This is a genomic window from Citrobacter sp. Cu233 (genome assembly GCF_030332225.1).
Lineage (GTDB): Bacteria > Pseudomonadota > Gammaproteobacteria > Enterobacterales > Enterobacteriaceae > Citrobacter.
The window spans coordinates 1-57,671 of the sequence record NZ_JAOWIF010000041.1; the positions used below are offsets into that span (position 1 = coordinate 1).

The following is a 57,671-nucleotide window of genomic DNA, read 5'->3' on the forward strand; positions in this document are numbered from 1 at the left end:
CGTTGCTTTAGCAACGACCCGTAGGGCGAGGGTAACTGAGTCATCCTCCCGGATGCACCATCTTCTCCTGAATTAACGCCTTATCTTCCCTGAACAATCCTCAATTCGCTGTCAGCGACAAAATCAATCAATTACGATAAAATAACGTCTGGTTAATCGGCTTGTGAGAAGACGATGTACGAACGTTATGCAGGTTTAATTTTTGATATGGATGGTACCATCCTGGATACCGAGCCTACGCACCGTAAAGCGTGGCATGAGGTATTAGGACGCTATGGGCTACGTTTTGATGAGCAGGCTATGGTCGCTCTCAACGGTTCCCCAACATGGCGTATTGCCCAATCGGTGATTGAACTGAACCATGCCGATCTTGACCCCCATGCTCTGGCGCGTGAAAAAACCGATAAGGTTAAAAGCATGCTGCTGGATAGCGTCCAGCCTTTACCGTTGGTCGATGTTGTGAAAGCCTGGTATGGTCGCCGTCCTATGTCAGTTGGCACAGGGAGCGAAAGTGCGATTGCAGAAGTTCTGCTCACTCACCTTGGGCTGCGTCATTATTTTGATGCCGTGGTCGCGGCCGATCACGTACAACGCCATAAACCGGCTCCTGATACCTTCTTGTTATGTGCTGAGCGTATGGGCGTTGTTCCGGCTCGTTGCGTTGTGTTTGAAGATGCCGATTTTGGGTTGCAAGCAGCGCGTGCGGCAGGAATGGATGCCGTGGATGTTCGGTTACTGTGAGTGATGGACTGTCGCTACTTTCACTGTTTGCCAGCAGCTTTCTCAGCGCCACGCTATTACCTGGTAATTCTGAAGTTGTTTTAGTTGCCTTACTGGTTTCTGGAGCGAGTCATCCCTGGGTCTTAGTTTTAACAGCAACAATGGGTAATAGCCTTGGAGGGTTAACTAACGTTATCCTTGGGCGTTTCTTTCCGTTGCGTAAAACATCGCGCTGGCAAGAGAAAGCCACTGGCTGGCTGAAGCGCTATGGCGCTGTCACACTATTATTAAGCTGGATGCCGGTTGTGGGTGATTTACTGTGCTTGTTAGCGGGATGGATGCGCATCTCGTGGGGGCCGGTGATCTTTTTTTTATGTCTTGGCAAAGCGCTGCGCTATGTTGTGGTCGCGGCGGTTACGACGCAAGGCATTATGTGGTGGCACTAATTGTGTTGTGGAATAACCTTCAGGGTGACCAATACCATTATGCTAATTAAAACGATTTTGACAGGCGGGAGGTCAATTTGATCCCGAACGTATCACAGGCGCTGGCCTGGCTGGAAAAACATCCTCATGCATTAGAGGGGATTCAACGCGGGCTCGAGCGTGAAACGCTGCGTGTTAATGCTGATGGTTCATTGGCAACAACAGGTCATCCTGAAGTGTTAGGCTCAGCGCTAACGCATAAATGGATAACCACTGACTTTGCCGAAACGCTGCTGGAGTTTATTACTCCACCGGGTGACGATATTCACAAAATGCTCACGTTCATGCGCGATCTGCACCGCTATACAGCCAGAAACCTTGGCGATGAGCGTATGTGGCCGCTGAGCATGCCTTGCTATATTGCCGAAGGTCAGGATATCGAGTTGGCGCAGTACGGTACTTCGAATATCGGTCGTCTGAAAACCCTTTACCGTGAAGGCCTCAAAAACCGTTACGGTGCGTTGATGCAGACTATCTCCGGCGTACACTATAACTTCTCGCTGCCGATGGCTTTCTGGCAGGCGAAATGTGGTGTAACAGATAGTGATGAAGACGTTAAAGAAAAAGTGTCCGCTGGGTATTTCCGTTTGATCCGCAACTACTACCGTTTCGGGTGGGTGATCCCGTATCTGTTTGGTGCTTCGCCAGCAATTTGTTCCTCCTTCCTGCAAGGAAAACCGACAACGCTGCCGTTTGAAAAAACCGATTGTGGTATGTATTACCTGCCTTATGCCACGTCGCTGCGTCTGAGTGACCTGGGTTATACCAATAAGTCGCAAAGCAATCTCGGAATTACGTTTAACTCCCTGCATGAATATGTGGCAGGATTGAAGCGTGCGATTAAAACGCCTTCTGAGGAGTACGCGGCGATCGGTCTGGAGAAAGACGGTAAGCGCTTGCAAATCAACAGCAACGTTTTACAGATCGAAAATGAACTGTATGCGCCAATTCGTCCGAAACGCGTGACTCGCAGCGGTGAAACGCCATCTGATGCACTTCTACGCGGCGGCATTGAGTACATTGAAGTGCGTTCACTTGACATCAACCCATTCTCGCCAATCGGCGTAGATGAACAGCAGGTACGCTTCCTCGATTTGTTCATGGTTTGGTGTGTTCTGGCAGATGCCCCGGAAATGAGTAGCGACGAGCTGCTGTGTACGCGTACTAACTGGAATCGCGTTATTCTGGAAGGGCGCAAGCCAGGTCTGACGTTAGGCATTGGTTGTGAAACAGCTCAGTTCCCGCTGCCTAAAGTGGGTAAAGATCTGTTCCGTGACCTGAAACGGGTGGCACAAACGCTGGACAGCATTCACGGGGGAGAGGAATATCAAAAAGTCTGTGACGAACTGGTTGCCTGCTTTGATAATCCTGAGCTGACATTCTCAGCGCGTATCCTGCGGTCTATGATTGATACAGGTATTGGCGGCACGGGTAAAGCGTTGGGTGAAGCCTACCGTAACCTGCTGCGCGAAGAACCGTTGGAACTGCTACAGGAAGAAGAATTTATTGCTGAAAGTGCGGCTTCTAAGCGTCGTCAGCAGGAAATTGAAGCGGCAGATACTGAGCCGTTTGGTGTGTGGCTGGAAAAGCACGCCTGATACAAAAGAAAAAGGCCACTCGGGAGTGGCCAAAATTTCATCTCTGAAAACAGGGATGATGATAACAAATGCGCGTCTTTCATATACTCAGACTCGCCCCGGAACAAAGAGTTCAGAATATTTTAAAAAAATTTATCGGAGGTGGCTAAATGCCGTTGTTAGATAGTTTTACTGTCGATCACACCCGGATGGAAGCTCCTGCAGTCCGGGTTGCAAAAACGATGAACACCCCGCATGGCGACGCTATCACCGTGTTTGATCTGCGTTTCTGCATTCCGAACAAAGAAGTGATGCCTGAGAAAGGTATTCATACGCTGGAACACCTGTTTGCTGGTTTTATGCGTAACCACCTGAATGGCAATGGTGTCGAGATTATTGATATTTCGCCAATGGGTTGCCGTACCGGCTTCTACATGAGCCTGATTGGAACGCCGGACGAACAACGCGTAGCTGATGCCTGGAAAGCGGCAATGGCAGATGTGTTGAAAGTACAGGATCAGAATCAGATCCCGGAACTGAACGTCTACCAGTGCGGTACGTATCAGATGCACTCCCTCAGCGAAGCGCAGGATATTGCTCGTCATATTCTGGAACGTGATGTTCGCGTTAACAGCAATGAAGAGTTGGCGCTGCCGAAAGAGAAATTGCAGGAACTGCATATTTAGTTGTCATGCTGAAAGATGGTACTTACACATACTATCTGACCGACAGAATTGTGCTGAGTGCAGGCCCGGTAAGCAACGAGTTACCGGGCAAAAAAAGGTTCATTGCAGGTTAGCGTGAACCAATAGAAAACGGCAGTCAGAACGTTTAGGTTTGTATTCGCCAAAACACACCCTGAACCTTCAAAACTGCCGTTACTATGAATGCTAACCAGACTTCTCTTTTCTGGAAAGGATTCAGTGTCTTTTCCTGCACTGAAATTGCCCACGATACCCCGCTCATCCGCCTTCAGCCCCTGACTTTCCCACAGCCATGTTGTCGTGGATGCAACTGCAATATTCCGCATATTCACGATACTCCCCTGACGGCGTGTCAAGGAGCGTGAACTGCTCAACTGGAAGGTCTGGCTGGATGTGCCTGTTTGCCGTCTGCGCTGTTCACCCTGCGGCATTATGACTGAAAAAATCGGCTGGCTGCCAGGACGTCAGCGATACACCGCCATCCGACGTATAACCTTGTACGGTACCAGATGATCAAAATAGCGTGGAGATTCTCTGTCTTATCACCTGAGTTTTAGCGGCGCGGTATCAGAGATATTACGGTTACTAATCGGACAGCCGTGGTCATCTCCGGGAGCCATCCAGAGTCATCTGAAGCACTTTTACAGCAGCGCAGCGATGCTGAAACAGCCCTCACGGCGGGGGCGGGAGTATGCGAGGGAAGTGAGGGAGAAAAGGTCAAATATCCCTTAAAAAATAATGCCGGTCACCTTAAGTGACCGGCATTATCCCATCAAGGGCCATTTTACGTTCTGTTAGTGCGCGCCGCCGCCGCCACTGCCTGCACCGAATGGCGGTTTGGCAAACCACACCAGGCCGAGTAGCACGAGGAAGATCCCAGCAGACATCCAGAAGATTTCGTTAGCCGAAATAATCAGCCCCTGGTTGGTGATTTGCTGCGCCAGCCAGCCGGATGCCTGTTCTTTGGTCATCCCTAATCCCTGCAGCTGGTTATACATAGCCTGTGCATTAGGATTATAAGGATTTACTGACTCCGTCAGTTGCGCGTGGTGCAGAGACTCACGGCTAGTCCACATCGTTGTGGTGATCGATGTACCAATAGAACCCGCCAGCGTTCGCGTAAAGTTAGACAGGCTCGATGCCGCCGCCATACGTTCAGGCGGTAAACCCGATAGCGTGATGGTGGTCAGTGGCATAAAGAAGCAAGCTACCGCGAACCCCTGAATAAACTGCGGCCAGGCCGATGCGCCAAAATCCATACCGGGTTCGAACGTCCACGCACGCCAGTAGAAACAGACGGCATACATGATGAAGCTGAACGTAACCAGCCGACGCATATCCAGTTTGTGTGCGAAACGGCCGATAATCGGCGACAGGATCACCGGAATCACCCCAACCGGCGCAGACGCCAGACCTGCCCAGGTTGCCGTATATCCGTACACCTCCTGCAATAACTGCGGCAACAGGACGATTGCGCCGAAGTAGAGCATATAGGCCAGACTGATACACAGACAGCCGATGGTAAAGTTACGCGACTTAAACAGCGAGAGATCGACAATGGGGTGCTCGTCGGTAAGCTCCCAGACGATGAGGAAGCTGATTGCCACCACGGCAACCACCGTCAGGATGATAATTTCCTGCGAGGCGAACCAGTCCAATTCTTTGCCGCGGTCGAGCATAATCTGCAAACTGCCGATACCAATGACCAGCAGTGCCAGACCAATGGCGTCGATACGCCGCTGCTCGGTTTTGGTTTCCCGACCGCGCAGGGTTTGCAGCGTCATCAATACCACTACAGCACCGATTGGCACGTTGATGAAAAATATCCAGCCCCAGTGATAGTTGTCGCTGATATAGCCCCCAAGAATTGGGCCACATATCGGGGCAACAATCACCGTCATCGACCAGAGCGCGAGGGCAATGGAGCGTTTGGCGGGAGGATAGTTATTCAGTAACAGGCTTTGCGAGAGCGGAATTAACGGACCGGCGACAATACCCTGAATGACGCGGAAGAAAATCAGCATGTTCAGGCTGGTGGACATCCCACATGCCCATGACGCAATGACGAAGGCGATAGTTGACCACATGAATAGTCTTACTTCGCCAACGCGTTTTGCCAGCCAGCCGGTGATCGGAATAGAGATAGCATTCGCCACCCCGAATGAGGTGATCACCCAGGTTCCCTGGCTCAGCGAAGAGCCGAGGTTCCCGGCGATAGTGGGGATCGCCACGTTAGCAATGGTGGAGTCCAGCACCTGCATGAATGTCGCCAGGGACAGCGCAATCGTCATAATGACGAGCTGCGCGCCTTCCAGCGGTTTTTGCTGTTGCATCACACGCACCTTTGAATTAGCCCGCGTTGGCCTGCACGATCTCTTCGATCATCTTATTGACCGGATCAAGGTTGATTTCACGTGCATTACTTTCTGATACTGGCGTTGTGCGGACCTGGCTTGCCAGGATCTGCCCGTCACGATTAGCGGTATCTACCGTAACCAGTGTCGACAAACCAATACGCAGTGGATGTTGTGCCAGTTGCTGTGCATCCAGTTCGATACGTACCGGCAAACGCTGGACGACTTTGATCCAGTTACCGGTCGCGTTTTGCGCCGGCAGCAAGGAGAACGCGCTGCCCGTCCCCATATCCAGGCCGACGACTTTCCCGGTGTATTTCACATCATCACCGTAAATATCACTGATAACGGTCGCCGGTTGGCCAATACGCATGTGCGCCAGCTGTGTTTCTTTGAAGTTGGCATCCACCCACAGATTAGTCGCCGGAACAACTGCCATCAGCGGCGTCGTGGGGCTAATTTGTGCGCCAGGCTGCACGGCACGACGGGAAACGTAGCCGGTCATCGGACTGACAATTTTGGTACGTTCCAGTGCCAGCCAGGCATTACGCACTTCGGTGGCAGCCTGTTGTACAGCAGGCTGATCTTCCAGCTTGCTACCCAGAATCATTGCCTGGTTCGCATTATATTGTTGGATAGCGACATCAAGCTGAGCCTGAGCGCTGGCGACGGCATCGCGGGCATGTTGCAGTTCTTCGCGGCCAATCAGGTTGGCGTTACCCAGTGGGACACGGCGGTTAAAGTCGCTTTGTGCCTGGGCCAGCGCGGTTCTCTGCACTTCAATGCTTGCCTGCAGTTGCTTGCTGTTGATCATCAACTGGTGTGTCTGGCGCACGCTGGACGCCAGCGCAGTTTTGGCTTTTTCAAATGCCTGTTTGGCATCTGTCTGATCGAGAGTGACCAGTACATCGCCCTGTTTTACAAAGTCAGTGTTATCAGCCCAGACTTTCGTCACGCTGCCTGATACCTGCGCCATAATTTGAACCTGGTTCCCTGCCACGTAAGCATCGTCTGTCTCTTCGATATGACGCAGTACTAAAAACCAATAAATCCCATATGCCACGGCAATGATAATAAAGAGCAAGGTCAGCAGGAGCAGCATACTTTTACGTTTGCCATTCTTCTTGACCGGTTGCTGCGGGGTTTGAGTCTCCGCATTTGCGCTCATGTTGTTCTCCACGATCTTATTTTTTTCACATCGGCTGGGGCCGACCTGTTTATCAGAAAGGCCAGCACTGTGCGTGCTGGCCTGTCGGTTTTTCATTTTTAAATCTGGATTTCTGAGCGAGTCAGCGCGTTAGCGCAGCGCTTCTAATACCGCGCCATCCTGCTCCATCTGATCAAGACGGGTCAGAAGTTTACGGGTGATGTGCTCAAGTTGATCTTTTTCGGTGGTGCTGAGAGATGACCAAAGCTGATGAAGGCAGTTGTGCTGAGGCGGTAATACCTCCTGCAAAAAAGCATGGCCTTTTTCGGTCAATTGCAGATGCAGACAGCGGCGATCGTTATCGCTTTCGCGACGCTCGATCCAGCCACGCTTTTCTAACTCATCCGCGATGCGGGTGGCGTTAGTCCGTGACGAGCCAAGTGCGCAACTCAGTTCAGAAGGCTGAATACTGTGGTTTTCCTGAGACTCCAGCGTAATCAACGCCATAAACAACGTCTCGTTAATCCCTTGAGCTTTCAGCATCTTATTGCGGTTTTCCAGCAGCTTGCCCTGCATATGCATGCAAAGACGAGTCAGAAGCACTTCCTGATAAGGGAACTCTTCGTAGCGGCTGGCGCGAAATTTTAGCATTTGTTCAATGGGCGTAAACGAACTATCCATTTGGGTATAACCTCATTAATTTCAGCCGATATAGTAACGACAGTGACAAATAAAGTAAATGTATTATTTATTTAAAATGATTATTTTCATCTATGAAACAAACAGCATTTTCCAGGCTAATCCATAGCCCAGAGCACTCAGTAGGGTCGGAATGATGATGCTGCGGGTCTTATAGAAGCTTGCACCCAGTACCACAAACCCCACCAGCGTAGGCACAAAACGACGAGCGTCGTGCATCACCTCTGGCGCGGTAGACACCACCAGCAGGGCGCAAATTGATGCAATACCGATGGTGTCGAGTAATATTCCAGTGGCTCCGCGTTTTGTCGGGCGTACATTCCCCATTCGCAGACGCAGTGGTAAATAGCGAAAACAGAAATTGACGCAGCCGACCAGCAGACCGAGCAGCAGAACCTCATAGCTCATCAGGGCCTCCCAGCCAGAACGACTGAACGAGCGCGGTCAGGCATCCGCAGGCTATGCCTGCCAGGATGGCTGCCGGGATGGAAAACAGCATCACGCCAGCCAGCGCACCGGCTAATGCTGCCGTGACGCATAGCGTTTGCTTACGCTGGAAAGAGGCAAGCAGAAAACTCATAAACAGTGCCGGGAGCATAAACCCCAGCGCAGCTTCTACCGCCGGGAACCCCTTCAGTAAGCCAGTGCCGGAAAATGCGCCGATAACCGTGCCAAGTACCCAGGAAGCCCAGGAGCATAGCGCGATGCCGATCATCCAGTTTTCACTCCAGCGCCGGTTATCCCGCACCAGCTTCGCCGTTGCAGCGGCAAAGACTTCGTCGGTGAGGCCAAAGGCCCATAGCGCGCTTTTAGGTTTGCTCAGCTGTCGGGCGATACGGCTACGTAAAGATGGGCCGTACAAAACGTGGCGAACATCCATCGCCATGACGGTCAGAGCCGCGACCCACAGTGAGCTGCCTGCGGCGAGCATGGTTGTGATGACAAACTGGCTGGCGCCGGCGTAAATGATGCAGGAGAAAAAAACGCTTTCAACGGGAGTAAAGCCCAGGCGAGTCGCATTCATGCCAAATGCAAATGCAACCGGAATATAACTGATAACTATCGGTAGGCTGTCTTTGAATCCTTCAGTTAACGTTGCAGAACGGAATTCAGACTGGGGAACAGGGCTTTCCATAGGATTATAGGCTTCATTACCGAAATTAAAATAACCTGGCTCAATGAGTTATAACCTTAGCAGACTGATGGGCTCCTTAACACCCTGAGGAGCCCAATCAAAGGTAAACAGACGTTATACGCTTAATTTACGGCTTCCTGGCGGTGAAAACCTCGCCACCAGACCAGCAGGTTGAGTACGGCAACGGTCACACCTGCCAGACAAACGCCAGCCCAGCCAGCATGCTGCCAGGCTGAGGCTGAAATCAGAGAACCTGCCGCACCACCAATGAAATAGCTGGTCATGTACCCGGCAGTCAGACGATTACGCGCGTCCGGGTGAATGCGATAGATCACCGTCTGGTTGGTGATATGTACCCCCTGAACGGTCAGGTCCAGTACCAGGATACCGATAATCAGCATCGGCACTGAAGTATGTCCAAGCCAGATAGCCAGCCAGGAGAGCAACAGTAACAGCAGGCCTGCGGTAGTTGTGAGATGTGATTTACCCTTATCGGCAAAACCGCCCGCCGGACGAGCGCCTAACGCACCGGCAGCACCTGCCAGACCGAACAGGCCAATCATTCCCTCTGAATAGTTAAACGGCGGTGCGGCGAGTAAAAATGCCATTGATGTCCAGAGGATACTGAAGTTGGCAAAGGTCAGGCAGCCCAGCATCGCGCGGGTGCGGAGTAATTTATCGTGGATAAACAGGCTAAACACGGAGCCCAATAGCTGCGGGTAGTTAAGATGGGTCTCTGATTTCATCTTCGGCAAACCACGCCACAGGGCAATCGCCATCAGCGCCATCAATACTGAGGCCACCCAAAACACGGTGCGCCAACCGCCGAGATTCGCCAGCAACCCTGCAACAGTTCGCGCCAGCAAAATCCCCAGCAACAGGCCGCTCATAATCGTACCAACGACTTTACCGCGCTTGTCTGGTGTGGCGAGCGTCGCCGCCAGCGGAACAAGGATCTGTGCGACAACGGAGAACAACCCGGTTAGCGCAGTGCCGAGGATAAGCATCCCCAGCGACTGACTGCTGGCAGTAATCAACATGCCACCTGCGGCTAACAGTGTCATTGAGACAATCAGCATCCGACGTTCAAACATATCGCCAAGCGGTACCAGAAACAGTAGCCCCGCAGCGTAGCCAAGCTGTGCTGCAGTGACGATAAAGCCCGCAGTACTGGCCGACAGCGAAAAGTTTCGCGCGATGGTGTCGAGCAGTGGCTGGGCGTAATAGTTACTGGCAACGGCGAGGCCGGTCGCCACAGACATTAAAACAATCAGTGCCGGGCTAAGCCCGTGAGTGGGTTTGGTCATTGTTTTCAACTGAATAATGGGTTGCAGAAAACAATCATAACGGAAGTGATTAAATGTTGCTGATTTGTTGGGTGATGGATTGTGCGGTGAGGGGAAGGCGTGTAGGCCGGATAAGGCGCATCGCGCCGCCATCCGGCTTTGGTGTGGTGACTGGGCCTGAGAGCGCTATGCTTGTCAGGCCGATGAGTGGGTTATTTCTGCGCAGCCAGCGCTTCTTTTACCCAGCCGTCGAACTGCTGCTGGTGGGCTTTGATCCAGCCATCAACGTGGCCCTGAACGTCAGCTTCTGAGGCTTTACCATCATGCATCATTGCGTTCTGCGCGTTGATATCTGCCAGTGGCAATTTCATGATGGCAAACAGTTTCGCCGCAGCCGGGTTTTTCTCCGCCCAGGCCTTGTTCGCGACAATGTGCATGGTGTTTACCGGGAAGCCATAGTTCGCGCCGTTCGGCAGTTTGGTATCGATATCTTTCTGTTCACCGGGCAGAGAAGAGAACGGGACCTGCAGCCAGACGACATCTTTGCCCGGTTTCATCACGTCACTGACCCAGTATGGTGTCCAGGTGTAGTACAGGATTGGTTTGCCTTCTTTAAAGCGGGTAATGGTGTCAGCCATCATTGCTGCATAGTTACCGTGGCTGACCTCGACTGTTTTTTCCAGATCGAACGCTTTGTTCTGGTGGTTAATCACGGCTTCACAACCCCAGCCCGGCGAGCAGCCCATCATGTCAGCTTTACCGTCGCCGTTGGTATCAAAGATTTTGGCGATTTTTGGATCTTTTAGCTGGGCAATATTGGTGATTTTGTACTGCTCAGCGGTTTTCTTATCGATCAGATAACCCTGTGCAGCGCCTGTTACGAATACCCCCTCGCGATAGAATTTTTTATCTCCGCCCGCAGCAGCGTACATATCATCATGTAGCGGCTGCCAGTTCACGGCGGTAAACGTCGCATCGCCAGAGGCAATAGAGGTATAGCCGACGTTGTAGTCGACTTCGCTTGTCTTATTTACGGTGTAGCCCAGTTTCTCCAGCGCACGGCTAACTAACTGCGTCTGGAAGGACTCTTCAGAGATGGTGCTCTGGATAGGTTGTACAGTGATGCCTTTGCCCGGCAGGTCAGAAGCGAAAGCGCTGGTGGAGACAAGGGTGGCAAACGCTGTGGCAAAAATTACGGTATGTCGCATCGTTGTTCCTTATTACACTTCATCCTTCAAGCTACCTCTTAGTTGGCTGCACTCCGGCCCCCAGTCACGTCTACTGGTACGCTCCAGGGGATACATTCGTTTGCCGCCGCGATGCAACTTGAACGATTTTGTGTAAGCTAATGAATTGTAGGCCCGGTAAGCAAGGTGTTACCGGGCAACGGGTGAACTACTTAGTGAAAGGGCGGGTGAGAAGCCCAACCGGACCGGTGGTGTACCAGCGACGGTTACCGCGGCTACGCGAGTCGCGGCCTACGGCCTGTGTCAGACGGTCCAGAATGATGGCGAGGATCACGATCCCCACACCGCCAACGGTAGCCAGACCCATGTCCAGACGACCGATACCGCGCAAAACCATCTGACCCAGCCCACCGACGGCGATCATCGACGCGATAACCACCATGGAGAGTGCCAGCATCAGCGTCTGGTTCACCCCTGCCATAATCGTGGGCATCGCCAGCGGCAACTGCACTTTAAACAGCATCTGACGCGGGCTGGCACCAAAGGAGCGTGAGGCCTCGATCAGATCGGCCGGGACCTGATTAATCCCCAGAATGGTCAGACGCACGATGGGCGGCAGGGCGAAGATAATTGTCACCACGACGCCGGGGACGTTGCCAATACCGAACAGCATGACGATCGGTACCAGATAGACGAACGCGGGCGTAGTCTGCATGGCATCCAGCAGAGGGCGTACAATCTTCGCCGCACGCGGGCTGCGCGCCAGCCAGATCCCCATTGGCAGGCCTATCACCACGCAGAACAGCAACGCGGTTAGCACCAGCGCCAGGGTGATCATTGCCTGCGACCAGGCACCGATAGCACCGATAGCAATCAGTGAAATCAGCGTGGCGGTGCCCATTCCGATACCGGAAATTTGCCATGCGATCAGGGCAAACAGGATAATTGCCACCGGCGCAGGCATGCCCAGCAGGAGTTGCTGAAAGCCATTAAGTATGTAATCCACCGGGACACGAATGCCCTGGAAGACAGGACGGAAATGGGTGACCACCCAATCGATCCCTTCGGTGACCCAGCTATCCAGCGGGATCAGCGTTTTATGGAATGGATCCATAATATTGAAATGTTCTGGTGCCGGTGCAGGTGCACTGGTCAGCCAGTCTGCGCTAGTGCCGTCGGCAGGTGCGCCTGCGGGCGTCCCCCAGGCATCAGCAGATTGCGCGGCGCTGTCGGCCGCAGGTGTGGTATCCCACGGATTGGTTTGATCAGCCATTGTTTACCCCCTCGCGATCTAAAGCCTGTAGCAGCATGCGTTTTGAAATAATGCCCACATACTGTTGTTCCTCATCGACAACCGGCACCGCGCACGGGGCCTGACCGACATGAGAAAGTAACTCGCTAAGAGGAGTTTGTGCATCCACGGCTAGCGGCTCGTTGATTAATGCCGCATCAATACCTTGTGCCTGGCTTAACGCTGTTTTTAATGAATCGATCGACACCACGCCGACGAATTTATTGCCGCGTTCAATCACGTAACCATATTCGCGATCTTTGTCCTGCAGTAATTGCAGGGCCGAACGGGGGCCGACGCCTGGCGTTTTACGAATTAGCCCTTCAGGGCTACGACGGGATATATCTTTAGCGCTAAAGACCTGGCTAATATCTACGCCACGGAAGAAGGTACGCACATAATCATTCGCCGGATTATTCAGGATTTCATCCGGTGTACCGACCTGTACCACTTCACCGTTTTGCATAATGGCAATTCTGTCGCCAATACGCATCGCTTCGTCAAGATCGTGGGAAATAAAGACCACGGTACGCTGATGCTTCGCCTGTAGTTTTACCAGTTCATCCTGCATTTCGGTGCGAATTAACGGATCGAGCGCCGAGAAGGCTTCATCCATTAATAAGATATCGGGATTGATGGCTAATGCGCGGGCAAGACCCACGCGCTGGCGCATTCCGCCGGAAAGTTCATCCGGGTAGCCGTGCGCGTAATTCTCCAGACCTACCTGACGTAACGCATCCAGCGCTTTTTCACGACGCTCTTCAGCGGCAACACCGGCTAATTCCATACCGAACGCCGTATTGTCCAACACCGTCATGTGCGGCATCAGGGCAAAGGACTGGAAGACCATCGCAATCTTTTTTCTGCGCACCTCGCGAAGTTCAGCATCGGAGATTCGGGCAATATCTACGCCGTCTATCAATACCTGTCCGCGGGTGGGTTCAATCAGGCGATTGAGAAGGCGTACCATTGTGGATTTACCCGAACCAGATAATCCCATGATGACAAATATCTCGCCTTCTTCAATGGCCAGACTGGCGTCTTTAACGCCAAGCGATAGCCCTGTTTTATCCAGAATTTGCTCTTTTGAAAGTCCTTTTTCAATATATTTGAACGCTCTCTGGGGATGCTCGCCAAATATCTTATAGAGATTTTTAACTTCTAATTTAATTGCCATGCAATAGAATGATTCCTGTTATTTGTTTATATCGATATATTACCTGATGGAAATAGTGACCTTTTTCTACCCTAACATACTGAGAATCTGAGACAACCCTGAATTTGTTTGTGGCATGAATATTGCCAAACGTCAGATGGCGGGATTTCCCATGATATAAGGGCTGAGCGCGGATGCGCCTTGAGGGATATTTTTTGTAAATGACACTGAAAACGCGCCTGAATTGTTGAAATACAGGCGAATATTGCGGCTGATATTGAGTGTAGATCACCCAATCATATTTGTGTGATAAAAATGTGATCTCGTTAAAATATTAACGCGGAAAATGTAAGGTATTTCCCGCGGAAGGAAACATTAAAAATTCCAGTCGTCATCTTCTGTTTCGACGGCTTTACCCATCACATAAGATGACCCTGAACCGGAGAAGAAATCGTGGTTTTCGTCTGCGTTGGGTGAGAGTGCAGCGAGGATTGCCGGGTTCACATCCGCCATTTCTGCCGGGAACAGGGCCTCATAACCTAAATTCATTAGCGCCTTATTGGCGTTGTAGCAGAGAAAGGCTTTGACGTCTTCCACCCACGGGGTTTTTGCATACAGTTCCTCCGTATAACGAACTTCGTTGTCATATAATTCCATCAACAGATCGAGGGCATAATTCTGTAGCGCTTCACGCGCAGATGGTGAAACTTGCTCCAGACCTTTTTGGTATTTATAGCCAATGTAATAACCATGAACCGCTTCATCACGAATGATCAGGCGGATAAGGTCAGCGGTATTCGTCAGTTTGCCGCGGCTGGAGAAATACATCGGTAGCCAGAAGCCGGAATAGAACAGGAAGGATTCGAGAAATACGCTGGCTATTTTCTTTTTCAGCGGTTCCTCGCTGGCGTAATGCGTCAGAATTATCTGTGCCTTGTGCTGGAGCGGAGAATTTTTCTCACTCCAGAGGTAAGCTGCATCCACATCTTTGGTCTGACAAAGCGTGGAAAAAATAGAACTGTAGGAGCGCGCGTGCACGGCTTCCATAAAGCTGATATTCGACAGTACCGCCTCTTCATGTGGCGTGATTGAATCCGCCATCAGCGCGGGGGCTCCGGCGATATTTTGAATCGTGTCGAGCAGCGTCAGGCCGGTAAATACGCGGATAGTGAGCTGCTGCTCGGCAGCGCTCAACGTTTGCCATGCCGGAATGTCATTGGAAAGCGGGACTTTTTCCGGTAGCCAGAAGTTACTGGTCAGGCGATTCCATACCTCAAGGTCTTTATCATCTTCAATCTTGTTCCAGTTGATGGCGCTGACGCGAGATAGTTTCATGCTGTTCTCCTTACAGTGCGCATGACACGCAACCCTCAATTTCGGTTCCTTCCAGCGCCAACTGGCGTAACCGTATGTAGTACAACGATTTGATACCCTTACGCCAGGCGTAGATCTGTGCCTTGTTGATATCTCGAGTGGTAGCGGTATCGGGGAAAAAAAGCGTCAGTGAGAGTCCCTGATCAACATGCCGTGTCGCTTCGGCGTAGGTATCAATAATCTTCTGTGGGCCAATCTCGTAGGCATCCTGATACAGGGCCAAATTCTCGTTGGTCATAAACGGGGCCGGGTAGTAAACGCGCCCGGTTTTACCCTCTTTGCGAATTTCCACTTTCGATACAATCGGGTGAATGCTTGAGGTTGCGTGGTTGATATAGGAGATCGAACCGGTCGGCGGAACGGCCTGTAAATTCTGGTTATAGATGCCGTAGCGCATCACATCATCCCGTAGTTGCAGCCACATCTCCCGGGTTGGCAATGTAATGCCGCTCGTGGCAAACAGTGCGCGGACTTTCTCTGTTTTAGGCTGCCAGTCTCCCTGCAAATACTGGGAAAAGTACTCGCCGCTGGCATAGCGTGACTGACTAAATCCGGCAAAAGATTTTCCGCGTTCGCGGGCCAGTTTCATCGATGTATTCAACGCATGCCAGGTGATGGTGTAAAAATACAGATTGGTGAAATCCAGCCCTTCGGGTGAACCGTAGGCGATTCCTTCCCGCGCCAGATAACCATGCAGGTTCATCTGCCCGAGACCAATGGCGTGTGACGCGCTGTTCCCGGCTTCAATGGAAGGAACGCTGCGAATATGACTCATGTCCGAGACGGCGGTTAAGCCACGCACGGCGGTTTCAACGGTACGACCAAAGTCAGGTGAATCCATGGTATGGGCAATGTTCAGCGATCCAAGATTGCAGGAAATATCATGCCCTACCTGCGTATAGCCCAGTGCCTCATCATAGGTTGATGGACTGTTGACCTGTAAAATCTCCGAGCACAGGTTGCTCATATTGATGCGACCGGCAATCGGATTCACACGATTCACCGTATCTTCAAACATAATGTAGGGGTAGCCAGACTCGAACTGGATCTCTGCCAGTCGCTGGAAGAAGTCGCGGGCATTAATGTATTTTTTGCGCACGCGCGTGTCGGCAACCAGTTCGTCATAGCGTTCGCTGATCGCGATATCACCCAATGCTGTGCCGTAAAGGCGTTCTACGTCATATGGTGAAAAAAGCGCCATCTGCGCATTTTCTTTGGCCAGACGGAAGGTGATATCCGGGATCACCACGCCGAGCGAGAGTGTTTTGATGCGGATTTTTTCATCGGCATTTTCACGTTTGGTATCGAGAAAACGCAAAATATCGGGATGGTGCGCGTGCAGATACACCGCGCCCGCGCCCTGACGCGCGCCCAACTGATTAGCATAAGAAAAGGCATCTTCCAGCATTTTCATTATTGGGATCACGCCGGAAGACTGGTTTTCAATACGCTTAATAGGCGCTCCGGCCTCGCGCAGATTCGAGAGCAAAAATGCCACGCCGCCGCCGCGTTTGGAAAGCTGCAGCGCTGAGTTAACCGCCCGGCCGATGGACTCCATGTTGTCTTCAATGCGTAGCAGGAAGCAGGAAACCAGCTCGCCACGCTGCTGTTTGCCGCAGTTTAAGAAGGTTGGTGTGGCGGGTTGAAAACGACCAGAGAGCATTTCATCAGTGAGCTGCATGGCGAGCGCCTCGTCACCCTGCGCCAGGGTGAGTGCCACCATCGTCACGCGATCCTCAAAATCTTCAAGGTAGCGTTTGCCGTCAAAGGTTTTCAGCGTATAGCTGGTGTAGTACTTCCATGCGCCGAGGAATGTCTGAAAGCGGAATCCGCTGGCGTGGGCGTGGGCAAACAGCTTCACCACGAACGCGCGATCGTAGCGGGCTAAAACGCTTTCGTCGTAATAGCCTTCACGAATCAGCGTTTCCAGGCGTTCTTGCTGACTGGCAAAGACCACCGAATGGGGGCGGACGTGGGTAGCAAAAAAAGCCTCCACCGCCTGATGATCTTTATCGAACTGAATACGCCCGGTTTTATCGTACAGATTTAACATGGCGTTCAGGGCGTGATAATCCAGTGCTGGCTGGATTACGCGTTCTGCGGTTGTCGTTGCCAAAATTCGCTCACTCCTTTTCGAACGTTTTCGATATCGCTTTGCGTACCCATCAGCTCAAAACGATAGAGCCATGGCACGCCGCATTTTTGTGAGACGACCTCACCCGCACGCCCATAAGCCTCGCCGAAATTGCGATTGCCAGAAGCGATCACGCCACGGATTAATGCCCGGTTATGAGGATCGTTTAAAAAGCGGATCACCTGACGCGGGACTGCGCCTGCGGTACCGCCGCCGCCGTAAGACGGCACGATTAAAATGTAAGGCTCGTCTACCCGGATCCTCTCGCGTTCATTAAGCGGAATGCGGATGGCGGGCAGCGCCAGACGCAGCACAAAGCGGTGCGTATTTTCGGAGCTGCTGGAGAAGTAGACGAGCGTCGTCATGCGCTGACCACGCGTGGTTCCGGGCGCAGGCGATTGATCATGTCCGGGCGAAATCCTGACCAACGGGTTTCACCTGCCACCACGACAGGCAACTGACGAAAACCTTGCTCGCGCAGGGTATCTGCCAGTTCAGGCTGCAAATCGACATTCACCATCTCAAAGTCAAAACCACGGCTTTCCATTGCCCGCTTTGTGGCATGGCACTGAACACAGTTATTACGAGTGTAAATAATAATACGCATGATTCGTATTTCCATTTAAAGGTAAAAGAGCGATGCATAGTGAACATCGGTTTATGTGTGTGCTGATAGAGAAGATACTAGATGTAGATGAAAGAAGATTCAACCATACAAGATATGGGAATTTTGGCGGGGTGATGTTCAAGGCGATGCGTGGGGGCGAGGGGGCTTGTTGCCGGATAGGGCTATCCGGCGACCGATAAATTACATGCGCATACCCACCGCCAGGCGGTTAAAGCAGTTCATCAGGCTAATGGCGAACGTCAGATCGCTTATCTCTTTGGCGCTAAAATGGTCAAGCAGCGGCAGATAAACAGCGTCTTCGGCGTGCGTAGAGGCGATATGAGTGACGGACTCAGCCCAGGCCAGCGCCACTTGCTCCCGCTCACTGAAATGGTGGCTAACCCGCCACCCTGCCAGTGCATCCAGTTTGGCCTGTTCTACGCCAGACTTGCGCAGCGCTTTGCTGTGCATTTCAAGGCAAAATGCGCAGCCGTTGATTTGTGAAACCCGCAGGTAAATCAGTTCCGTCAGCGTGGGTTCCAGTGCGCAGTTTTCCAGCGCTTTGCTTGCCAGAACCAGGGCGTTATAAATTTCAGGGCTGAGTTCATAATAGGGCTGGCGTAACATTGTCATGGTATTGCTCCTCATTTGGATGACCTGCAATGTAGCACTATAATGGTCTGCTAAAGAGAACCATATTCTTACTTAAAAAGCAGACCATAAATGCCGCGCTACCAGCAAATCGCTCGTCAGTTAAAAACCGCCATTGAGAAAGGGGAGCTTAAGCCTGGCACACGATTGCCATCCAGCCGAACCTGGTCTCAGGAGCTTGGCGTTTCACGCTCGACGGTGGAAAACGCCTACGCTGAGTTGGTGGCGCAGGGTTGGCTTACGCGACGCGGGCAGGCAGGAACCTTTGTCAGCGAGCAATTGCGACTGGAAACCTCGCCCGCCACCCCTGCCGTATTCGCCGGAGAAAACGACACACCACAGCTCTTTCAGATGGGATTGCCTGCCCTCGATCTTTTTCCACGCGATATCTGGGCACGGGTAATGGGGCGACGTTTGCGTACCCAAACACGTTTTGACCTTGCAGTGGGGGATGTTTGCGGTGAACGGCTGTTACGCCAGGCGATAGTCGATTACCTGCGAGTGTCGCGCAGCATTGAATGTCTACCGGAACAGGTTTTTATTACTTCGGGTTATGCGGCATCAATGATGTTGATCCTGCGCACGCTGGCAAAGCCCGGTGAAGGGATGTGGGTTGAAGATCCCGGTTTCCCGCTCATCAGGCCAGTGGTCGCGCAGGAGAGTGTGGTACTGATGCCTGTTGCGGCTGATGCCGATGGCCTTGATGTCAGTGCCGGGATCCGTGACTACCCACAGGCGCGTTTTGCCTTGCTGACACCCGCTCACCAAAGCCCACTGGGCGTGGCGCTTTCTCTGGCTCGTCGTCATCAGTTGCTGGAATGGGCTGACCGCGCACAGGCGTGGATCATCGAAGATGACTACGACAGTGAGTTTCGTTACCACGGCAAACCGCTACCACCGCTTAAAAGTCTGGATGCGCCGCAGCGAGTGATTTATGCGGGTACGTTCAGTAAATCGTTATTTCCCGCTTTACGCACCGCCTGGCTGGTGGTTCCGCTGACTCAGGTCGCACATTTTCGCCAACAGGCCGCGCTAACAGCTTGCAGTGTGCCGGTTTTATGGCAACAAACGCTGGCCGATTTTATGCGCGACGGTCATTTCTGGCGGCACTTAAAACGTATGCGCCAGCATTATGCCCAACGGCGTCAATGGATGGACAGCGCCCTGACAGAGCAGGGTTTTAGCGTGGTGCCACAAGAGGGCGGGATCCAACTGGTGATCGCCGTGGCGGGGGATGACAATGCGTTAGTACGCAAAGCGAATCAGGCCGGGTTGGCGGTTCAGGCCTTAAGCCGATGGCGCATCACCTCAACAGGTCAGGGAGGAATATTACTGTCATTTACCAATATCCGATCGGCAGAAATGGCGCAGCAGGCTGCATATCAACTCCGGTTGGCGCTGACATAAATTTGCGTTGTTCTTAAGATATTCATCTCACCGTCTGCACTCGTTTATGGACTTTTCTGAAAGCGTTGCTAATGCTGAATCAGGTAAGGTAAGCCCGCAGTAAAAGATAACGAGGAAAATAATATGTATTTACGACCTGATGAGGTGGCGCGCGTACTTGAAAAAGTGGGCTTTACCGTTGATGTAGTCACACAGAAAACATACGGTTATCGACGTGGCGAGAATTATGTATACGTAAACCGTGAAGCGCGGATGGGACGTACCGCATTGGTGATTCATCCCACGCTAAAAGAGCGTAGTTCTTCACTGGCAGAACCGGCCACGGATATTAAAACCTGCGATCACTATCAGCAATTCCCGCTTTATTTAGCCGGCGATACTCATGAACATTATGGTATTCCACACGGCTTTAGCTCGCGTATCGCGCTGGAGCGCTATCTGAATGGGTTGTTTGGCGACGTGAGTTCAAACTGATAACGCGACTGGCGGTGCCAGTCGCGATGATATGTTGCTAAGCTTTAGCCTGGTGGTAGCTGCTGACCTTAAACAGGCGGCGGCAATAATCAAGGAAGTAGCCATATACTGCACCCATCAGCATTGAGACCACGATGTTTGAACTTACCGCAGCCGTGATCTGGTGCCAGTCTGCGCCAACCGTCAGCAGAATAATCACATACACCGGTGACTGGAATGTGACATAGGCCAGTACATCCGCCAGATTTTTTGCCCATCCTGCCTGCGTGGCTTTGCGTGCCGCGCGCATAAACAAATCGCGGTACATACCGTATGGCCAGGCGATCAGGATGTTGACGGGGATGGCGACCAGTCTGGAATACAGTGACTGTTCGAAGCTCATTCCTGAAAGGAATATCTCGATCAACATGTTCACGACAGAACAATAAACAACCATCGCGAACGTGTCTGCTACAGCATGACGCAAGCGTGACTGCGGAGAGAACATGTTAATGCTCCTTGTAAAAAGGGGAAAAAAGGTTTTCAATACCTTTGTTGCTAGTGATTTGTCTTGTTGCTTTCGCGTTTTAATAGGATATCTGCCTGCATAATAACTAGCAACTAGCTTAAAATTTTTATTTATTGCCTTTTTGTCGATAAAATGCTCTGTGATGGTTTGTTTTTTGTTCGTTTTGGCATTTTCGTTGTCATGTAAATTAAAATGATTAAAAATCAATAGGTTGCTTTGACTTGTTTTTCTGAACTTTTTGCGCTCCTTTTTGAATGCTGACGAATATTTCGCATATCTACCGCAACGCCTGTGCGATGCCTGTATTGGTTTATCTGGTGCAGCAGTGGGATATCCCGAAGTCTATTTATTCTGGTTTTTGGCCGAATATAAAATATCGGTGACTAAAGAATATTGTATGACAAGATAAATAATAATAGTGGTTGTCGTTTTAATATCTTGCGACAAAAAAGAGACTGGAAAAAGAAAAAGTACTCGCATACAATTTGCCTCGTAATACCGATTTTTGTTTTTGCGTTAAAGAGGTTTTATTAATATGAGTTCAATGTTAAAAAACTTAAATAATATTCGAGCGCTACGTGTCATGGCGCGTGAATTATCCGTTGAGGTTCTGGATGATATGCTGGAAAAACTCCGGGTAGTCACCAAAGAACGACGTGACGAAGAAGAACAGCTGCAGCGCCAACGTGCAGAACAGCAGGAAAAAATTAATACACTGCTGGCGATGATGAGAGCTGATGGGATTGATCCTGAAGAACTGCTGAGCATGTCGGCGGCAACGTCGCGTTCGGTTAAAAAGCGTCAGCCACGTCCGGCGAAATACCGTTTTACGGATACCAATGGTGAAATCAAAACATGGACTGGACAAGGCCGCACGCCGAAGCCGATTGCGCAGGCGCTGGCTGCCGGTAAATCTCTCGATGATTTTTTGATCTAATATCAATGCGGTGAGGGGAACCTCACCGCTTATTTTCAGCAGACGCCGAAATCGCCTTCTTCAGAATATCGCGTGACATCAGCTGTTTTTAGGGTGTATTTTTCGCCGCTTTCATTGCTGGCTTGTACAGCCACAATTTGTTCGTCTTTCACTTCGACAACTTTCAGTTTTGGTCCGCCCATACGCGGTTGCACCACATCGCCAGGTTTAAACATATTGCGCTCCTTTCTTGATCACAAAACCCACCATAGATCACGTCAATCGGCGGGTACAGCGCTGTTTCTTCTATTACCGCTTAATGAGTACGTCGGTTCCAGGGCATTTTGTCGAGCAGTCGCGCCATACCGCAGAAGCCAGTTACACCCGCAAGTACCAGCCCTGCACCGACAAAACCGCTGAGTAAGAAGAAGCCGCTGTTAACGGCGTAACCGAGAATGACGCCAAGCAAGGCAAGGCTGCCTGCGGCAATCTGCACCTGACGCATTAGCGGCAATGGTTGTGAGCTATCTTTCACAACCGGCAGACCTGCTGCTTTCCAGCCGTCGAGCCCCCCCTCAAGCAGCCAGACCTGTGCCGGCGCGGCGGCGGCATTCAATTTTGCCGCCGCATTTTGTGTACGCTTGCCTGACTGGCAGTGAAAAATAATGCACTCAGCCCGTAAGTTTGCGGGGAGTGAACCCTGCTCCAGGGTGGATAACGGTGCCAGGTGCGCCACGGGGATATGCTCGTACAGATACTCGTCAGCGTTGCGGATATCAATCAGTTTTGCGCCCTGAGCCAACAGCGTCTGCGCTTCGTGGGGGGAAATCATCCCAATGGTCATAGTGGTTCCTTATGGGCAATACAGTGTTTTTAATGTGGCGATCAGCGAATTCACGGCCGCATTTTTAATGGAGTAAAGGATGCGCTGGGCATCACGCTGGCTGTCTATCAACCCCTCTTCACGCATTCTTGCCAGATGCTGAGAGGTGGCCGATGCACTAAGACCAGTAACGCGGGCTAACTCTCCCGCGCTGGTACCCGGTGAGCCACAAAGCATGCACAAAATCAGTAACCGTTTGGGATGACTCATCGCTTTGAGCAAGGTGGCAGCCTGTTCTGCGCTGGCCTGCAGTTGTTCAAGTTCAGTCATATGTATTTTAGCATTTCCTAAGTTAAGTTAATTCTAAAGTAAATGCGCGTCGTACGCCAGCGTAAAGAGCGTAAAGGAGGGTAAAACAGCAGGGGAAGCCAGGCAGAGTTGGATAAACTCACTAACCTTAGATTTCTATGAAATGATTATTTTTTTTGCTTGTAGGGAGTGTGTATGGGTTTCTGGAGAATCGTTTTTACTATTATTCTGCCGCCGCTTGGCGTGTTGCTGGGGAAAGGATTCGGCTGGGCGTTTATCCTCAATATCGTTTTGACATTGTTGGGCTACATCCCAGGCCTTATCCATGCCTTCTGGGTGCAAACACGTCACTGATAGTCGTCACCGTAGCGGTGCAATCGCGCCGCTTTCCTTACCGCCTGTTCTCCTCTGCTACACTTTCTGGTGCTGCTTGTTAATCATCGAGGTGAATATGGGACTCTTCAATTTCGTGAAAGATGCAGGTGAAAAACTCTGGGATGCGGTTACCGGAAACCATGACAGCGCGGAGCTGGTGAAAAAAGTGCAGGAGCATCTGAGCAAAACCGGTATTCCGGATGCAGATAAAGTGGACGTCCAAATTATCGAAGGTAAGGCAACCGTTTCTGGCGATGGATTAAGTCAGGAGGCGAAAGAAAAAATCCTGATTGCTGTCGGTAATATCTCCGGTATCGCCAGCGTGGACGATCAGGTTACAACTTCTGCGCCGGCGAGCGAAAGTCAGTTTTATACCGTAAAGTCAGGCGATACGCTGAGTGCGATTGCCAGGCAGGTTTACGGTAATGCCAATCTGTACAATAAAATATTCGAAGCCAATAAACCGATGCTAAAAAGCCCGGATAAAATCTACCCCGGCCAGGTTTTGCGTATTCCGCAAGAATAATGATATTCAGATCTATTCCGTCAGTAATTTGCCGGACATGGCTTGCTGAATAATGGGAATTGGCGTCAGCAGATGCTGGCGCATTAACTCGCTGGCGCGTGCGGCATCGCGCGCCAGAATAGCGTCGGTCAGCGTTTGATGCTGATCGTGCTTATCTTCCAGCATCTCTACCGACAGCACCGTTTTACGCAACCAGATGAAACGGTATCGTGCCGCCAAATCAAACAGTCGTTCACGCATTTGCAGCAGATATTGCGAGCCACAGCCAGCAACAATCGCCGTGTGAAACGCCTGATGACGCTGATCCCACTCATCAAGCATCTGCTCGCTGGCGTCAACGGCCTCCAGCTTGCCGAGCATATGCGCGCGTGCCAGAATCTCTGCTTCCCAGGCGTCGTCGCCGCGCGCGATAGCCAGACCCACCAGCATGGCTTCCATATTGGCGCGGGCATCGAAAATATCGAGTAACTCTTGCCCGGACATCGGTGCCACCCGATACCCTTTCTGATTGACCACCGTGACCAGTCGCTCTGCAACCAGTTGCGAAAGCGCTTCGCGTAGTGGCCCAACACCCAGTTCATAACGTGAGGTCAGCAGGCTCATACGCAGTTTCTCATCAGGCTGATATATACCGCGGATGATATCGTTCTTCAGCCAGCGGTACCCATCAATGGCCGTCGGTTGGGAAATGGCGGTCATGGTCTTACTCCTGAATAAATGTCCCGGCCTGCGCCGGGATCAGATTTAATGCGTATTTTGCAACGGTGCTTTTTGCCACGATAGCAGTTTTTTCCAGCGTGACATAATGGGTACGGTGCAAATAATCGCGATGGCGAGTAGCCCGGTCGAAACCACCTCCAGCTGTTGCGCCGGACGGAAGAGCATCACCACTAATACGAAGACAATAAAGGCGATCACCAGCCAGGTAAGCCATGGAAAGAGCCACATTCTCAGCTTAATTTCACCGCCTTGCGCCAGCAGGATTTTGCGCATCCGTAACTGAGAAATAGCAATCACCAGATAGACCAGCAGTGCGATGGCGCCGGAACTGTCGATCAGAAACTTAAATACTTTGGCCGGCGCGTAATAATTGACGATCACGGTGAGGAATGCCGCTCCGGTAGAGAGTAGTACTGCCACGTACGGCGTTTTGCTGCGGTTTGTTTTACCCATAAAGGCTGGGGCATCGCCGCGACGGCTCAGGGAATAGAGCATACGGGATGACGTATATAGCGCTGAATTCAGGCAACTGGTTACCGACAGCAAAATGACGCAATCCATGATCAGCCTGGCATATGGAATATGCAGTAACTCCAGCACCGAGCGGTACGATCCCACCTCTTTCAGCCCCGGCATGTTCCATGGGATCAGCGCGACTACCACGAAAATGGAACACAGATAGAAAATGGAGATACGCCAGATGACCGAATTCGTGGCGCGCACGATGTGTTTATCCGGGGTGTCGGATTCTGCGGCGGCAATGGTGACAATTTCAGCCCCCATAAAGGAAAACATGGTGATGAGCATCGCACTGAGTACTGCGCCAAAACCATTGGGCATAAAGCCGCCCTGATCCCACAGTCGTGAAACGCCGCTGACCTCCGCGTACGGATAAAATCCGCTAATCGCTACCGCACCCAGGGCGATGAATGCCAGAATGGCAATCACTTTACACAGCGCCAGCCAGAATTCAAACTCGCCGTAATTTTTGACGCTCAGCAAATTACTGCCGGTTAATGCCAGGGTGATAACCAGGGAAAACAGCCAGATAGGCACTCCAGGGATCCATGAATGCAGGATGATGGCCGCAATATTAGCCTCCAGTGGGATAACCAACACCCAGAACCACCAGTATAGCCAACCGATGGTATAACCAGCCCACGGCCCGATAGCCTTATCGGCATAGGTGGAAAAGGAACCGGTATCTGGGGTGGCGACGGCCATTTCGGCCAGCATGCGCATAATCATCACCACCAGTAACCCGGCGAACAGATAGGCCAGCAGCACAGCCGGACCGGCTTCGGCAATCGCGACGCTTGAACCTACAAATAAACTGGCGCCGATAACCCCGGCAATGGACAACATGGTGACGTGGCGTGATTTCAGCCCGCCCCCTAAATCATGTGATTGTGACACTTGCCCCATCTTTAAACCTCTCGAAAGTATTTCACTTGGGAGAGCACCCCGGCATTCCCGCGCCGGGGCACGCGTATTATTGTTATTGACCCTGTTTACCGGATGGCGGCTCCGCCTTATCCGACCTACGGATTGCGTTTTTTATTGGCAGAATGTGGTGTTAAGCCTGCTTCGCCTCGGCAAAACACTGAGCAATAATGTCCAGACCCTGACGGATTTGTGCCTCTTCAATGGTGAGTGGAACAAGGATGCGCAGCACGTTGTAGTACGGTCCGCAGGAGAGCAGGATCAACCCTTTGTCACGTGCACGCGCGACAACGTCGGCGGTCAGTTTGGCATCGGGCCTGGTGTGGTCGCCGTCTTCGAACAACTCAATGGCAATCATTGCGCCCAGCCCGCGAACATCACCAATCTCGCGGTGCGTTTCCGCAATGGCCAGCAGACCATCGCGCAGGGTTTTGCCCAGGTCGTTCGCCTTTTGCAGCAGGTTTTCCTGCTCGAAAATGTTCAGCACTGCCAGCGCGGCGGCACAGGCAATCGGGTTACCGGCATAGGTGCCGCCCAGACCACCCGGTGGGACGGCGTCCATCACCTCGGCGCGTCCGGTGACGCCGGCCAGCGGGAAGCCACCGGCGATGGATTTTGCGAAGGTGGTCAGATCCGGGGCCACACCCATTTGCTCCATCGCAAACAGCGTACCGGTACGACCTGCGCCGCTCTGCACTTCATCGGCAATCAACATTATCCCGTGTTCGTCACAAATTGTGCGCAGGCGCTGCATAAAGGCCGGGGAGGCGGCGTAAAAACCCCCTTCGCCTTGTACGGGTTCAATGACGATAGCGGCAATATCTTCCGGGGCCGCGTCGTTTTTGAAAATACGGTGGATGCTGGCAATCGCATCGTCATCGCTGATACCGTGCAGCGCGCAAGGGTACAGCGCACGATACACATGACCCGGCATCAGCCCCATGCCAGCAGAGTACGGGTTCACTTTCCCGGTTAATGAGAGGGTGTAGTGGGTACGGCCATGATAGGCACCGCTAAAGGCGATGGTCCCGGTTCGTTTGGTGGCCGCGCGGGCGATTTTCACCGCATTTTCCACGGCTTCAGAGCCGGTGGTGACCAGCAGGGTTTTCTTGGCGAAATCACCCGGTACTTTTTGGTTCATAATTTCACACAGCTCGAGGTACGGCTCATAGGCCAGCACCTGGAAGCAGGTATGTGACAGTTTTTTCAACTGCGCTTCTACCGCAGAGACAATCTGCGGATGCAGATGACCGGTATTCAACACCGCAATACCGCCAGCAAAATCGAGGAACTCACGGCCTTCAACGTCCCAAACCCGGCAGTTTTCTGCGCGTTCGGCAAAAATCGGGTGGATTTGTCCTACGCCACGAGGAACGGCGTTGCTGCGACGTTGCATGAGTTCTTTATTGGTGCTCATCAGGTGTTCTCCAGTATTTATTTTATTAAAGGCCAATACACATATATTTGATTTCTAAGTAGTCTTCGATGCCGTACTTCGAACCTTCGCGGCCAAGACCGGAGGCTTTAATGCCGCCAAAGGGGGCAACTTCATTTGAGATGATGCCGGTATTAATACCGACGATGCCGTACTCCAGCGCTTCACCCACGCGGAATACCCGGCTGAGATCACGGGCGTAGAAGTAGGCCGCCAGCCCAAACTCGGTGTCGTTGGCTTGTGCAATGACGTCAGCTTCATCTTTAAAGCGAAACAGCGGCGCCAGCGGGCCGAAGGTCTCTTCTTTGGCGACCCTGGCAGTATTGGGCACGTCCACCAGAATCGTGGGCTGGAAGAAGTTGCCGCCCAGTGCGTGAGCCTTACCTCCCGCTACGATGCGTGCGCCTTTATCCAGCGCGTCGGCGATGTGTTCCTGCACTTTTGCGACGGCTTTTTCATCGATCAGCGGTCCGGTGGTGACCTGCGGATCCAGACCGTCACCGAGGTGCAGTTTGTTCACCGCCTGCTGGAGCTTGTCGGCAAACTGCTCATACACGCCGTCCTGAACATACAGACGGTTGGCGCAAACGCAGGTCTGCCCGGCATTACGAAACTTCGATGCCAGCGCACCTTCCACGGCTTTATCAAGGTTGGCATCGTCAAAGACGATAAACGGCGCATTGCCGCCCAGTTCGAGTGACACCTTCTTGATATCTTTGGCGCACTGCTGCATTAGCTGGCGTCCAATCTCAGTGGAGCCGGTAAACGACAGCTTGCGTACCAGCGGGTTGCCAGTCAGCTCATTACCAACAGCACTGGCTGAACCCGTCACGACGCTGAAAACACCTGCCGGGATCCCGGCGCGATTGGCCAGTTCAGCCAGCGCCAGCGCGGAGTACGGCGTCTGGCTGGCCGGTTTGAGTACCATCGTGCAGCCTGCCGCCAGCGCCGGACCGGCTTTACGGGTGATCATTGCGGAAGGGAAGTTCCACGGTGTGATAGCGGCGGTAACGCCGATCGGCTGTTTGATGACGATCAGACGCTTATCAGCTTGATGGCCTGGAATGGTGTCGCCGTAAATACGTTTGCCCTCTTCGGCAAACCACTCGATAAATGAGGCGGCATAAGTGATTTCGCCTTTGGCTTCCGCCAGCGGTTTACCTTGTTCGAGGGTCATCAGGCGGGCGAGATCGTCCTGATGCTCAATCATCAGATTGAACCAGCGACGCAGGATATTGGCCCGCTCTTTAGCGGTCAGCGCCCGCCATGCGGGTAGGGCGCGATTAGCGGCTTCAATGGCTTCACGGGTTTCATCGGCCCCCATTTTCGGTACGCTACCCAGTTGCTGACCATTCGCGGGGTTGGTCACCGCGAGGGTCTCGCCGCTGTTGGCGTCACGCCAGTGACCGTCAATCAGTGCCTGCTGGCGAAACAAGGTGGGATCGTTAAGTTGCATGATTGCTTCCTGTCGTAAAAAGGTTAACGGGTAAAGGCGGCGTGTAATGTCTCCACGCTACGTGCCGCACGCAGCGTGCGTCCGGGATTGCTCTGGTTTTCCAGCAGGGCGTGAACTTTGCTGACGATATGCGCGCCGATAGGGAGAGCCGACGTTGCCGCCGGAGACGGGGCGTTACAGGTGTGAATTGAACGCGGCGTAGTGACAAACAGAAAATCGTCGATCAGCTTGCCGTCCGGCGATACCGCCTGTGCCCGCACGCCTGCAGGCCACGGCTGCAGATCGTTAAGCGTCAGGCTCGGGCAGTATTTTTGTACCAACCGCAGATAGCCGCTTTTGCACAGCGAATTTTTCATTTCGCCAAGCCCGGATCGCAGATTGTTTTGCAGCACGCGGCGGATGCCGGAAGAGCCGAGGATCTCCAGCGTATCGCTGAGCGAGAAGTCGCGTTTACGGTAGCCTTCGCGTTTAAACGCCAGCACCGCGTTGGGGCCGACCGTGACGCTGCCGTCGATCATGCGGGTAAGATGCACGCCGAGAAACGGCATCGCCGGATCGGGGATTGGGTAGATCAGATGATTAACTATCTGGTTATGTTCTGACGCCAGGCGGAAGTATTCGCCACGGAACGGACAGATGATAAAACCGGGCTCGACGCCAAGCATTTTCACCAGCCGGTCAGCCATCAGCCCGGAACAGCTAATCAGCGTCGCGCCCTCATATTCCTGGCCCTGACGGGTATGCACAATCACGCCCGCGGCGTGCTCTTTCAGTGCGCTGACTTCGGCGTTATAAATAATCTCGCCGCCTTTGGCCTGGAAAATCTTCGCCATCGCGGTGGTCACTTCACGGTAGCTGACTATCCCACTTGAGGGGACAAAAATGCCGCCCAGTCCGGTAATGTTCGGCTCACGCTCACGCAATTCTTCGGCGTTTAACCACTCGCGCTCTAAACCGTTAGCGGCGGTGCGATCCCAAAGCGCACGCATGCGCTCCATTTCCAGCTCCGAGGTGGCAACCAGCATTTTTCCGCAAACGTCATAGCGGATGCCGTTTTGGTCGCAAAAGGCTTTGGTGGCGCGATTTCCGGCCAGGCAAAACTGCGCCTTCAGGCTGCCGGGGGTGTAATAAACCCCGGCATGAATCACGCCGCTGTTGTGGCCCGTCTGGTGACAGGCCGGGCCGGACTCTTTTTCCAGCAGCGCGATTTTGGCGTCCGGATAGACATCAATCAGTTGCATGGCGGTCGACATGCCGATAATGCCGCCGCCAATAATCACAAAATCATACATCCGCTTAATTCCTTCGCGCTTACTGATGGGTCTGGTAATGGTGGGTGGCGTAGGCAAAATAACCACGCTGGCGCATCAGTTCGCGACGCAGGTCAGGATGCGAGGTGAAGCGGTCGCGACCGTGTAGCCAGAACAGGTTGTTGATCAGCAGGAATTTACCGACAGATACCGGAACGGAAAGAATGTTCTTGCTGGTTTCCAGCGCATCAGACAGGTCGCTCAGCCAGACGCCTTCTTCATAATCCTTCGGCTGGACAAACTGGTCGATGTAGCGCATCACCGGGCGGCCCTGCTGGTCGACGTCAAACACTGGATGAAACACGTCCTGGCTAACGTTTTTGCTTGGCGGTGCGGCAAAGCGCATGGCACGGCGTGCCAGCGGGTGGGTAAAGTACTGATCCAGATGTTCCCAGTCGTCGAGATGCAGCAGCAGCGAGTTTCCGCCGGTCATGTTCTGCTCGTCGATTTTCATCATCAGCACGTAGTCGGTGATTTCTTCGAGGTAGGTACCGTCGTTATGTAGCTCCATGACACGGTGCGGCTGACGCAGGTAGCTGTCGGAGTTATCGACGTTTTTCACCACGAAGCGCGCATAGTACTGACCGCTCATCGCATCAAAATTGGAGCGCCCGATAAGATGGGCGACGGCTGTCGCCAGTTTGACCATCTCCTCCGCCTGCGCCACGTCATCAACGCCCACGGCGTTGATCAGCAGCGCACCTTCAGCGCGGTCCAGCAGCGTTTTTAGCAGCAGCGGCTGCAACTGATTACCGCACAGATCGTCGAGGATATTCGCCACTTTGAAACGCAAGAAAGATTTGTATTCCAGCGCCTGCACCGGCCACTGCGCGACGGCTTGCAGAAATTGCTCCGTAGTCTCAGCACAGAAAGTCAGCTCCAGTAAGCGTGGAGACTGGGCTGATGGTTTCAGCGTGAAGCCGCTGTAGTGTTGGGCTGGATCTTCAGCGTTCGGTTGTACGGCAGTCAGTGCGTTCATCAGAATCGATCCTCTCAGTAGATTGTCAGGGAGACATGGCGATGCTCGTTTCGTAGCCATAAATTAAAAATATCTACATTTTTGAAAAACGCGCACAGAATGCGCTTGTTTGTTTATTATTTGTGATCAAAAGCAACAAATATTTAACATTATAAACGGTGAGGTTAAATGAAAAACGCGGAAGATAAACAGGAGAATGTTATTTAAAAACAGAGGATTAATAATACCGCCGCTGATGGGGGGCAGCGGCAGTAAAAATGTTAGTAACCGACTTTATAAATACGTCCGGTTTGAATGCCTTCCACGCTGCGGCGGTAAGCGTTGGCCACCGTTGCCGCTGGCACGCTTTCAAAGCCAGGGAAGAATCCATCGTAGGCTTCAGCAGATTCACTCAGTACGGTCGGGCTAATCAGGTTAATGCGCAAACCGCGTCCTAACTCGCAGGCTGCTGCGCGCACAAATCCTTCCAGCCCGGCATTTATGGTCGCGGCATTTGCCCCTTGGGCAATGGGCTCATGGGCGATAATGCCGCTGATCAGCGTAATAGAACCGCCATCGTTCAGGTAATGTTGCCCGGTCAGGGCCAGACGCACCTGGCCTAATAACTTATCCTGCAGACCCTGATTAAATTCACTGTCAGTCATCGTCGATAGCGGGCCAAAGAACAGATTGCCGGTGGCGGAAACAATAGCATCCACGCGTCCTGTTTTTTCAAATAGCGCCTGTACGCTCTCTTGTGAGGTGATATCGACCTGGTAATCACCCTGCGTGCGGCCCACGCGGATAACCTCATGTTTACGACTCAACGTCTCTGTGACTGCACGACCCACTGTACCGCTGGCACCAATAATGACGATTTTCATAACCACCTCCGCAATAGTGTGAGCCGCTATTCTTTAATGAAAATGAAATCAGATAAACTGGCTAAAAGTTAGATGATTACTAACCAGAGGTTTGTAATATGGATAAGCTGCGCGGCATGGAAACGTTTATCGCGGTGGTGGAAAGTGGAAGCTTTACCGGCGCGGCAACGCGACTGGAGATATCAGCGGTGATGGTGGGGAAATATATCGCGCTGCTGGAGGCGCAACTCGGTACGCGTTTGCTGGAACGTAACACCCGTCGCCAGAGCCTGACTGACGCCGGGCGCGTCTATTTTGAAGAAGCCCGGCGGGTAGTGGAACAGGTATCGATAGCTGAACGCTCGGTGGAGCGACTGCGTTTGGCCCCGGCGGGGACGTTGCGCATCAGCGCGCCCACCTCCTTTGGCGCGTGTGTTATCTCGCCGCTGGCTGCGGATTTTTTGCAAACCTGGCCAGAAGTACGTATTGAGCTGGATCTGACCAACCGAATGGTGGATCTGGTCGATGAAGGGGTCGATCTGGCGATCCGCATTGGTGATATTCATCAGACGGATGTAGTGGCGAAATATCTGTGTCCGTACCGTATGGCGATCTGTGCCTCGCCGGACTATCTTGCCAGACACGGCACACCACGAACGCCCGCGGATCTGGTGGATCATCTGTGTTTGTCGCATACCGTGTGGACGGCACGTAACGAATGGATACTGCCGGGTATGGAAGGTGAGGTCAGATGGAAACGCGATGCGATCCTGCGGTGTAACGATGGTCATGGTCTGCGTATGGCGGCGGTCGCGGGTGCGGGTCTGCTGTTACAGCCGGAAGTGCTACTGGCAGAAGAGCTTGCCAGCGGCAAACTGGTGAGGGTACTGGAGGGCTTTACGCCAGAGCCGCGACCGATTCATCTGTTGTGGCGACAGGATCTGCGCCCACTGCCCAAGCTGACGCAGTTTGTTGAACATGTGCTGGAAGGAACGCAGGGGCTACGCGGAAACTAAAAATGCCGGATGGCGCTGTGAACTGCGCCATCCGGCAATTTGTTAGCCGATATCCACCTGCGGCTTATTGTTGCGTTTGCGGATCAGGCGCAGTACTGGCGGGATAACGATAACCATCACCGCCATCACCAGCAGGACTTTCGCCACGCCGCTGGCCCACAGAATATCCATGCTGCCATTACTGATGGACAGGGCCCGACGCAGGTTCTGCTCCAGCATTTCCCCCAGTACAAAGCCTAAAATTAACGGCGACATCGGGAAGTGCATTTTACGCAAAATGTATCCCAGTACGCCGAGACCGACCATCAGTACCAGATCGAAGGTGGTGCTGTGCACGGCATACACACCGACCGCTGAGACCGCCGCAATGGCCGGAACCAGGAACCACAGCGGAATGGTCAGCATGCGGGTGAACAGACCGATTAACGGGATGTTCATGACCAGCAGCATCACGTTCGCAATCAGCAGCGCCGCGATCAGTCCCCAGACGATATCCGGCTGTTCGGTGAACATTGCCGGCCCTGGCGTGATGTTGTACAGCGTCAGCGCACCCATCATCACTGCCGTGGTGCCGGAGCCCGGCACGCCGAGCGTCAGCATTGGGATAAACGAGCCACAGGCCGAGGCATTGTTGGCCGCCTCCGGTGCGGCCACGCCGCGAATGTCCCCTTTCCCAAAGCTGTCGCTGTTACCGCTGAGTTTTTTCTCCGTCATGTAGGTGATAGCACTGGCGATGGTGGCCCCGGCACCGGGCAGGACGCCGACGAAAAAGCCAATCACCGACGAGCGCAGCGTGGCGCCCACGCACTGCGCGCCTTCTTTGGCGTTGAACATCATGCGGCCCGTTTTACGCACCAGCGCCTGACCGCTGCTGGTATGTTCCAGCATTAATAATATTTCTGAGACAGAGAACAGCCCAATCACCACCACGATAAACTGCACGCCGTCGGAGAGATGGACACTGTCAAAGGTGAAGCGATAAACCCCGGTGTTGGCGTCTACGCCGACGGTCGCAAGGCCAAGACCGATAAGCGCTGCCAGAAATGATTTCAGTGGATTCTGTGCCATCATGCTGCCGAGACAGGCAATGGCGAAGACCATTAAGGCAAAGTATTCTGCAGGACCGAATGACAGCGACCATTGTGCTAACGCCGGGGCAAACAGAATGATGCCGCCGATGGCGATGAGCGAACCAAAGAACGAGCTGACCGCTGAGATAGAAAGCGCTACGCCGCCGCGTCCCTGTTGGGCCATTGGATAGCCGTCAAGGGCGGTCATAATGGCTGCCGCATCGCCAGGAACATTGAGCAGGATAGAGGAAATGCGCCCGCCGTATTCGCAGCCGATATAAACAGTCGCCAGCAGGATCAGTGCAGACTCCGCAGGCAGATGCAATGCGAAGGCCAGCGGCAGCAGGATCGCCACGCCGTTGATTGGCCCCAGGCCCGGCAGCAACCCAACGATGGTGCCGACAAAGCAGCCGATCAAGGCGATAACCAGGTTTTCCGGTGTCATCGCCACCGCGAAACCCTGAGAAAGATAAATCCAGGTATCCATCGTTTCTCCGTTAACCCAGCCAGGCGCCGAGAGGTAAGGTGACGTCAAGCAGTCGATCGAAGGCATACCACAACAGAATGCCGAGAACCGACCCGGAAATACCCGCTGCCGGGATGGTGGCCCCGAACAGCAGGCCGATCACCACGGTGAGAATGGCTGTGGCAATGGGGAATCCCAGCCATTCAAAACCCCAGGCGTACATAAACAGAATAATCACCATCGTCAGCAGCTTTTGCAGCACGTGGCGGCGAGGCCAACTGATGGTGTCCGGGTGGCGCAACAGCAGCGCGACGGCACACAAGAGCATCAAGCTGATAATGCCCAGCGGAAAGGGGCGTGGCCCGACGGGTTCATAGCTGTATTCGCTGCTGATTTGCCAGGCCACGAACAGCCCGGCTATACAGAGCAACAGCCAGATACCCGCAAAAATACGATCGCTCATCATGGTTGCCCCTGTGCTTATTTAGCCAGACCAAAGGCTTTTGCCTGCTCACGATAATCCGTGACCTGTTTCTTCACGTAGGCGTCGAGTTGCTTCCCGCTCATGTTGAATTCAAACAGGCCGCGCAGATCGCGTTGCTTTTTAAATTCATCGGTTTGCTGGAGTTTGTTAAAGGCGTCTACCCACCATTGATATTCGGCATCGCTGACTTTTGGCCCAACGTAGAAACCACGAATAATCGGCCAAACAAGGTCATAGCCCTGCTCTTTGGCGGTGGGCACATTGGCTAACTGACCCGGCAGACGTTCATCAGAGAACACCGCCAGTACGCGGATTTTGTCGCCGTTGAGATACGGCACCATTTCACTGAGATCGCCGGAGACGACCTGGACGTGATTGCCCATCAACGCGGTGACCGGCTCGCCGCCGCCTTCAAAGGCGACATAACGCATTTTGTGCGGATCGACGTTGGCTTTTTGCGCCAGCAGCGCCGACTTCATCCAGTCCTGACTGCCGATAGAGGCGCCTGCGCCAATCACCACGCTGTTGGGATCTTTTTCCATCGCCGTCAGCAGGTCTTTCAGCGTCTTCCACGGGGAATCACTACGCACGGCAATCATGCCGTAGTCGGTGCCTACACTCGCCAGCCAGCGCACATCATCAACGCCATAGCGGCCAAATTTTCCCTGCGACAGGTTCAGCAACGAACCACCAGAGAACGCCACTACGGTTCCGGCTTCGGCAGGACGTTGCGCGACGATGGCGTTATACGCCACAGCCCCCACGCCGCCTGGCATATAGGTCACGCGCATCGGTTTTTCGATGGCGCCAGTTTCCATCATGCTCACCTGAATCAGCTTACAGGTGAGGTCGAACCCACCGCCGGGTTTTGCCGGGGCGATACATTCGGTGCGCGAGGGCGCTTGTTCCGCCAGAACAGAGGTACTCATCAGTAACATGCTTGCAGTAAGTGTACGAAATAATTGTTTTTTCATTGTTTATCCTCACGCCGGAAAACCGGATTTTCGGGTACGGAAGAAGATTTTTGTGATTATGTGAGCCGATGTGTAGCAGTTCGGTTGCGTGATTGTTAAAACATTAACCTTTCAATTCCCTTTCAATGCGGCAGAAACTTTACAGGATGTGATATGCGTCTCTTATTAGCGGAAGATAACCGTGAGCTCGCTCACTGGCTGGAGAAAGCGCTGGTACAAAACGGTTTTGCCGTTGACTGCGTTTTTGACGGTCAGTCGGCCGATCATCTTTTACATAGCGAAACCTACGCGCTGGCGGTGCTGGACATCAATATGCCGGGACTGGACGGCCTTGAGGTGGTTCAGCGGCTGCGTAAGCGCGGGCAGACGCTGCCCGTTCTGTTGTTGACGGCGCGCAGCGCGGTGGCGGATCGGGTGAAGGGACTCAACGCAGGCGCGGATGACTATCTGGCAAAACCGTTTGAAATTGAAGAGCTTGATGCCAGGCTACGGGCCTTGTTGCGGCGTAGTGCAGGCCAGGTGCAAGGGATACAGCAACTGGGAGAATTGGCGTTTCACGATGAAGGTTACTTTCTGCTGCAGGGACAACCGCTGGCGCTTACACCGCGTGAGCAGGCCCTGCTGACAGTACTGATGTACCGTCGACTGCGCCCGGTTTCACGTCAACAGTTGTTTGAGCAGGTTTTCAGTTTGAGCGATGAGGTCAGCCCCGAGAGCATTGAGCTGTATATCCATCGGTTGCGGAAGAAGCTGCAAGGGAGCGACGTGCGTATCGCGACGCTGCGTGGCCTGGGTTATGTGCTGGAACGCTGCGATGAGGTGGGTTAAGCCCCAGTCGTTGTACCTGCAACTGCTGATGTTTCTCGGGCTACCGCTGCTGTTGTTGTGGGGACTCTCGGCGTTTAACAGCTACGTTAGCGCATTACAGGCCGCGACGCAGGCGTATGACCGGACGCTGCTCTCATCGGCCAGAACGGTTTCAGAGCGGCTGGTCGTGCGCAATAAACACCTGGAAGTCAACGTGCCGTGGGTGGTACTGGACAGCTTTGAACTGAATATGAACGACAGGCTGTATTACAAGGTGGTCGATCCTGCGGGGAAGGTTATCTCGGGTTATGACGATTTACCGGCCATGCCGCCCGCGACCTCGCGTACCCGGCTGTATCCGGCGTTAGCGTGGTTTTATCATACGGAATATCGCGGTGAGGCGATCCGCGTGGCACGCCTGCTCCAGCCGGTCAATGAGGGCGGGATTGTTGGCATGGCCGAAATTTATGTTGCCGAAACGCTGCAATCACGTCGTTATCTGGCGCGGCAACTGCTGTTTTCCTCATGGGTGTCACAAGGTCTATTAGTACTCCTGACGCTGGTGCTGGTCGGTTGGCTGCTACGTCGGGTATTGCGCCCCATGCGCCAGTTGTCATCGCTTATGGTTCGCCGCGAACCAGGACTGCTGACGCCATTGCCGGAGTTACTGCCGTGGTCGGAAACCCGTCTGCTGATTGTCGCATTCAACCGCTATATCGACCGACTGCGGGGGCTTATCTCCCGCCAGGAGCGCTTCAGCGCAGATGCTTCCCATCAGCTCAAAACACCACTGGCAGTGCTAAAAACGCAGGCGGCAGTGGCGTTGGCGAGCCCTCAGCCGCAACAATGGTATGAGAGCTTACAGGCGATGAGTTCAACGCTGGATAACACCATTCAACTGACGGAAAGGTTGTTACAGCTTTCAGCGGTGAAGCGTAAAGAGCAGGGGGAAAGGCACTTTTCGCCCGTTAATCTGTATGACGTGGTGCAAACCAGCTGTTTTACCCGTCTGGCGCAGGCTCGCAGTAAAGCCATCGATCTGGGATATGAGGGAGAGCAGGAGGCGCTGTGGATTGAAGGGGATGAGGTGCTGCTCGGTGAACTGTGCGGAAATCTGCTGGATAATGCGCTGAAATATACGCCAGTACAGGGCGTGGTGACGGCGCGTTTAGTACGCGAGGGGGAGGCCGTGGTGCTGGTGGTTGAAGATAGCGGGCCAGGTATTGATGAGCAACGGGTGCATCAGGCGCTGTTGCCGTTTCATCGCCTGGATAACGTCGGCAATGTCCCGGGCGCAGGGATAGGCCTGGCTCTGGTCAACGATATTGCGCGTCTACACCGCACACACCCGCAGTTGTCGCGTAGCAATACACTAGGGGGGCTGAGCGTACGAGTCCGATTTTTAAGCATCACGATCTGATGTCTTTATTTCTTTGGTACAGATTATTCTCAGTAAATTGCAAATAATAAAGTTAATTATCATTGTTATTTTAACAATAACGGTGTGTGATTTATTGTTTTTATTTGTATTGTGACACCGTTAATTAATTTTAACGGTTATCCTGGGAAAAAAGAGAAACGATTTTGTGCTATTCATCATACATATAGCAGTATTCATAGTCTAAGAATTGTTATCTGTCAATAACGGTTGTGTTGTAAATTATCATCTTTTTTGGTGGTGGTGAAAAAATGCTCACTCATAAATTAATGATTGAAATCATGGTGATACAAATGATACATGGGTGATAGTCACACTAATAAACATTATTTTTTACATTTACTGACAATGTGCCATTGCGTTTTTTAGACTTGTGATATAATTAGCAACATGAAAAGAGAAAAAAACAATTAAATATCAATAAATAATGGGCTGAGATATGCTTAAAAATTCGCTAAAGATTAGCAGTCAAGGATATCCAGTCTTTTTGAAACTGGTCGATTTTATTGTAATTAATATTACGTTAATTTTTAGCGCCCATCTGTTAGATATGGTGCCATTTAAGACCATTGTCATTCTGAGTATCCTCTTCTCAGTGTTTTTCTTACTGCTTGCTGAATACACAAAAATGTACCAGCAGAAGATAAAAACCATCGGCATACGCAACCAAAAACGGCTGCTTTTTTGTACACTGTTGGCGATATCGTTCAACGAAGTGATCAGCATGACGGTGGCCGAACCGGAGTCACTTGGATACCTGACAAGCCTGACACCGTCTTTTTTATCTCCTATTGTTTATTGGTATTTTATTCCTTTACCTTTTCTTTATTTTATTCGTTTTTTCATTTTTAAATATTCAACGAAAAAAAGCATTCGTGTGGCGATTATTGGTCTTACCGACAACGGTGTGGCAGCTGAAAAAGCATTGATAGCCGAATACTCCAATATCAAATTAGATTTGGCTTTTTATGACGAACGCGCTTTGTCCCGCTGTGGTGATATCGTGGATAAGATAAAAAGTCCTTTTCGTGGCCCTGTCATTAATCTGGTTGAAGAGGCCAAACAAGGGAATATCGACGAGATCTATATCGCATTACCGATGGTGGCATTACATCGTATTCGTCACTTTTTGGCCATGATGTCAGATACCACGGTAGATACCTATATTGTTCCTGATTTTTATACCTACAGTAACAATATGTCCAAGCTGCGCTCGATCCACAATCTGCAAACCATTGGCATCTTTAGCTCACCGTTTGAAGGGGCCGGTTCATTTATTAAACGTGCTGAAGACCTGATTCTCGGTAGCATCATTATGGTGATGATCTCCTCACTGATGTTAGCGATTGCTATTGGTATTAAACTTACCTCACGTGGCCCGGTGTTTTTCAAACAAGATCGATACGGCCTGAGTGGACAAAAAATTAAGGTATGGAAGTTTCGCTCGATGCGAGTTATGGAGAATTCCGATACGGTTATCCAGGCCACCAAGAATGATCCACGTGTGACAAAATTTGGTAGTTTCTTGCGACGCACCTCTCTTGATGAACTCCCGCAATTCATTAATGTATTGCAGGGAAGTATGTCTATTGTCGGTCCCAGACCTCATGCGGTTACGCACAATGAACAGTACCGCAAACAGGTCGAAAACTACATGATCCGCCATAAAGTTAAGCCGGGGATCACCGGGCTTGCGCAGATTAACGGTTTCCGTGGCGAAATCGATGCACTTTATAAGATGGAAAAGCGCGTTCAGTATGATATTGAATATATTCAAAACTGGTCGCTATGGCTGGATATAAAAATTATTATTAAAACTATTTTCAAAGGATTTGTCGGTAAGAATGCATACTAAATTAATAGTTATTACCGGAATCGTGATATCGCAGTCCGCATGGGCTGATCTCACACCGAAATCACACATTGGCTTTGCGGGGATCGACTTCCAGGGCAAAGTTGCTGTGGATTACGGTTATGATGATAACGTGACTTATCAACCCCATAACAGCGATGCGATAGGTTCAGCTTTCCAGAGCGCGGCACCTGTGTTTAGTATGATCGGTGAGCGCGGTCAGGATAAGTATTTGTTAATGTATTCAGGAGATTATCGTAACTACTCAAGCGATTCTGCCGATAACTATAACGACCATTTTTTCCGTTTTAACGGTGCCTGGCGTTATGGGCAAATGCACGGCTTAACCTTGAATCTGGAAGATTCAATTGGGCATGAATCTCGCGGCCGCGATATCACAGAGGGCTTTTTGCCGAACCAGTTCCGCCAGTATGGAGTTAACTCTCCGCTGACGAATAATTTTATCAACAGTGAATTGCGCTATAGCTATGGCGCACCAGATGGACGCGGCAAAGCGGAACTGGCACTGTTATATAAAAAACTGACGTTCGGGAATACCTCGGATGTGCAGGATACCAGCCCGGATTTTTACAATTACATTCAGCAGCAGGAATGGCATGAAAATAGTCTGGTTGCTGAAGTTTTTGACCAATACACATCGAGAACGCGCTTTCGCTATAGTTTTATTACTAATCAGCGTCACTATGATAACAACTCAGAAAAAGACAGTAATGAATACTATTTGCTTTACGGTCTGAAATCGCAGTTGACGGGGAAAACCAACGTCGACATGAATATTTCATGGCTGTACAAAACATTTGAAAATGCCCCAAACTCGAATGATTTTAATGGTCTAAACTGGGATATAAAGGGGGAGTGGAAGCCGTTAAATCAGTCAGTCTTCACTGCCCATTCTGCTCAAAGTATTAAAGACCCCTCGGAAGTTGGGGGGTATATTTTAGTGACTGAATATGGGCTTTCTTACCAGCATTTCTGGCTGGGTAATCGTTTTTCTACTTTGCTGGACTACTCATACACCACGGAAGACTATAAAAAACAGAACAAGGATCGACATGATAAAAATGGTGTATTTAGCGTAACCATGAGCTATGACTACACGCCGTCTGTCAATTTTGAGATTAAATATCAATTAGATACCCTGAATTCGAATAAGGATACTGATTCGTTTTATATCGGTCCCAACGACAATCAGGAAGTCATTAGAACGTTGGGTTATGATAATTCTATGATTATGCTTAAAGCTAAGGTTCAGATCTAAAATGAAAATAATAGAACTGTGCGCGTTTTTGCTATTCAGTATCCTGTTGGTCGGATGCACAACGTCCAGGCCACCATTAATGGACGATCCTGCTGCGGTGGCAGAGGATTACCGAATTGGGGCGGGGGATACTGTCAATATCGTTGTTTACGGGGAACCCGAGATGACGATGAAATTTATTGTGGATAAGAGTGGAACAATAAACTTCCCTTATATCGGCGTGCTGGGTTTAAAAGATAAAACACCAGAACAGGTGAATATTGAATTAACTCAACGCTTGCGCAATGGGTATATGGTTAATCCCATGGTGACAGTGAGTATTGCCGAGTTCCGTAAATTCTACGTGTCAGGGGAAGTGAAAAGCCCGAATGGATTCGCCTGGGAGCCGGGACTTACCGTAGAGAAAGCGATTGCTCAGGCGGGTGGATTTACTGACCGTGCAGATCGCAAAGATATCAACATTCGCCTCTCCGGTAGCAATCAGCTACTTGAGAATGTTGATTTAACGCACTCTGTTCGTCCTGGGGATGTCGTGATTATTGGCATGGGGTTCTTCTAACGATGAAACTATCTATAGTGGAAAACGGCAAGCAACGAGAAAACTCCGTCGATTTCTCCCGCTTTGCCAAAGAACTGAAAAAGAACGCCTGGAAAATCGCGCTGGCCGGTATTATTGCCGGGGTTGTCGCATATCCATTAATCAGCATGATGTCATCCAGGTATGTTTCGACTGCCACGGTGTTGATTAAGGCTCAGGCTGATAATGTGTCGCCCTTTCCCCAGGTTGATGGTTTTGATTCAACGCGTAGTGGTTACTACGAAACACAGTATGCATTGATGCAGTCTCGCATTATCCTCGAGCAGGCGGTCCGCGATCTGAAGCTGGATGAAAACCCGGATTTTACCGGGGTGAAGCCCGGCTCTGGCAGTGAAGATCAGCAGCTGAGGGTTGATCAGGCGCTGAAAACATTGTCGAAAGACCTGAAGGTCATCGGTATCCGTACCACTAATCTGGCCTCTATTTCTTATGAATCGTCCTCGCCTCAACTTTCAGCTGAGATAGCCAATGGCGTCGCTCAGGCTTTTATCAACTACACGGTAGAACAAAAGCGTCTGAACGCAGAGCAGGCTCGCAATCTCAACTTTGAAAAAATGGAAGAGATTCAGAAATCGATAGCGAAACAAAAAGAGGAAATGGATAGCTACCTGAAAAACTCTGGGCTGCTGACCTTCCGTGGTATTGATGGTTTTGAAACAGAGCAGTTAAGCATTGTGACCAACCGTCTTGCCGATGCGACCCAACGGCGTGTCGCCGCGGAGTCTGTTTACAATGAAGTCAATAGCCGAGGGAAATCTTCAGGCGATATCATTTCTCTGCCATCAGTTTCTGACCATGCGCAGATTCAGGATTTACGCATTGCGCTGATCCAGGCGCAGCGTACGTTGTCGGAACTGCGCAAAGTGTATGGGCCTAAAAGTGCCAATATTTTAAAAGCAGAAGCCGATGTGCAATCAATCCAAAATCAAACGGGTCGGGTACTGGGTGAGCTAAAACTTGGCTTACGTCAGCAGTATTTGGCTGCGCTGGCCGACGAAAAGAATTACCAGCAGCAGGTTGCTGAGCAAAAAGAGATCTTCCAGAAGATGGCATCAAAACGGGATGCCTATAACAGCCAAAAATTGGCGTTAGATAAAATGGAAGATCTGTATAAAACGCTTTATCAGCGGACTCAGGAATTGTCGCTGTCCGGGGTTAATGCGGATGCGGTGCTGTATGATCCAGCCGTTCCTCCGTTAAAGCCGTCTAAGCCGAATAAATCGCTGCTGCTCGTGATGGTGGTGATGCTGGTTGTGGTATTCAGCATCATGTATTTCATCGTCAAAGCGGCAATGGATAATTCAATAAGCTCCCTGAGCCGTCTGAAGAAACGTCTCAATGTCGAGCCATTGGGCGAAATTCGTCGATTTACCGGTACTTCGGGACGTGCACAGGTGCGGGATATGATACTGAAGAACCCGCTGAATGCCGATATCATCCACGGTATTCGCACCCGAATTATGCTGGATAACCGGCCGCTGCAGACGGTCGCTATTGCTTCGGCGGAGCAGGGGGAAGGGCGCTCCCTGTTGGCGAATCTGTTGGCCAGCTCATTCAGCTTTGATCAGAAAACGTTGCTTATTGATGCAGATTTCTTCAATACCAACGGCCTGTCTTCTGAACTGGCATCGGCGACTTCTGCTGGTGTGGCGGAGCTGTTGCGGGGTGAGGCTCCGCTTGAAAAGGCACGGGTTAAGATCGCTGAAAATCTTGATTTTATCCCCCACGGTAAGACGACCATTTCCTCTTTACTGATGCTGTCGTCAGAGCACGTTGAACCCGTGATGCGCGAACTGAAGTCGCAGTATCAACGCATTATTATTGACGTTGCTGCGGTCAATCAAAGTCAGGATATCCAACTGATCAAACGCGCTGTTGATGGGGTTATCTTTATCGTGAAAGCCGGGACCGGTTCTGCGGAGAATATCGCCAGCGCACTGGATAAGATTGAGGATAATCAGGGCGTGGTGATTGGCGCCGTGTTGAATGCGGTCGAGGAAAAAAACCTTGAAACGCAGGAAGGGTTGCGCTCATTGAACTTCAATACTGACCAACTGATGACTACGCCAGGTCGTGTATGAGCTTACTGAAGAGCGCTTCTACGATAGCCAGTTCATCAGTCGTTTCGCAGCTGATTGGTGCGCTGTCTATCTGGTTGATCTCACATAAGTACGATATGGCAGAGGTTGGGCTGTATGCGCTCAATTACAGTATCGCGGTGGTGGGGGCACAGGTATGTACCTTTGCCTCCCAGCTTTTGATTCCCAAACAGCAGGATGACGAGCTGGCGCAAAATGTGGTGTTCTGTTTGCTGCAAAGCGCGCTCATTGCATTACCGTATGCCGTCCTGACCGCGTGGTTGTTTCACCAGAACATACTGTTTCTCTATTTGCTGACGCTTTCAACGGCGTGGGCGTTAATATCGGAAAACTTATCGCTGCGGACAGCCAACTTTTATTTTCTGATTTTTCAGCGTATTTCGGTCTCTGTGGTGGTGGTGCTCTCGGTACTGCTCACGCACCAGGTACAGACATTTTACTGGTCGTGGGCCTGCGCCATGATACTGCTGACCACCAGCTGTATTTTACATTCGTTTGATATTCGCTCGGTGACGTCGCAGCATTTGCGTCCGGCAAGTAATTTGCGATTTTTTAAACAGAATATTCATCACATCACTAAAGTCGGTAGTGCTGAGGTGCTGGCAATGGCGAGCAGTAACTTGCCTATTATGCTGATTAACTTCTGGTTTTCGGCGCTGACGGCGGGGTATTTTTCCGTTGTAAGCCGGTTCTGTCTGGCGCCGGTAGTGATTATCGGCAACGCGGTACGCAATACCATTTTTTCTAAATGGTCCATCGACTTCAGAAATAACACCTTCAATTATCAGGAGTATACGAAGGTACGTATGCTGCTGTTAGTGCTGGGGGGGGGCTGTACCTTAGGCGTCTTTATTTTCTATCCCATTGTGATGCGGCTGGGTTTTAGCGAAGACTGGATTAACTCCATTGAGACGTCGCGCTACATGTTGCCCTATTTGTTCCCGGCACTGGCGATAAGTCCTTTAACGGTGATTGAGCTTATTTTTGGCTCGCACCGCTATTTTCTGCGTATCCAACTTGAACAGTTGGCGATTGTGCTACTGGCGTTTGTGGTCGTTCCCTATTTTTACCATGATTATGCGGCGTCAGTAATATTGTTCTCTTCACTGACATTTATTCGCTATGCGTTCATTTACCTGAAAATGAACAAGCGGGCCAATCTCCTGAAAAACAAGCCGGTGATGCCATGACACTGAATACCGGAAATTATTTACAGGTCTACACATTTATAACGCTGATCCTGTGTGGTCTGGTGCAGTATTTTACCGGCCTGCAATCCGTGTTGTGGCTCCCGTTTTTCCTGACATTACTGATGGTGGGATTACTGGTGATGCAGACGCGAGACGGGGCGCTACGTCTGGATGCACAGGAAACCATTATCCTTGCGCTGTATTTTTCCTTTCTGGTACTGGCGGGAACATCGACCCTGATTCAGGGCGGGGTAACCGTTGCAATTGTGGCCTTCAAAAACGAAATCGCGTTATCGTTGGTGATGGTGTGTTTGCTGTTGGGTTTTTGCCGGGAATCGCAGATATATCGAGCGACACGCTATCTGTACTGGGTGTTCTACGCGCAAATCCCGGTGATGATTTATCAGGTTTTGCTGGTTGTTCCTCAGCGTGTGGCTGTGCGCGGGGAAGATGAAAAATGGGACTCCGTGGTAGGGACATTCGGCGGAGACCCAATGGGTGGCGGCAATACGGCGGCGATGGGGTTATTTTGCCTGTTAATTATGTTGCTGAAACTCTCTGAATATAAGCACGGGCTTACGACGTTTAAATCCGCAGCGCTGCATATCATCCTTGGAATAGGGTTATGCATCATTGGTGAGGTTAAGTTTGTCATCCTGCTGTCACCGATATTTCTGGCATGGGTGTGGATATCGCCGAGCTATGTTAAAGATGTCAGTAAGGTAAATCTGAAGACGTTATTTGTCATTGTGGCAGGAATGCTGGTGCTCATCGGCCTGTCGATTATGATACTGGCCTGGTACTACGCTTCCGCTTTTGGCAGCGATCCGACGAAAGGCTCATTAAGCATTTTTATTGATTCATTGAGCTATATCTTTGATCCGAACTACATCATGTCGACCGGAGAGTTGGGGCGTTTCACAACGTTTCTGTTCTGGTTAAAAAATAACGATCTATGGGGACTGTCGGGCACATTATTTGGCTATGGGCTTAATGCCACAAACAGTGGTAGTACGGTCTCCCCTGGATTTTTGAACATTATCTATAACCTGATTTTAGACTCGACGGCTCTGAGTATGCTGCTGTGGGAAGTTGGCATTATTGGCACGCTGCTGTTTATTGGCTTGTTTGTTTATGTTCTGAAAGTATGCCAGCCAAAACCAGTATTGATGCTTGAGCAGTTGGATAAACAGGATCTGCAGTTACTGAGCTTTGCGCCAGCATTTAATGCTTTCGCTATCAGTTGTTTAATCAGCTTGCCTTACAGCCAGATATTGATGATTACGCCGATGTTACAGTTCCTGTTCTATTTATCGCTGGGGGCGAGCTTAGTGATTCGTCGAACCGTACTTCGCAGTGCAGGGGGATGGTATGGACAATAAGCCATTTATTTCAGTGAGTATTAAGACGCTCAACGAATCTAAAGGTATTGAGAAAACGATCGACAGCATTCGGCGTCAGTTGGTCGGGTATCCGCATAAAATTATTGTGGCTGACAGTCTGTCGACTGATAACACCCAGCAGTTGGCAGTCAATAAAGGCGTCACGGTAGTGTCACTCACCGATCCGGGCGATCGCTGTTGTGGGGTGGGCCATCAGTTGGGTTATCTGTACAGCGAAGGGGAATATTTATTACTGATGGATGGAGATATGGATCTGGAAGATGGCTTCATTGACCAGGCTGTTGCTTTTTTGCAGGCGGAACCGGACTATGCCGGGGTGGCCGGTACTGTCGAAATGGATGATGCCGTTAACTATGAATTTAAGTCTCGTAAGCAGCGGATCAATAAAATCTATCCTCTTGGCGATAGCGATCATCTGGGGGGCGGCGGACTGTATCGTCGGTCGGCAATTGAAAAAATTGGTTATCTGACCAACCGAAATTTGCACGCTTATGAAGAGGCTGAGCTGGGGCTGCGTTTAATCGAAGCGGGCTATAAACTGCGGCGTCTGGATATTCCTTACTTCAGCCATACGTCACATACGCTGCCGACGTTTAAGATGCTGGCGCGCCGCTGGACCAGCGGTTATTACCAGGCTCCAGGTGAGCTTTTGCGTTGTAGTTGGGGGAAACCCTGGTTTTCCCAGTCATTTAACATCGTGAAGAATGAGGCGGTATTTGCGCTATACCTTATTCTCTTATTTGTTGCGCTGCTCACCTTTAATATCAATGTGTTTGCCGTTGCGCTTTTACCATTACTGGCATTTGCCTTGTTGAAGATTGTGCAAAATCGCTCGTTAAGCGATGGGTTGCAAAGCGTTATTAATTTAATCGTACGCTCAGCGGGGCTGATCAAAGGTATTTTTTATCCGGTACGCGATCCGCTGACTCCGCCCAACAGTAAAATCATTCATGAATAACCGGGACAAGCGCCATGAAAGTATTATTAGTTAACAAGTTTTTTTTCATTAAAGGCGGCGCGGAAACGGTTTATTTTCAAGAACGCGACATGCTGAAACAGGCTGGTGTTCAGGTCATTGATTTTTCCATGCAGCATGAGAAAAATTTCCCCTCTGATTATGCTGATTATTTCGTCAGCAATGTTGATTACCATAAAGAGAGTAATCTGTTGGGGGGCATCAAAACTGCGGTTAACTTTATTCATAACACCCAGGCCTGCAAAAAAATGCTGGCGCTTTTACAAAAAGAACGCCCTGATATCGTTCACTTTCATAATATTTACCATCAGTTGACGCCAGCGTTAATTAAAGTGGCGCGTAATTTTGGCTGCAAAACGGTGCTGACGGCGCACGACTATAAGATTGTCTGTCCTGCATACTCCATGTTACGTGATGGGAAGGTGTGTGATGCCTGTATCACCGGTACCGTTTTCAATGCCTTCCGCTATCGTTGTCAGGAAGGCTCTGCCTCTAAAAGCTTGCTGCTCTCGTTAGAAGCGACCTGGCAATACATTGCCCAAAATTATCAGGCTCTGGATGTGATTGTTTCACCCAGCCTCTTTCTACGCGGCGTGTTACTCCGAACGTTGCCGAAATCGCGAATCGATGTGATCGTCAATGGTGTTGATGATAGCCAGCCCATCGATGAGGTCGTCGATGACGGTTATATACTGTACTTCGGCCGCCTGAGCCGTGAAAAGGGGGTGGCAACGTTGCTGGCCGCTCATCAGAAAATGCGTAACCCGGCTCCACTGAAAATAGTGGGGCACGGTCCGTTGCATGACGAGTTAGTGGCGAAATACCCGGAAGCGGAGTTTCTGGGTTATGTACAACAAGGTGATGCTCTCAATACGCTCATTAAGCATGCCCGAGTGGTGATCCTCCCCTCTGAATGTTATGAAAACTGCTCAATGGCGGTGCTAGAGGCGATGTCTTTCGCGAAACCGGTGATCGGGGCGCGTATTGGCGGGATCCCCGAACAAATACGCGACGGTATTGAAGGGATTTTATTTGAGCCGGGTAATGCGCAGGAACTGGCGAAGGCGATGGATACTCTGGTTGATGACCCGGATAAAGCACGCGTCATGGGCTTACGGGGTCGTGCGCGCCTGAGTGAAAAATATGCGCTTAGCAAACATATGGATACCTTACAGGCGCTATATAAAGAACTTCTGAGCAGGCCATAGAATGAGTAAAAAAATAACGGTTTTTGGTACCCGCGGTATTCCGGACGTATTGGGCGGTGTGGAAACCCACTGCCAGAATCTTTATCCGGCGATTAAACAACAGTTTGACGTTGATATTTGTGTTATCGCCCGCTCGCCGTATGTTAGCTACAAACGATCTTCTTATAAGAAAGTTGAGACCTATGCGCTGTGGGCACCCAAAAAACGGTCACTGGAAGCGATTGTGCATTCCGTTTTAGCGGCGTTTAGAACCTGTGTCGACCGTTCTGATATTGTGCATGTCCATGCTATAGGGCCGGGTTTGGTGATCCCATTATTACGCGTGTTAGGTAAGAAGGTGGTTTTTACCCACCACGGGCCTGATTACGATCGTCAAAAATGGGGATTTGTCGCCAAAAAAATATTGCTGCTGGGCGAACGCTGGGCGGTGAGATATGCCAATGAGGTGATAGTGATTTCTGAGGTCATTAACCAACTGATTCAGAAAAAACATGCTCGCTATGATGCGCATTTGATTTTCAACGGCGTCAATAAGCCCCGTCCGTTGTCAGATCAAACCATTCATGCCACGCTTTCCCGCTTTGGACTCGAAGCGAAAAACTATTTCGTGGTGGTCGGACGGTTTGTGGAAGAAAAGGGGATGCATGATGCCATCTCCGCGTACAAACAAAGTGGTTTGCAACAGCCGCTAGTGCTCATTGGTGATGCAGATCACCCAACAGAATACAGTATTCGACTCAAGCAACTTGCCGCTGATACCCCTGGCGTGGTGATGACCGGATTTTTAAGGGGAGATGAACTTCAGGCAGTGTTTTCGCAGGCCCGGCTGTTTGTTATGCCTTCTTACCATGAAGGACTACCGATTGCGCTTCTGGAGGCGATGTCGTATTCCCTCCCGGCGGTGGTGAGCGACATCCCCGCAAATTTGGAGGTGCAGTTGCCGTCTGAGGCCTATTTTCGGGTCGGCTCATTGTCCAGTCTTGCTGAGAAATTAACCGCCTGGGCCAGCGCAAATAGCGTGGACTATCGTGTATATTTGCAAAATTATGATTGGCAGGAAATTGCCAGAAAAACAGTCAATGTCTATCACTCAATTGATAAAGATATAGGTTAATTTTGACCAGTCCTCAGAATCGCCCCCCCGTCATTGAACGATTTTATGCTCAGCTTGATGTGCATATATCGGAGGGACTGACTCCGGAACAAAAAGAGGGGATCGAGAAAGCGATCGTCGCCAGCACTCTGGCATCAAGACATCGGATCGATATTCGCAGAAGTTTTCCATTTTTCGGTAAACGCTTTTATCTGGTTTTTTTATTCGGCAGAGACTTACGTCAGCGGCATCGTCAGGAGTCGACCTTATCGACCATGTTGCTCACTTTTTTGCTGCTGCTAGGCACGCTGTTTGTCACCTGCTGCGTATTACTGACGCTATACATGATCAAATCCGCATTGGGTATTGATGTATTCCAACATTTTCACGTTGGTATTTGGGACTGGTGGTTAAGCCTGAAAGACCGCTAGTGTTAACAAACCTGTGGAAGGCGTCACTGCGATGAAGTGTAAATGGTTTTCTGCGCTGTTGTGTCTGTTCTGTCCGCTGACGGTATTGGCCGCATTAACGACCGTAACCCCTAAAGCATTGACGGGCCCACTGACAAACCCAGGTATTGGGGTAGCCAGTTTTCATCAGGGATATGGTGAAACGCTTGGACTGGCGGATTATCCCGACACAGGCTTTGAGTATGAGCGCTTTTACTGGCGTGACCTTGAGCCTGTCGAAGGCCAGTACAATTTTGCACTGGTTGATGACGCCTTCAGGTATGCTGCCGCGCATCGACCGGCGATGAACGTCGGACTGCGGTTTATGGCGCTTGCTGAGCCGGAAACCGGTTCACAAATTCCCGACTGGTTGATTAAAAAAGGCGTAAAGGGAACCTGGACGCCTGACAATAAAACCTTTATCCCTGATTTAGACGATCCCCTATTTATTGAATATAGCCAGCGCCTGCTGAACGCGATGGGTAAACGCTATGATGGTAACGAGAACCTGGCTTTCGTGGATATCGGCATGGTGGGGTCGTGGGGAGAGTGGCATAACAGCAATTTCCCGATGCTGAAGCCATTACTGGAGCGCTACACCACGGCGCAGTTGGACCGTTATGTGACGATGCATTTCACGGCTTTCCCCCGTACGCCAAAAATCATGTTGATGAGTGGTGGGCAAAGCCTGGCGAATGCGGTCGCGCGCGGGGCGGGCTGGCGTGCGGACTGCCTGGGCGATCTCCGCGTGTTTTCTGATTCATGGAATCATATGGCGGATGATTATCCTCAACGGCTGCAGGCCGCACAGAAAAGCTCTTCAGGATTTAATGATGCCTGGAAACATGCGCCAGTGAGCTTTGAGATCTGCTCGTACATGCAGGACTGGAAAAATACGTTTCACTATACGCGAGAGGAAGTGCAGGGGATTTTTGACTGGGCGGTGAAGCAACATACCAGTACGATTAACCTGAAATCGAGAACCGTGCCCCGTGAGTATCGTCCGATTGTCGACGAGGCACTGACAAAACTGGGCTATCGGTTTCGCTTAGCCTCCCTGAGCCACGAGTCAGTCTGGGAAGGGGGACAAGAACTCACCCTGACAAGCACCTGGTATAATGAGGGGAACGCGCCGATTTACCTTCCCTACACGCTGGCATTTCGTCTGGTTGATGAGGCCAATAAGGTGGTGGCACAAGGGAATGTCCCTGAAGATATACGTCACTGGCTGCCCGGAAAACACCCACTGAGTTACGGGATGCCGATGCCCGGGACGCTGCCGAAAGGGAAATATGCTATTGAAGCGGCGATTGTGGATAAATCCGGTGCGGCAAGAATTAACTTTGCCAATGAAGGGAAGCTGAGCAACGGTTGGTATCGCGTGTCTGCGGTAACGGTGAAATAGCCTGCCATAGTAAGGAGCCTGGCAATCAGGCTCCTTATCGTTAAAAATTAAACGTGATAGCCATCTGGATTGTTTTTTTGCCAGTTCCAGGTATCGCGTATCATTTCATCCAGATTGTAGATGGCCTGCCATCCCAGCTCTTTTCGTGCTAACGACGGGTCGGACCAACATTCGGCAATATCCCCGGGTCTTCTGGCCACAATCTTATAATTAATTCGGGTTTGCGCCGCTTTCTCGAAGGCTGCGATCAGGTTAAGTACGGAATATCCGATACCGGTACCGAGATTGATGACTTTGTATGCCGCACCTTTTTCCTGGCAATCCAGTGCTGCTAAATGGCCAGTTGCCAGATCCATCACATGGATGTAATCACGCACACCGGTGCCGTCAGGGGTTGGATAGTCATTTCCATAGACCGACACGCTTTCCAGCTTGCCAATCGCCACCTGAGAAATATACGGTACCAGATTGTTGGGGATACCATTCGGATCTTCACCAATCCTGCCCGATGGATGTGCGCCGACTGGGTTAAAGTAGCGCAGGCAGGTTATGCGGAAATCGGGCTGTGCGCGGGAAAAGTCTGCCAGAATTTGCTCGACCATGAATTTTGATGTGCCATACGGATTGGTGGTACCACCGGTTGGCGATTGTTCACTTAATGGAACGCTTTCCGGGTTGCCATATACCGTGGCGGATGAGCTGAAAATAAAGTGCTTAACTCCCGCAGCTAGCATCTCACGCAGTAAAACCAGCGTGCCGGTGACATTATTGTCATAGTAGGCAAGCGGTTCTTTTATTGATTCTGAAACTGATTTTAGTCCAGCAAAATGAATAACATCGGTGATGTTATGGTTAGAGAAAATAGTTTTCAGAACATCGTTGTTCAGCACATCAGCAATATAAACGATGGGCGCTTTGCCAGTCAGTTCCGCAACCCTGTCCAGGGATGTTTGCGAGGCGTTGGAGAGATTATCGATGACCACAACATCATCACCTCTTTCCAGAAGCGTCAGCACGGTATGTGAACCAATATAACCAGCACCACCAGTGACCAGAATTTCCATACAGTCTCCAGATATTTTTTTTGCAAACTATCATTGATTCATCAATGCCACCGTCTTAAATAAACGTTATTGGTGGCGTCGGGTAAGGTAAAAATTCCGGTATTTCACCCTGCATTTATAAGATATTTTTTTAAGTATAGAAAACAGGCTGAATTTGCTTATCTTACTATCATACACGATATAGTTATCGGTGAAGTTCAGCGTGTGGACGCCCTCGCTTTGGTTGATGCTGGCATTGATCTGCGCAATCAAACGCTCATCAAAGCTGGATGCGTTAAGCGTGATTAACTCTTTGATATAAACTGACTTTCCGTACGTTTCTGGCGTGCATTCCTGGGTAAGGAAATAGAGTTTATTATCAACGCAGTGTGGTGCGCCAGCGCCCCGGGGGTGTTGATTCGACAGGTTAAGTGTGGGCTCTATTTTTTGCCATGGCCCGGTGACATCACTGGCAGTATGGATAACTAACTCATCTTCCATCGTGGTGGATAAAAGATAAAGATTTTCATGTAACGAGACGACGACGTTATCGGTGAGCGCCAGGTCAGGTACTAATACTTTTACCTGTCTCCAGCGCGTAGGGAAATCTATCGACTGGAATAAGATAACCTCTTTCCTTTCTGAAGACTCCGGGATCATGAAAAGCTGATCGTTGCTGTAAAATAAAAAAGGAAATGATAAATGGCATTTCAGGTTATCAAAACCGTCGAGTTTCACATCCTCAAGCTCAACCAGGTTAGCATCAAGGATACGGCAGCGCAGGATACCTTGCGAATTACGAAAGCTTAGTGCTTCATAAAAAATATAAACTTTATTGTCTTTTTCAATAATGAAAGGATCGGCCTGAAAGGTATATTTCTTTTTGAGCTGTTGGGCTCGGGTGCGGTTCAGAATTTCCAGCGTGTTCGTGGGAAAGGTATGCGAACCCTTATTTTTTAGGATCATAGTATCCCATGATTCATGAAAAAATAACATATTAATCAGTCTGTTATTTTTCGTTCGCATGCGTAACTGCTCCTTTTTATCGCTTAATCTATTGCGTGTTCCACGACGGCCACACTGATGGCTAGTGTAAAAGCTAGTCGCAAGAGGGGTGTTTGTCTACTGACAGAAATCGTAGTGGGAGGATTGCCAGAGCATCCGTGCTCCAGTGCTGATTTACTCGAAATGGACGTGTGGATTATCGGCCAGCGAAACGTAAGTTTTGCTGTTCTTATCCAGAGTACGAATTTCTCCGCTTTCGATGTCGTAAACCCAGCCGTGCAGACGAATCGCGTTGTTACGCAGGCCAACAGCCACGCAAGGGTGCGTTTTAATGTTGTTCAACTGGGCAATAACGTTTTCTTCCACCATGGCATTTACTTTATCGATTTCGTTAGCCCAGGTTTTCTTTTCAACCACGGCTTTCGCAGCATCGGCATAGTGCAACCAGTGGGCGACAGCAGGCATCGGATCCAGGGGTTGGCTTTCTGCGATGGCTTTCATCGCGCCACAGTTGGAGTGGCCACAGATAACGATATCAGTCACACCTAAAGCAACGACCGCGTACTCAATGGTGGCAGACACGCCGCCAGGCTCTGGGCCAAAAGACGGGACAATGTTACCGGCGTTACGGATAACGAAAAGCTGTCCTGGCTCTTGCTGCGTCACTAACTCAGGCACCAGACGGCTGTCAGAACAGGAGATGAAAAGCGCCTTAGGATTCTGGCTGGATGCCAGGCTGCGGAAGAGTTCCTTACGTTGAGGGAAAATCTCTTTTTGGAAGTTGAGGAAGCCCTCAATGATATGTTGCATAGCAGTGTCTCTTTTCTCTGTTTAAGCAGGTTATGATGAAGATCACACTTTCCAGTTTAACACCAGCCGACAGAAGAGAAAGACTTTATAGCAGTTCGGTCAATATCTTTGGGCAATTTTGCCCTGACAACGCAGGGCAAGCGTAGCGGTCTGTGTTACATGTTCTGCCGTTTCTGGTATGCCGTTTTTAGTCTGTTCATTGCGTCCACCAGTACGGCGCGCGGGCAGCCAACGTTGAGACGCATGTGCCCCTCTCCGCCTGGGCCATATTGTGACCCCGGAGACAGGCCGAGTCGCGCTTCATGGACAAAAAAATCGCGTAGCTGCGTCTCGCTAAGCGCCATTTTTTCGGCATTCAGAAAGAGCAGATAGGATGCGCCACCATAGACAATCGAGATCAACGGACAGTGCATTTCAATTTCACTTTTAACAAATGCCACGTTATCAGCCAGATAAGCCAATAATTCCCGGTGCCAGTCACCGCAATGGGTATAAGCGCTATAAATCGTTGCCTGTTGCAGTGAGTGAGTTTCTGCAAGATAACAGTTATCGAGAAAATGATAGAACCGGTGACGCAGTTCATCATTCTTTATAATGGCTATCCCGCCCTGGATCGCCGCCGTGTTGAAGGTCTTGCTGACAGAGGTCAGTACGATTGACTGACTTCCTGCTGTGTCATCGAGGGTAAAAAAGGGCAGGTGTTGCTTACCTGGCAGAGTTAAATCGCTATGTACTTCATCGGAGAGAATGATGACACCAGCCTGCTGGCAATAGTGACTGATTTTTTCAAGCGTTTCCCGCGACCACACCATTCCACCAGGATTATGTGGCGAGGGAAAAAGAAACATTTTGCACTGTTTAAGTTTTTCGCTGAAATCCTGCCAGTCAAATTCATAGCAACCGTCTTTTTCAATGAGACGGGTCTGGAGTAAATGCCTGCCGCTGGTTTTCACCAGGTTAGGGTAGGGATCATATATTGGGGTACAGGTTAATATATTGTCTCCCGTGCGGGTAAGCGCCAGCAAAGACATGACAATGGTTTTTATGACGCCGGGAACAAAATGCAGCCAGTGCGATTTAAGCTCGGCATCATACTGTTTTGCGTACCACTGGATAACGGACTCTTTCCATTGCGGATAATCCAGGTTATAGCCCTGAACAGGCTGCTCTACTACTGTGCGTAAGGTATTCATGATGGGCTCTGGTGTACCAAAATCCATATCCGCAATCCACAGTGGTAATACATCGCTGGTACCGTACATTTGTTGTAATTGTCCGTATTTGCGACAATTAACATCCCTTGTGACAATAGCATCAAACAAAGACATTGCTAACTCCTGGATAGTCTCTGAAATAAATAATTTAAGCCGCGTAAATGAGCCAATAATGTTTATGCACACGTCATGTACATATCTGGTTGATATAGTAAAATTACCCTGGTGATCGCTGTCTTTAGCTATTTATCACTTTACGATTCTTGTTCAACCCGATTGGTAGTAAGTTCATTAGGCTCATATTTAGCAATGCCAATACCGGTTGCTGCCCACAGCAATGCAAAGATGACGCCGCTGTAACATAGAATTGCCCATGGCAGATAATCAAGAGTTGTCACGCCCAGCATCGTGGCGCAATAAACGCCAGAAGCAGACCACGGAATAATAGGTTCGACAACGGTTCCGGCATCTTCGGTGGTTCGCGAAAGATTCTTCGCAGCCAGTCCACGTTTTTTGTATTCATCTTTAAAGGCATCGCCGCACAATAACAACGGTAAGGTTCCATTGGCGGTACAGGCGCAAATGGTGAACGTCGTAACAATGGTGGTAGCGACCAGGCGGAATGTTGATTTAACTCCTTTTGTCAGTGCGTTAATAACCGTGTGCAGGGAGCCTGTCGCGCTCATGGCACCAGCAAAACTAAAGGCGCTGAAGACGGTCACAAAACTGCTGAACATAGAGATTGCGCCGCCTCGCTCTAATAAGCGCGAGACATCAGATGACAGTGCAGGAATATGATCTCCGGTGAGCATCGCGAGCTTAAAGCCGCTGACCACGGATTCACCGACCGAAGATGCGCTGAATTGTTGAAAAACCAGAGCCAGAATCATTGATACGATGGTGGACAAAAACAGCATCGGGATAGGCGGTTTTTTCGACAGTGAGCCGTACAATACTATAATCGGTGGTAGCAACAACAGAATGTTGAACTGATAAATCTGGCCGATAGCGTTCATTAAATGGGTGATATTTTCTGGTGCGCTGGCAGAGGCATCAATGCCCATACCCATATAGCTATAAACCACGCAGCAAATAATGAATCCCGGGCCGGTGGTCCATAGCAAATGGCCAATATGTGAGTACAGATTTACACCGGCAGCCAGTGCCGCCATATTGGTTGAATCGGAGACAGGCGAGAGTTTATCGCCAAACCAGCAACCTGAAACAATGGCTCCGGCGGCGATGGGCAGAGAGACATTAAGGCCAATGGCCACACCAATCATGGCAATTCCGACGGTACCAATGGAACCCCATGACGTGCCGGTACACACTGAAATTAATGCACCCAGCATAAATGCTGAAATATAAAAATACTGGGGGTTAATCCACTTCAAACCATAATAGATCATCATCGGGATGGTACCTGATACCATCCAGGAGCCAATCAAAAAACCGATACTGGCGACAATCAGAATGACGGGCAGTGCTTCTGATATTTTATTGCAAATCGATTGCAGAATATCATCCCACGTATAGCCATGAGCAATAGCGATAAATGAAGCGGCTGCCGTTCCCATCAGGATCATAGGTTCGGCGCGAATATTGAATATAAAATATCCGATGCTAATCCCTCCCAGCATGATCACCATCGGTAATACTGACCAAAAGAAAGAGAGTTTTTTTCTGTAGTGTGAGGTACAGCTATTTTGTTCCATAATTCCATCCCAATCGTTAACGGTTGAACAAGCCAAAGAAATACCTG

At 50.8% G+C, this 57,671-nt stretch carries 57 protein-coding genes and 1 pseudogene; 24 read left to right on the forward strand and 34 right to left on the reverse strand.

The genetic code is table 11. The features are described 5' to 3' along the window. Positions 1 to 174 precede the first annotated feature (174 nt). The 4 genes from yqaB to luxS all read left to right on the forward strand — a co-directional run bounded on the left by yqaB (position 175) and on the right by luxS (position 3,468). Positions 175 to 741, forward strand: coding sequence for a fructose-1-phosphate/6-phosphogluconate phosphatase (gene yqaB / locus OGX95_RS17855; protein WP_286630430.1), 567 nt, complete (start codon positions 175 to 177; stop codon positions 739 to 741). After that, entirely contained in the window at positions 738 to 1,166 is a 429-nt protein-coding gene (locus tag OGX95_RS17860) for a YqaA family protein (RefSeq protein WP_271441824.1), read from the forward strand. Before yqaB ends, OGX95_RS17860 begins: the two co-directional genes overlap by 4 nt. A gap of 77 nt (positions 1,167 to 1,243) precedes the next feature. Beyond that, positions 1,244 to 2,803, forward strand: coding sequence for a glutamate--cysteine ligase (gene gshA / locus OGX95_RS17865; protein ID WP_286630431.1), 1,560 nt, complete (start codon positions 1,244 to 1,246; stop codon positions 2,801 to 2,803). Positions 2,804 to 2,952: 149 nt separating this feature from the next. Beyond that, the gene (gene luxS, locus OGX95_RS17870; protein WP_003037312.1) at positions 2,953 to 3,468 is read left to right on the forward strand and encodes an S-ribosylhomocysteine lyase; all 516 of its coding nucleotides are present in this window, start codon (positions 2,953 to 2,955) and stop codon (positions 3,466 to 3,468) included. 80 nt (positions 3,469 to 3,548) lie between these two features. On the opposite strand, the gene OGX95_RS17875 is transcribed toward luxS, so the two are convergent. After that, positions 3,549 to 3,818, reverse strand: a complete 270-nt coding sequence (locus OGX95_RS17875) for a hypothetical protein (RefSeq protein ID WP_286630432.1) — start codon at positions 3,816 to 3,818, stop codon at positions 3,549 to 3,551. A gap of 153 nt (positions 3,819 to 3,971) precedes the next feature. Between OGX95_RS17875 and OGX95_RS17880 the strand changes: the two are divergent. Then, positions 3,972 to 4,244, forward strand: a pseudogene (locus OGX95_RS17880) (IS4 family transposase); the annotation flags it as partial. Between the two features lie 36 nt (positions 4,245 to 4,280). Here OGX95_RS17880 and emrB read toward each other — a convergent pair. The 14 genes from emrB to OGX95_RS17950 form a co-directional block, all read right to left on the reverse strand. After that, positions 4,281 to 5,819: a multidrug efflux MFS transporter permease subunit EmrB gene (gene emrB / locus OGX95_RS17885; protein ID WP_061068443.1), complete on the reverse strand. Its 1,539-nt coding sequence runs from the start codon at positions 5,817 to 5,819 to the stop codon at positions 4,281 to 4,283. A gap of 16 nt (positions 5,820 to 5,835) precedes the next feature. After that, positions 5,836 to 7,008 (reverse strand): multidrug efflux MFS transporter periplasmic adaptor subunit EmrA, encoded by a 1,173-nt coding sequence (gene emrA, locus OGX95_RS17890; protein WP_048213008.1) that lies wholly within the window; start codon positions 7,006 to 7,008, stop codon positions 5,836 to 5,838. A 129-nt stretch (positions 7,009 to 7,137) separates the two neighbouring features. Beyond that, entirely contained in the window at positions 7,138 to 7,668 is a 531-nt protein-coding gene (gene mprA, locus OGX95_RS17895; RefSeq protein WP_005122929.1) for a transcriptional repressor MprA, read from the reverse strand. Positions 7,669 to 7,758: 90 nt separating this feature from the next. Beyond that, a complete protein-coding gene (ygaH, locus tag OGX95_RS17900) occupies positions 7,759 to 8,094 on the reverse strand; it encodes an L-valine transporter subunit YgaH (protein WP_286630433.1) in 336 nt (111 codons plus the stop codon). Next, the gene (locus tag OGX95_RS17905; RefSeq protein WP_286630434.1) at positions 8,084 to 8,821 is read right to left on the reverse strand and encodes an AzlC family ABC transporter permease; all 738 of its coding nucleotides are present in this window, start codon (positions 8,819 to 8,821) and stop codon (positions 8,084 to 8,086) included. Before OGX95_RS17905 ends, ygaH begins: the two co-directional genes overlap by 11 nt. Positions 8,822 to 8,943: 122 nt before the next feature. Then, positions 8,944 to 10,128, reverse strand: coding sequence for an MFS transporter (locus OGX95_RS17910; protein ID WP_137383532.1), 1,185 nt, complete (start codon positions 10,126 to 10,128; stop codon positions 8,944 to 8,946). Between the two features lie 191 nt (positions 10,129 to 10,319). Continuing rightward, positions 10,320 to 11,315, reverse strand: a complete 996-nt coding sequence (gene proX, locus OGX95_RS17915; RefSeq protein ID WP_271449805.1) for a glycine betaine/L-proline ABC transporter substrate-binding protein ProX — start codon at positions 11,313 to 11,315, stop codon at positions 10,320 to 10,322. Positions 11,316 to 11,502: 187 nt separating this feature from the next. Next, entirely contained in the window at positions 11,503 to 12,567 is a 1,065-nt protein-coding gene (gene proW, locus OGX95_RS17920) for a glycine betaine/L-proline ABC transporter permease ProW (protein ID WP_286630435.1), read from the reverse strand. Next, positions 12,560 to 13,762, reverse strand: coding sequence for a glycine betaine/L-proline ABC transporter ATP-binding protein ProV (gene proV, locus OGX95_RS17925; protein ID WP_286630436.1), 1,203 nt, complete (start codon positions 13,760 to 13,762; stop codon positions 12,560 to 12,562). The genes proW and proV overlap by 8 nt, the downstream gene beginning before the upstream one ends. A 354-nt stretch (positions 13,763 to 14,116) precedes the next feature. Continuing rightward, positions 14,117 to 15,076: a class 1b ribonucleoside-diphosphate reductase subunit beta gene (gene nrdF / locus OGX95_RS17930; RefSeq protein WP_286630437.1), complete on the reverse strand. Its 960-nt coding sequence runs from the start codon at positions 15,074 to 15,076 to the stop codon at positions 14,117 to 14,119. A gap of 10 nt (positions 15,077 to 15,086) precedes the next feature. Next, positions 15,087 to 17,231: a class 1b ribonucleoside-diphosphate reductase subunit alpha gene (gene nrdE / locus OGX95_RS17935; RefSeq protein ID WP_286630438.1), complete on the reverse strand. Its 2,145-nt coding sequence runs from the start codon at positions 17,229 to 17,231 to the stop codon at positions 15,087 to 15,089. Next, positions 17,204 to 17,614: a class Ib ribonucleoside-diphosphate reductase assembly flavoprotein NrdI gene (gene nrdI / locus OGX95_RS17940; RefSeq protein ID WP_286630439.1), complete on the reverse strand. Its 411-nt coding sequence runs from the start codon at positions 17,612 to 17,614 to the stop codon at positions 17,204 to 17,206. Before nrdI ends, nrdE begins: the two co-directional genes overlap by 28 nt. Continuing rightward, on the reverse strand, positions 17,611 to 17,856 hold the full coding sequence (nrdH, locus tag OGX95_RS17945) for a glutaredoxin-like protein NrdH (RefSeq protein WP_286630440.1): 246 nt from the start codon (positions 17,854 to 17,856) through the stop codon (positions 17,611 to 17,613). The genes nrdI and nrdH overlap by 4 nt, the downstream gene beginning before the upstream one ends. A 201-nt stretch (positions 17,857 to 18,057) precedes the next feature. After that, the gene (locus OGX95_RS17950; RefSeq protein WP_286630441.1) at positions 18,058 to 18,489 is read right to left on the reverse strand and encodes a carboxymuconolactone decarboxylase family protein; all 432 of its coding nucleotides are present in this window, start codon (positions 18,487 to 18,489) and stop codon (positions 18,058 to 18,060) included. A 90-nt stretch (positions 18,490 to 18,579) separates the two neighbouring features. On the opposite strand from OGX95_RS17950, the gene pdxR reads away from it, so the two are divergent. Together pdxR and OGX95_RS17960 are read left to right on the forward strand one after the other, a co-directional pair. Next, positions 18,580 to 19,914: a MocR-like pyridoxine biosynthesis transcription factor PdxR gene (gene pdxR / locus OGX95_RS17955; RefSeq protein WP_286630442.1), complete on the forward strand. Its 1,335-nt coding sequence runs from the start codon at positions 18,580 to 18,582 to the stop codon at positions 19,912 to 19,914. 123 nt (positions 19,915 to 20,037) lie between these two features. After that, entirely contained in the window at positions 20,038 to 20,388 is a 351-nt protein-coding gene (locus OGX95_RS17960) for a DUF2002 family protein (protein ID WP_005122944.1), read from the forward strand. A 37-nt stretch (positions 20,389 to 20,425) separates the two neighbouring features. Here OGX95_RS17960 and alaE read toward each other — a convergent pair whose 3' ends face one another. After that, positions 20,426 to 20,875 carry an L-alanine exporter AlaE gene (gene alaE, locus OGX95_RS17965; RefSeq protein WP_003037259.1) on the reverse strand — a complete coding sequence of 150 codons (450 nt, stop codon included), beginning with the start codon at positions 20,873 to 20,875 and terminating at the stop codon, positions 20,426 to 20,428. 556 nt (positions 20,876 to 21,431) lie between these two features. Between alaE and stpA the strand changes: the two genes are divergently transcribed. Beyond that, complete coding sequence (gene stpA, locus OGX95_RS17970; protein WP_286630443.1) at positions 21,432 to 21,833, forward strand: DNA-binding protein StpA; 402 nt, start codon at positions 21,432 to 21,434, stop codon at positions 21,831 to 21,833. A 35-nt stretch (positions 21,834 to 21,868) separates the two neighbouring features. Here stpA and OGX95_RS17975 read toward each other — a convergent pair whose 3' ends face one another. From OGX95_RS17975 to OGX95_RS17985, 3 genes are all read right to left on the reverse strand, one after another. Then, a complete protein-coding gene (locus OGX95_RS17975) occupies positions 21,869 to 22,048 on the reverse strand; it encodes a GDFGVC terminal motif YodC-like protein (RefSeq protein WP_286630444.1) in 180 nt (59 codons plus the stop codon). Between the two features lie 80 nt (positions 22,049 to 22,128). Beyond that, positions 22,129 to 22,656 carry a rhodanese family protein gene (locus OGX95_RS17980; protein WP_286630445.1) on the reverse strand — a complete coding sequence of 176 codons (528 nt, stop codon included), beginning with the start codon at positions 22,654 to 22,656 and terminating at the stop codon, positions 22,129 to 22,131. 9 nt (positions 22,657 to 22,665) lie between these two features. Further along, positions 22,666 to 22,965, reverse strand: a complete 300-nt coding sequence (locus OGX95_RS17985) for an ArsR/SmtB family transcription factor (RefSeq protein ID WP_286630446.1) — start codon at positions 22,963 to 22,965, stop codon at positions 22,666 to 22,668. 174 nt (positions 22,966 to 23,139) lie between these two features. Here OGX95_RS17985 and OGX95_RS17990 point away from each other — a divergent pair, with 174 nt between their 5' ends. Next, positions 23,140 to 23,298 (forward strand): YqaE/Pmp3 family membrane protein, encoded by a 159-nt coding sequence (locus OGX95_RS17990; protein ID WP_286630447.1) that lies wholly within the window; start codon positions 23,140 to 23,142, stop codon positions 23,296 to 23,298. Positions 23,299 to 23,395: 97 nt separating this feature from the next. Further along, positions 23,396 to 23,845: a peptidoglycan-binding protein LysM gene (lysM, locus tag OGX95_RS17995; RefSeq protein WP_286630448.1), complete on the forward strand. Its 450-nt coding sequence runs from the start codon at positions 23,396 to 23,398 to the stop codon at positions 23,843 to 23,845. Between the two features lie 12 nt (positions 23,846 to 23,857). Here the strand turns inward: lysM and csiR are convergent, their stop codons facing one another. From csiR to OGX95_RS18030, 7 genes are all read right to left on the reverse strand, one after another. Next, positions 23,858 to 24,544 (reverse strand): DNA-binding transcriptional regulator CsiR, encoded by a 687-nt coding sequence (gene csiR, locus OGX95_RS18000; RefSeq protein ID WP_286630449.1) that lies wholly within the window; start codon positions 24,542 to 24,544, stop codon positions 23,858 to 23,860. 45 nt (positions 24,545 to 24,589) lie between these two features. Then, the gene (gabP, locus tag OGX95_RS18005) at positions 24,590 to 25,990 is read right to left on the reverse strand and encodes a GABA permease (protein WP_286630450.1); all 1,401 of its coding nucleotides are present in this window, start codon (positions 25,988 to 25,990) and stop codon (positions 24,590 to 24,592) included. Between the two features lie 151 nt (positions 25,991 to 26,141). After that, positions 26,142 to 27,425, reverse strand: a complete 1,284-nt coding sequence (gene gabT / locus OGX95_RS18010; protein ID WP_286630451.1) for a 4-aminobutyrate--2-oxoglutarate transaminase — start codon at positions 27,423 to 27,425, stop codon at positions 26,142 to 26,144. Between the two features lie 25 nt (positions 27,426 to 27,450). Beyond that, entirely contained in the window at positions 27,451 to 28,899 is a 1,449-nt protein-coding gene (gene gabD, locus OGX95_RS18015; RefSeq protein ID WP_286630452.1) for an NADP-dependent succinate-semialdehyde dehydrogenase, read from the reverse strand. Between the two features lie 23 nt (positions 28,900 to 28,922). Then, a complete protein-coding gene (gene lhgD / locus OGX95_RS18020) occupies positions 28,923 to 30,191 on the reverse strand; it encodes an L-2-hydroxyglutarate dehydrogenase (protein ID WP_286630453.1) in 1,269 nt (422 codons plus the stop codon). Positions 30,192 to 30,210: 19 nt separating this feature from the next. Then, complete coding sequence (glaH, locus tag OGX95_RS18025) at positions 30,211 to 31,188, reverse strand: glutarate dioxygenase GlaH (protein WP_286630454.1); 978 nt, start codon at positions 31,186 to 31,188, stop codon at positions 30,211 to 30,213. Between the two features lie 260 nt (positions 31,189 to 31,448). Beyond that, the gene (locus OGX95_RS18030) at positions 31,449 to 32,051 is read right to left on the reverse strand and encodes a short chain dehydrogenase (protein ID WP_271457235.1); all 603 of its coding nucleotides are present in this window, start codon (positions 32,049 to 32,051) and stop codon (positions 31,449 to 31,451) included. A 98-nt stretch (positions 32,052 to 32,149) separates the two neighbouring features. Here OGX95_RS18030 and OGX95_RS18035 point away from each other — a divergent pair, with 98 nt between their 5' ends. After that, positions 32,150 to 33,046 (forward strand): LysR substrate-binding domain-containing protein, encoded by an 897-nt coding sequence (locus OGX95_RS18035; protein ID WP_286630455.1) that lies wholly within the window; start codon positions 32,150 to 32,152, stop codon positions 33,044 to 33,046. A gap of 42 nt (positions 33,047 to 33,088) precedes the next feature. On the opposite strand, the gene OGX95_RS18040 is transcribed toward OGX95_RS18035, so the two are convergent. From OGX95_RS18040 to OGX95_RS18050, 3 genes are read right to left on the reverse strand one after another with little or no spacing between them, the layout of a single operon-like run. Next, positions 33,089 to 34,603, reverse strand: a complete 1,515-nt coding sequence (locus OGX95_RS18040; protein ID WP_286630456.1) for a tripartite tricarboxylate transporter permease — start codon at positions 34,601 to 34,603, stop codon at positions 33,089 to 33,091. A 10-nt stretch (positions 34,604 to 34,613) separates the two neighbouring features. Beyond that, on the reverse strand, positions 34,614 to 35,048 hold the full coding sequence (locus OGX95_RS18045; protein ID WP_286630457.1) for a tripartite tricarboxylate transporter TctB family protein: 435 nt from the start codon (positions 35,046 to 35,048) through the stop codon (positions 34,614 to 34,616). A gap of 14 nt (positions 35,049 to 35,062) precedes the next feature. Further along, complete coding sequence (locus OGX95_RS18050; RefSeq protein ID WP_286630458.1) at positions 35,063 to 36,040, reverse strand: Bug family tripartite tricarboxylate transporter substrate binding protein; 978 nt, start codon at positions 36,038 to 36,040, stop codon at positions 35,063 to 35,065. 153 nt (positions 36,041 to 36,193) lie between these two features. Here OGX95_RS18050 and tctD point away from each other — a divergent pair, with 153 nt between their 5' ends. From tctD to OGX95_RS18115, 13 genes are all read left to right on the forward strand, one after another. Further along, positions 36,194 to 36,868 carry a transcriptional regulator TctD gene (gene tctD / locus OGX95_RS18055; protein WP_286630459.1) on the forward strand — a complete coding sequence of 225 codons (675 nt, stop codon included), beginning with the start codon at positions 36,194 to 36,196 and terminating at the stop codon, positions 36,866 to 36,868. Further along, positions 36,855 to 38,267, forward strand: a complete 1,413-nt coding sequence (locus tag OGX95_RS18060) for a sensor histidine kinase (protein WP_286630460.1) — start codon at positions 36,855 to 36,857, stop codon at positions 38,265 to 38,267. The genes tctD and OGX95_RS18060 overlap by 14 nt, the downstream gene beginning before the upstream one ends. Before the next feature lie 457 nt (positions 38,268 to 38,724). After that, positions 38,725 to 40,140: an undecaprenyl-phosphate glucose phosphotransferase gene (locus OGX95_RS18065; protein ID WP_286630461.1), complete on the forward strand. Its 1,416-nt coding sequence runs from the start codon at positions 38,725 to 38,727 to the stop codon at positions 40,138 to 40,140. Continuing rightward, a complete protein-coding gene (locus OGX95_RS18070) occupies positions 40,130 to 41,416 on the forward strand; it encodes an outer membrane beta-barrel protein (protein WP_286630462.1) in 1,287 nt (428 codons plus the stop codon). The genes OGX95_RS18065 and OGX95_RS18070 overlap by 11 nt, the downstream gene beginning before the upstream one ends. A 1-nt stretch (position 41,417) precedes the next feature. Further along, positions 41,418 to 41,975, forward strand: a complete 558-nt coding sequence (locus tag OGX95_RS18075; RefSeq protein ID WP_286630463.1) for a polysaccharide biosynthesis/export family protein — start codon at positions 41,418 to 41,420, stop codon at positions 41,973 to 41,975. Positions 41,976 to 41,977: 2 nt separating this feature from the next. Further along, positions 41,978 to 44,095 carry a GumC family protein gene (locus OGX95_RS18080; RefSeq protein ID WP_286630464.1) on the forward strand — a complete coding sequence of 706 codons (2,118 nt, stop codon included), beginning with the start codon at positions 41,978 to 41,980 and terminating at the stop codon, positions 44,093 to 44,095. Beyond that, a complete protein-coding gene (locus tag OGX95_RS18085) occupies positions 44,092 to 45,303 on the forward strand; it encodes a lipopolysaccharide biosynthesis protein (protein WP_286630465.1) in 1,212 nt (403 codons plus the stop codon). Before OGX95_RS18080 ends, OGX95_RS18085 begins: the two co-directional genes overlap by 4 nt. Continuing rightward, entirely contained in the window at positions 45,300 to 46,685 is a 1,386-nt protein-coding gene (locus OGX95_RS18090) for a capsular biosynthesis protein (RefSeq protein ID WP_286630466.1), read from the forward strand. Before OGX95_RS18085 ends, OGX95_RS18090 begins: the two co-directional genes overlap by 4 nt. Beyond that, positions 46,675 to 47,664: a glycosyltransferase family 2 protein gene (locus OGX95_RS18095; protein WP_286630467.1), complete on the forward strand. Its 990-nt coding sequence runs from the start codon at positions 46,675 to 46,677 to the stop codon at positions 47,662 to 47,664. The genes OGX95_RS18090 and OGX95_RS18095 overlap by 11 nt, the downstream gene beginning before the upstream one ends. A 14-nt stretch (positions 47,665 to 47,678) precedes the next feature. Continuing rightward, a complete protein-coding gene (locus OGX95_RS18100) occupies positions 47,679 to 48,890 on the forward strand; it encodes a glycosyltransferase family 4 protein (protein ID WP_286630468.1) in 1,212 nt (403 codons plus the stop codon). A 1-nt stretch (position 48,891) separates the two neighbouring features. Beyond that, the gene (locus tag OGX95_RS18105; RefSeq protein ID WP_286630469.1) at positions 48,892 to 50,004 is read left to right on the forward strand and encodes a glycosyltransferase family 4 protein; all 1,113 of its coding nucleotides are present in this window, start codon (positions 48,892 to 48,894) and stop codon (positions 50,002 to 50,004) included. Between the two features lie 2 nt (positions 50,005 to 50,006). Continuing rightward, positions 50,007 to 50,414 (forward strand): hypothetical protein, encoded by a 408-nt coding sequence (locus OGX95_RS18110; protein WP_286630470.1) that lies wholly within the window; start codon positions 50,007 to 50,009, stop codon positions 50,412 to 50,414. Between the two features lie 31 nt (positions 50,415 to 50,445). Next, positions 50,446 to 51,837, forward strand: coding sequence for a DUF4832 domain-containing protein (locus OGX95_RS18115; RefSeq protein WP_286630471.1), 1,392 nt, complete (start codon positions 50,446 to 50,448; stop codon positions 51,835 to 51,837). Positions 51,838 to 51,884: 47 nt separating this feature from the next. Here the strand turns inward: OGX95_RS18115 and galE are convergent, their stop codons facing one another. From galE to nhaC, 5 genes are all read right to left on the reverse strand, one after another. Next, positions 51,885 to 52,901: a UDP-glucose 4-epimerase GalE gene (gene galE, locus OGX95_RS18120; protein WP_286630472.1), complete on the reverse strand. Its 1,017-nt coding sequence runs from the start codon at positions 52,899 to 52,901 to the stop codon at positions 51,885 to 51,887. Positions 52,902 to 52,967: 66 nt separating this feature from the next. Further along, positions 52,968 to 53,906: a glucosamine inositolphosphorylceramide transferase family protein gene (locus OGX95_RS18125; protein WP_286630473.1), complete on the reverse strand. Its 939-nt coding sequence runs from the start codon at positions 53,904 to 53,906 to the stop codon at positions 52,968 to 52,970. Between the two features lie 153 nt (positions 53,907 to 54,059). Continuing rightward, on the reverse strand, positions 54,060 to 54,695 hold the full coding sequence (locus OGX95_RS18130) for a carbonic anhydrase (protein WP_005122990.1): 636 nt from the start codon (positions 54,693 to 54,695) through the stop codon (positions 54,060 to 54,062). A gap of 155 nt (positions 54,696 to 54,850) precedes the next feature. Beyond that, positions 54,851 to 56,023, reverse strand: coding sequence for a MalY/PatB family protein (locus OGX95_RS18135; RefSeq protein ID WP_286630474.1), 1,173 nt, complete (start codon positions 56,021 to 56,023; stop codon positions 54,851 to 54,853). 140 nt (positions 56,024 to 56,163) lie between these two features. Continuing rightward, positions 56,164 to 57,624 carry a Na+/H+ antiporter NhaC gene (nhaC, locus tag OGX95_RS18140; protein WP_286630475.1) on the reverse strand — a complete coding sequence of 487 codons (1,461 nt, stop codon included), beginning with the start codon at positions 57,622 to 57,624 and terminating at the stop codon, positions 56,164 to 56,166. Positions 57,625 to 57,671: the final 47 nt, after the last annotated feature.

Coding starts and splice junctions, on each gene's coding strand:
- yqaB (WP_286630430.1), top strand. CDS start 175: ATGTACGAACGTTATGCAGGTTTAATTTTTGATATGGATGGTACCATC.
- luxS (WP_003037312.1), top strand. CDS start 2,953: ATGCCGTTGTTAGATAGTTTTACTGTCGATCACACCCGGATGGAAGCT.
- emrB (WP_061068443.1), bottom strand. CDS start 5,819: ATGCAACAGCAAAAACCGCTGGAAGGCGCGCAGCTCGTCATTATGACG.
- emrA (WP_048213008.1), bottom strand. CDS start 7,008: ATGAGCGCAAATGCGGAGACTCAAACCCCGCAGCAACCGGTCAAGAAG.
- mprA (WP_005122929.1), bottom strand. CDS start 7,668: ATGGATAGTTCGTTTACGCCCATTGAACAAATGCTAAAATTTCGCGCC.
- ygaH (WP_286630433.1), bottom strand. CDS start 8,094: ATGAGCTATGAGGTTCTGCTGCTCGGTCTGCTGGTCGGCTGCGTCAAT.
- OGX95_RS17905 (WP_286630434.1), bottom strand. CDS start 8,821: ATGGAAAGCCCTGTTCCCCAGTCTGAATTCCGTTCTGCAACGTTAACT.
- OGX95_RS17910 (WP_137383532.1), bottom strand. CDS start 10,128: ATGACCAAACCCACTCACGGGCTTAGCCCGGCACTGATTGTTTTAATG.
- proX (WP_271449805.1), bottom strand. CDS start 11,315: ATGCGACATACCGTAATTTTTGCCACAGCGTTTGCCACCCTTGTCTCC.
- proW (WP_286630435.1), bottom strand. CDS start 12,567: ATGGCTGATCAAACCAATCCGTGGGATACCACACCTGCGGCCGACAGC.
- proV (WP_286630436.1), bottom strand. CDS start 13,762: ATGGCAATTAAATTAGAAGTTAAAAATCTCTATAAGATATTTGGCGAG.
- nrdF (WP_286630437.1), bottom strand. CDS start 15,076: ATGAAACTATCTCGCGTCAGCGCCATCAACTGGAACAAGATTGAAGAT.
- nrdI (WP_286630439.1), bottom strand. CDS start 17,614: ATGACGACGCTCGTCTACTTCTCCAGCAGCTCCGAAAATACGCACCGC.
- nrdH (WP_286630440.1), bottom strand. CDS start 17,856: ATGCGTATTATTATTTACACTCGTAATAACTGTGTTCAGTGCCATGCC.
- OGX95_RS17950 (WP_286630441.1), bottom strand. CDS start 18,489: ATGACAATGTTACGCCAGCCCTATTATGAACTCAGCCCTGAAATTTAT.
- pdxR (WP_286630442.1), top strand. CDS start 18,580: ATGCCGCGCTACCAGCAAATCGCTCGTCAGTTAAAAACCGCCATTGAG.
- OGX95_RS17960 (WP_005122944.1), top strand. CDS start 20,038: ATGTATTTACGACCTGATGAGGTGGCGCGCGTACTTGAAAAAGTGGGC.
- alaE (WP_003037259.1), bottom strand. CDS start 20,875: ATGTTCTCTCCGCAGTCACGCTTGCGTCATGCTGTAGCAGACACGTTC.
- stpA (WP_286630443.1), top strand. CDS start 21,432: ATGAGTTCAATGTTAAAAAACTTAAATAATATTCGAGCGCTACGTGTC.
- OGX95_RS17975 (WP_286630444.1), bottom strand. CDS start 22,048: ATGTTTAAACCTGGCGATGTGGTGCAACCGCGTATGGGCGGACCAAAA.
- OGX95_RS17980 (WP_286630445.1), bottom strand. CDS start 22,656: ATGACCATTGGGATGATTTCCCCCCACGAAGCGCAGACGCTGTTGGCT.
- OGX95_RS17985 (WP_286630446.1), bottom strand. CDS start 22,965: ATGACTGAACTTGAACAACTGCAGGCCAGCGCAGAACAGGCTGCCACC.
- OGX95_RS17990 (WP_286630447.1), top strand. CDS start 23,140: ATGGGTTTCTGGAGAATCGTTTTTACTATTATTCTGCCGCCGCTTGGC.
- lysM (WP_286630448.1), top strand. CDS start 23,396: ATGGGACTCTTCAATTTCGTGAAAGATGCAGGTGAAAAACTCTGGGAT.
- csiR (WP_286630449.1), bottom strand. CDS start 24,544: ATGACCGCCATTTCCCAACCGACGGCCATTGATGGGTACCGCTGGCTG.
- gabP (WP_286630450.1), bottom strand. CDS start 25,990: ATGGGGCAAGTGTCACAATCACATGATTTAGGGGGCGGGCTGAAATCA.
- gabT (WP_286630451.1), bottom strand. CDS start 27,425: ATGAGCACCAATAAAGAACTCATGCAACGTCGCAGCAACGCCGTTCCT.
- gabD (WP_286630452.1), bottom strand. CDS start 28,899: ATGCAACTTAACGATCCCACCTTGTTTCGCCAGCAGGCACTGATTGAC.
- lhgD (WP_286630453.1), bottom strand. CDS start 30,191: ATGTATGATTTTGTGATTATTGGCGGCGGCATTATCGGCATGTCGACC.
- glaH (WP_286630454.1), bottom strand. CDS start 31,188: ATGAACGCACTGACTGCCGTACAACCGAACGCTGAAGATCCAGCCCAA.
- OGX95_RS18030 (WP_271457235.1), bottom strand. CDS start 32,051: ATGAAAATCGTCATTATTGGTGCCAGCGGTACAGTGGGTCGTGCAGTC.
- OGX95_RS18035 (WP_286630455.1), top strand. CDS start 32,150: ATGGATAAGCTGCGCGGCATGGAAACGTTTATCGCGGTGGTGGAAAGT.
- OGX95_RS18040 (WP_286630456.1), bottom strand. CDS start 34,603: ATGGATACCTGGATTTATCTTTCTCAGGGTTTCGCGGTGGCGATGACA.
- OGX95_RS18045 (WP_286630457.1), bottom strand. CDS start 35,048: ATGATGAGCGATCGTATTTTTGCGGGTATCTGGCTGTTGCTCTGTATA.
- OGX95_RS18050 (WP_286630458.1), bottom strand. CDS start 36,040: ATGAAAAAACAATTATTTCGTACACTTACTGCAAGCATGTTACTGATG.
- tctD (WP_286630459.1), top strand. CDS start 36,194: ATGCGTCTCTTATTAGCGGAAGATAACCGTGAGCTCGCTCACTGGCTG.
- OGX95_RS18060 (WP_286630460.1), top strand. CDS start 36,855: ATGAGGTGGGTTAAGCCCCAGTCGTTGTACCTGCAACTGCTGATGTTT.
- OGX95_RS18065 (WP_286630461.1), top strand. CDS start 38,725: ATGCTTAAAAATTCGCTAAAGATTAGCAGTCAAGGATATCCAGTCTTT.
- OGX95_RS18070 (WP_286630462.1), top strand. CDS start 40,130: ATGCATACTAAATTAATAGTTATTACCGGAATCGTGATATCGCAGTCC.
- OGX95_RS18075 (WP_286630463.1), top strand. CDS start 41,418: ATGAAAATAATAGAACTGTGCGCGTTTTTGCTATTCAGTATCCTGTTG.
- OGX95_RS18080 (WP_286630464.1), top strand. CDS start 41,978: ATGAAACTATCTATAGTGGAAAACGGCAAGCAACGAGAAAACTCCGTC.
- OGX95_RS18085 (WP_286630465.1), top strand. CDS start 44,092: ATGAGCTTACTGAAGAGCGCTTCTACGATAGCCAGTTCATCAGTCGTT.
- OGX95_RS18090 (WP_286630466.1), top strand. CDS start 45,300: ATGACACTGAATACCGGAAATTATTTACAGGTCTACACATTTATAACG.
- OGX95_RS18095 (WP_286630467.1), top strand. CDS start 46,675: ATGGACAATAAGCCATTTATTTCAGTGAGTATTAAGACGCTCAACGAA.
- OGX95_RS18100 (WP_286630468.1), top strand. CDS start 47,679: ATGAAAGTATTATTAGTTAACAAGTTTTTTTTCATTAAAGGCGGCGCG.
- OGX95_RS18105 (WP_286630469.1), top strand. CDS start 48,892: ATGAGTAAAAAAATAACGGTTTTTGGTACCCGCGGTATTCCGGACGTA.
- OGX95_RS18115 (WP_286630471.1), top strand. CDS start 50,446: ATGAAGTGTAAATGGTTTTCTGCGCTGTTGTGTCTGTTCTGTCCGCTG.
- galE (WP_286630472.1), bottom strand. CDS start 52,901: ATGGAAATTCTGGTCACTGGTGGTGCTGGTTATATTGGTTCACATACC.
- OGX95_RS18125 (WP_286630473.1), bottom strand. CDS start 53,906: ATGCGAACGAAAAATAACAGACTGATTAATATGTTATTTTTTCATGAA.
- OGX95_RS18130 (WP_005122990.1), bottom strand. CDS start 54,695: ATGCAACATATCATTGAGGGCTTCCTCAACTTCCAAAAAGAGATTTTC.
- OGX95_RS18135 (WP_286630474.1), bottom strand. CDS start 56,023: ATGTCTTTGTTTGATGCTATTGTCACAAGGGATGTTAATTGTCGCAAA.
- nhaC (WP_286630475.1), bottom strand. CDS start 57,624: ATGGAACAAAATAGCTGTACCTCACACTACAGAAAAAAACTCTCTTTC.